This is a genomic window from Geminisphaera colitermitum TAV2 (genome assembly GCF_000171235.2).
Taxonomy (GTDB): Bacteria; Verrucomicrobiota; Verrucomicrobiia; order Opitutales; family Opitutaceae; genus Geminisphaera; species Geminisphaera colitermitum.
The window spans coordinates 1-57671 of the sequence record NZ_ABEA03000117.1 but is presented as its reverse complement, the minus strand read 5'-3'; the positions used below and the strand labels follow the sequence as shown (position 1 = coordinate 57671).

The 57671-nt window shown below is 56.6% G+C and carries 51 protein-coding genes and 1 riboswitch (1 of these 52 running past the window's edge); of the genes, 15 read left to right on the top strand and 36 right to left on the bottom strand.

Translation table 11 applies throughout. The annotated features are described in order from the left end of the window. The 23 genes from OBACDRAFT_RS14020 to OBACDRAFT_RS13930 form a co-directional block, all read right to left on the bottom strand. A protein-coding gene (locus tag OBACDRAFT_RS14020; protein ID WP_043586587.1) for an NAD-dependent epimerase/dehydratase family protein crosses the window boundary here: on the bottom strand, window positions 1-256 show its 5' portion. 719 nt of this gene lie to the left of the window's left edge; only the first 256 of its 975 coding nucleotides appear in the window; the start codon lies at window positions 254-256; its stop codon lies beyond the left edge, outside the window. 70 nt (window positions 257-326) lie between these two features. Continuing rightward, on the bottom strand, window positions 327-1538 hold the full coding sequence (locus tag OBACDRAFT_RS14015; protein ID WP_232767148.1) for a glycosyltransferase: 1212 nt from the start codon (window positions 1536-1538) through the stop codon (window positions 327-329). Window positions 1539-1642: 104 nt separating this feature from the next. After that, a complete protein-coding gene (locus OBACDRAFT_RS26710; RefSeq protein WP_157837080.1) occupies window positions 1643-2806 on the bottom strand; it encodes a glycosyltransferase family 4 protein in 1164 nt (387 codons plus the stop codon). A 96-nt stretch (window positions 2807-2902) separates the two neighbouring features. Further along, window positions 2903-3775 (bottom strand): glycosyltransferase, encoded by an 873-nt coding sequence (locus tag OBACDRAFT_RS26705; RefSeq protein ID WP_081722058.1) that lies wholly within the window; start codon window positions 3773-3775, stop codon window positions 2903-2905. A gap of 38 nt (window positions 3776-3813) precedes the next feature. Next, window positions 3814-5022 (bottom strand): glycosyltransferase, encoded by a 1209-nt coding sequence (locus tag OBACDRAFT_RS26700; RefSeq protein WP_081722057.1) that lies wholly within the window; start codon window positions 5020-5022, stop codon window positions 3814-3816. A gap of 8 nt (window positions 5023-5030) precedes the next feature. Then, on the bottom strand, window positions 5031-6344 hold the full coding sequence (locus OBACDRAFT_RS14010) for a hypothetical protein (RefSeq protein ID WP_157837079.1): 1314 nt from the start codon (window positions 6342-6344) through the stop codon (window positions 5031-5033). Next, on the bottom strand, window positions 6341-7075 hold the full coding sequence (locus OBACDRAFT_RS14005) for a hypothetical protein (protein ID WP_043586583.1): 735 nt from the start codon (window positions 7073-7075) through the stop codon (window positions 6341-6343). Before OBACDRAFT_RS14005 ends, OBACDRAFT_RS14010 begins: the two co-directional genes overlap by 4 nt. A 5-nt stretch (window positions 7076-7080) precedes the next feature. Further along, the gene (locus tag OBACDRAFT_RS26695) at window positions 7081-7893 is read right to left on the bottom strand and encodes a glycosyltransferase (protein ID WP_081722056.1); all 813 of its coding nucleotides are present in this window, start codon (window positions 7891-7893) and stop codon (window positions 7081-7083) included. 12 nt (window positions 7894-7905) lie between these two features. After that, window positions 7906-9138 (bottom strand): MATE family efflux transporter, encoded by a 1233-nt coding sequence (locus OBACDRAFT_RS28285; RefSeq protein ID WP_157837078.1) that lies wholly within the window; start codon window positions 9136-9138, stop codon window positions 7906-7908. Window positions 9139-9275: 137 nt separating this feature from the next. Continuing rightward, window positions 9276-10283: a glycosyltransferase family 2 protein gene (locus OBACDRAFT_RS13995; RefSeq protein ID WP_043586579.1), complete on the bottom strand. Its 1008-nt coding sequence runs from the start codon at window positions 10281-10283 to the stop codon at window positions 9276-9278. Window positions 10284-10300: 17 nt separating this feature from the next. Then, entirely contained in the window at window positions 10301-11149 is an 849-nt protein-coding gene (locus OBACDRAFT_RS13990; RefSeq protein ID WP_043586578.1) for an NAD-dependent epimerase/dehydratase family protein, read from the bottom strand. 13 nt (window positions 11150-11162) lie between these two features. Beyond that, a complete protein-coding gene (locus OBACDRAFT_RS13985; RefSeq protein ID WP_052362006.1) occupies window positions 11163-11897 on the bottom strand; it encodes an SDR family NAD(P)-dependent oxidoreductase in 735 nt (244 codons plus the stop codon). A 37-nt stretch (window positions 11898-11934) separates the two neighbouring features. Further along, window positions 11935-12876 carry a phosphoglycerate dehydrogenase gene (locus OBACDRAFT_RS13980; RefSeq protein WP_043586575.1) on the bottom strand — a complete coding sequence of 314 codons (942 nt, stop codon included), beginning with the start codon at window positions 12874-12876 and terminating at the stop codon, window positions 11935-11937. Between the two features lie 61 nt (window positions 12877-12937). Next, window positions 12938-13630 (bottom strand): acylneuraminate cytidylyltransferase family protein, encoded by a 693-nt coding sequence (locus OBACDRAFT_RS13975; RefSeq protein ID WP_198529906.1) that lies wholly within the window; start codon window positions 13628-13630, stop codon window positions 12938-12940. A 51-nt stretch (window positions 13631-13681) separates the two neighbouring features. Next, window positions 13682-14572, bottom strand: a complete 891-nt coding sequence (locus tag OBACDRAFT_RS26690; RefSeq protein WP_081722055.1) for a glycosyltransferase family 2 protein — start codon at window positions 14570-14572, stop codon at window positions 13682-13684. A gap of 12 nt (window positions 14573-14584) precedes the next feature. Next, window positions 14585-15361: an MBL fold metallo-hydrolase gene (locus tag OBACDRAFT_RS26685; protein WP_081722054.1), complete on the bottom strand. Its 777-nt coding sequence runs from the start codon at window positions 15359-15361 to the stop codon at window positions 14585-14587. A 17-nt stretch (window positions 15362-15378) separates the two neighbouring features. Further along, window positions 15379-16920 (bottom strand): lipopolysaccharide biosynthesis protein RfbH, encoded by a 1542-nt coding sequence (gene rfbH, locus OBACDRAFT_RS13960; RefSeq protein WP_043586567.1) that lies wholly within the window; start codon window positions 16918-16920, stop codon window positions 15379-15381. 27 nt (window positions 16921-16947) lie between these two features. Beyond that, entirely contained in the window at window positions 16948-18063 is a 1116-nt protein-coding gene (gene rfbG, locus OBACDRAFT_RS26680; protein ID WP_081722053.1) for a CDP-glucose 4,6-dehydratase, read from the bottom strand. Window positions 18064-18089: 26 nt separating this feature from the next. Continuing rightward, window positions 18090-18857 (bottom strand): glucose-1-phosphate cytidylyltransferase, encoded by a 768-nt coding sequence (gene rfbF / locus OBACDRAFT_RS13950; protein WP_043586603.1) that lies wholly within the window; start codon window positions 18855-18857, stop codon window positions 18090-18092. 10 nt (window positions 18858-18867) lie between these two features. Further along, window positions 18868-19557, bottom strand: a complete 690-nt coding sequence (locus OBACDRAFT_RS26675; RefSeq protein WP_081722052.1) for an exosortase-associated EpsI family protein — start codon at window positions 19555-19557, stop codon at window positions 18868-18870. An 870-nt stretch (window positions 19558-20427) separates the two neighbouring features. Next, complete coding sequence (locus tag OBACDRAFT_RS13940; protein ID WP_043586562.1) at window positions 20428-21807, bottom strand: UDP-glucose 6-dehydrogenase; 1380 nt, start codon at window positions 21805-21807, stop codon at window positions 20428-20430. Window positions 21808-22583: 776 nt separating this feature from the next. Next, complete coding sequence (locus tag OBACDRAFT_RS13935; protein ID WP_043586560.1) at window positions 22584-23522, bottom strand: UDP-glucuronic acid decarboxylase family protein; 939 nt, start codon at window positions 23520-23522, stop codon at window positions 22584-22586. Between the two features lie 153 nt (window positions 23523-23675). Further along, complete coding sequence (locus OBACDRAFT_RS13930) at window positions 23676-24239, bottom strand: GbsR/MarR family transcriptional regulator (protein WP_043586558.1); 564 nt, start codon at window positions 24237-24239, stop codon at window positions 23676-23678. A 208-nt stretch (window positions 24240-24447) separates the two neighbouring features. Here OBACDRAFT_RS13930 and OBACDRAFT_RS13925 point away from each other — a divergent pair, with 208 nt between their 5' ends. Beyond that, a complete protein-coding gene (locus tag OBACDRAFT_RS13925) occupies window positions 24448-25212 on the top strand; it encodes a hypothetical protein (RefSeq protein ID WP_043586557.1) in 765 nt (254 codons plus the stop codon). 27 nt (window positions 25213-25239) lie between these two features. Here OBACDRAFT_RS13925 and OBACDRAFT_RS13920 read toward each other — a convergent pair whose 3' ends face one another. The 10 genes from OBACDRAFT_RS13920 to OBACDRAFT_RS13875 form a co-directional block, all read right to left on the bottom strand. Beyond that, window positions 25240-26910: a radical SAM protein gene (locus tag OBACDRAFT_RS13920; RefSeq protein WP_043586556.1), complete on the bottom strand. Its 1671-nt coding sequence runs from the start codon at window positions 26908-26910 to the stop codon at window positions 25240-25242. Window positions 26911-26915: 5 nt separating this feature from the next. After that, window positions 26916-27779: a heme ABC transporter ATP-binding protein gene (locus OBACDRAFT_RS13915; protein ID WP_232767146.1), complete on the bottom strand. Its 864-nt coding sequence runs from the start codon at window positions 27777-27779 to the stop codon at window positions 26916-26918. 5 nt (window positions 27780-27784) lie between these two features. Beyond that, window positions 27785-28885 carry a FecCD family ABC transporter permease gene (locus tag OBACDRAFT_RS13910; RefSeq protein ID WP_232767141.1) on the bottom strand — a complete coding sequence of 367 codons (1101 nt, stop codon included), beginning with the start codon at window positions 28883-28885 and terminating at the stop codon, window positions 27785-27787. Window positions 28886-28939: 54 nt separating this feature from the next. Then, entirely contained in the window at window positions 28940-29941 is a 1002-nt protein-coding gene (locus OBACDRAFT_RS13905; RefSeq protein ID WP_052362004.1) for a heme/hemin ABC transporter substrate-binding protein, read from the bottom strand. A 117-nt stretch (window positions 29942-30058) separates the two neighbouring features. After that, on the bottom strand, window positions 30059-31015 hold the full coding sequence (locus OBACDRAFT_RS13900) for a DUF2470 domain-containing protein (protein ID WP_043586552.1): 957 nt from the start codon (window positions 31013-31015) through the stop codon (window positions 30059-30061). A 299-nt stretch (window positions 31016-31314) separates the two neighbouring features. Continuing rightward, entirely contained in the window at window positions 31315-31983 is a 669-nt protein-coding gene (locus OBACDRAFT_RS13895; protein WP_043586551.1) for a PEP-CTERM sorting domain-containing protein, read from the bottom strand. A gap of 81 nt (window positions 31984-32064) precedes the next feature. Next, complete coding sequence (locus OBACDRAFT_RS13890; protein WP_157837077.1) at window positions 32065-32889, bottom strand: PEP-CTERM sorting domain-containing protein; 825 nt, start codon at window positions 32887-32889, stop codon at window positions 32065-32067. A gap of 116 nt (window positions 32890-33005) precedes the next feature. Next, window positions 33006-33863: a prepilin-type N-terminal cleavage/methylation domain-containing protein gene (locus OBACDRAFT_RS13885; RefSeq protein WP_081722062.1), complete on the bottom strand. Its 858-nt coding sequence runs from the start codon at window positions 33861-33863 to the stop codon at window positions 33006-33008. Between the two features lie 316 nt (window positions 33864-34179). Continuing rightward, a complete protein-coding gene (locus OBACDRAFT_RS13880; protein ID WP_052361998.1) occupies window positions 34180-35100 on the bottom strand; it encodes a heme/hemin ABC transporter substrate-binding protein in 921 nt (306 codons plus the stop codon). Between the two features lie 239 nt (window positions 35101-35339). Beyond that, window positions 35340-36284, bottom strand: a complete 945-nt coding sequence (locus OBACDRAFT_RS13875; RefSeq protein ID WP_052361996.1) for a DUF2470 domain-containing protein — start codon at window positions 36282-36284, stop codon at window positions 35340-35342. Between the two features lie 320 nt (window positions 36285-36604). Here OBACDRAFT_RS13875 and OBACDRAFT_RS13870 point away from each other — a divergent pair, with 320 nt between their 5' ends. From OBACDRAFT_RS13870 to nuoB, 7 genes are all read left to right on the top strand, one after another. Continuing rightward, on the top strand, window positions 36605-37309 hold the full coding sequence (locus tag OBACDRAFT_RS13870) for a PTS sugar transporter subunit IIA (RefSeq protein ID WP_043586549.1): 705 nt from the start codon (window positions 36605-36607) through the stop codon (window positions 37307-37309). A 241-nt stretch (window positions 37310-37550) separates the two neighbouring features. Continuing rightward, window positions 37551-39629, top strand: coding sequence for a proton-conducting transporter transmembrane domain-containing protein (locus OBACDRAFT_RS13865; protein ID WP_043586547.1), 2079 nt, complete (start codon window positions 37551-37553; stop codon window positions 39627-39629). Window positions 39630-39901: 272 nt separating this feature from the next. After that, window positions 39902-40822, top strand: coding sequence for a respiratory chain complex I subunit 1 family protein (locus OBACDRAFT_RS13860; protein ID WP_043586546.1), 921 nt, complete (start codon window positions 39902-39904; stop codon window positions 40820-40822). Then, the gene (locus OBACDRAFT_RS13855; protein WP_043586545.1) at window positions 40819-41487 is read left to right on the top strand and encodes a hydrogenase; all 669 of its coding nucleotides are present in this window, start codon (window positions 40819-40821) and stop codon (window positions 41485-41487) included. The genes OBACDRAFT_RS13860 and OBACDRAFT_RS13855 overlap by 4 nt, the downstream gene beginning before the upstream one ends. Before the next feature lie 5 nt (window positions 41488-41492). Further along, window positions 41493-43094 (top strand): complex I subunit 5 family protein, encoded by a 1602-nt coding sequence (locus tag OBACDRAFT_RS13850; protein ID WP_081722060.1) that lies wholly within the window; start codon window positions 41493-41495, stop codon window positions 43092-43094. Continuing rightward, window positions 43091-44626, top strand: coding sequence for a hydrogenase large subunit (locus OBACDRAFT_RS13845; RefSeq protein ID WP_043586543.1), 1536 nt, complete (start codon window positions 43091-43093; stop codon window positions 44624-44626). Before OBACDRAFT_RS13850 ends, OBACDRAFT_RS13845 begins: the two co-directional genes overlap by 4 nt. A 146-nt stretch (window positions 44627-44772) precedes the next feature. Next, window positions 44773-45657 carry an NADH-quinone oxidoreductase subunit NuoB gene (gene nuoB / locus OBACDRAFT_RS13840; protein ID WP_081722049.1) on the top strand — a complete coding sequence of 295 codons (885 nt, stop codon included), beginning with the start codon at window positions 44773-44775 and terminating at the stop codon, window positions 45655-45657. Here nuoB and OBACDRAFT_RS25445 read toward each other — a convergent pair. Then, on the bottom strand, window positions 45641-47179 hold the full coding sequence (locus tag OBACDRAFT_RS25445) for an SGNH/GDSL hydrolase family protein (RefSeq protein WP_157837076.1): 1539 nt from the start codon (window positions 47177-47179) through the stop codon (window positions 45641-45643). The genes nuoB and OBACDRAFT_RS25445 overlap by 17 nt on opposite strands. On the opposite strand from OBACDRAFT_RS25445, the gene OBACDRAFT_RS28280 reads away from it, so the two are divergent. Both OBACDRAFT_RS28280 and OBACDRAFT_RS13825 read left to right on the top strand, forming a co-directional pair. Continuing rightward, a complete protein-coding gene (locus OBACDRAFT_RS28280; protein ID WP_043586542.1) occupies window positions 47178-47639 on the top strand; it encodes a hypothetical protein in 462 nt (153 codons plus the stop codon). The genes OBACDRAFT_RS25445 and OBACDRAFT_RS28280 overlap by 2 nt on opposite strands. A 9-nt stretch (window positions 47640-47648) precedes the next feature. Beyond that, window positions 47649-48383 carry an HAD family hydrolase gene (locus tag OBACDRAFT_RS13825; protein ID WP_043586541.1) on the top strand — a complete coding sequence of 245 codons (735 nt, stop codon included), beginning with the start codon at window positions 47649-47651 and terminating at the stop codon, window positions 48381-48383. Between the two features lie 263 nt (window positions 48384-48646). On the opposite strand, the gene OBACDRAFT_RS13820 is transcribed toward OBACDRAFT_RS13825, so the two are convergent. Further along, window positions 48647-49438, bottom strand: a complete 792-nt coding sequence (locus tag OBACDRAFT_RS13820) for an alpha/beta hydrolase (protein WP_043586540.1) — start codon at window positions 49436-49438, stop codon at window positions 48647-48649. Window positions 49439-49481: 43 nt separating this feature from the next. Further along, on the bottom strand, window positions 49482-50585 hold the full coding sequence (locus OBACDRAFT_RS13815) for a LacI family DNA-binding transcriptional regulator (RefSeq protein WP_043586539.1): 1104 nt from the start codon (window positions 50583-50585) through the stop codon (window positions 49482-49484). A gap of 103 nt (window positions 50586-50688) precedes the next feature. On the opposite strand from OBACDRAFT_RS13815, the gene OBACDRAFT_RS13810 reads away from it, so the two are divergent. The 5 genes from OBACDRAFT_RS13810 (at window position 50689) to mgtE (ending at window position 57353) form a co-directional block, all read left to right on the top strand. Next, window positions 50689-51555: a PEP-CTERM sorting domain-containing protein gene (locus OBACDRAFT_RS13810; protein ID WP_043586536.1), complete on the top strand. Its 867-nt coding sequence runs from the start codon at window positions 50689-50691 to the stop codon at window positions 51553-51555. A 129-nt stretch (window positions 51556-51684) separates the two neighbouring features. After that, window positions 51685-54708 (top strand): sugar-binding protein, encoded by a 3024-nt coding sequence (locus tag OBACDRAFT_RS13805; protein ID WP_043586534.1) that lies wholly within the window; start codon window positions 51685-51687, stop codon window positions 54706-54708. A gap of 30 nt (window positions 54709-54738) precedes the next feature. Beyond that, the gene (locus OBACDRAFT_RS13800; protein WP_043586533.1) at window positions 54739-55452 is read left to right on the top strand and encodes a type II secretion system protein; all 714 of its coding nucleotides are present in this window, start codon (window positions 54739-54741) and stop codon (window positions 55450-55452) included. A 59-nt stretch (window positions 55453-55511) separates the two neighbouring features. After that, a complete protein-coding gene (locus OBACDRAFT_RS13795; protein ID WP_043586531.1) occupies window positions 55512-55922 on the top strand; it encodes an OsmC family protein in 411 nt (136 codons plus the stop codon). 48 nt (window positions 55923-55970) lie between these two features. After that, complete coding sequence (gene mgtE / locus OBACDRAFT_RS13790; RefSeq protein WP_043586529.1) at window positions 55971-57353, top strand: magnesium transporter; 1383 nt, start codon at window positions 55971-55973, stop codon at window positions 57351-57353. Window positions 57354-57427: 74 nt separating this feature from the next. Further along, window positions 57428-57541: riboswitch (TPP riboswitch) on the top strand. Window positions 57542-57671: the final 130 nt, after the last annotated feature.

Below are 57671 nucleotides of genomic sequence, written 5' to 3'. Positions count from 1 at the left end.
CAAAATATTCGTGCATAGGGTGTCCGGGGGTACGCAACACTGCTGCTAAATTAAAAATCACTGGAGGAGGACTTGAACATAATTGATCACTAATCGGCAAGCGCACATCCCCTGCGACAAACCGACGTGCGGCTCCCTCACCTCGTTTAGAATCCTCCAAATCAACACTCGTTACGTCATCTCCTTTCGCTAGTAGGCATGCGGCCAAATGCCGGCCAATAAGTCCTTCGCCACCAAACACAATTAATTTTTTCATATATTTAAGTTTTCTGGTTCACAGTTGGTAATTCTTAGTCATAAAGTCCAATCCAGCATCCAACTCAAAACTAACCCTTGGTCGCCAAGCGCATCAACTCCGTCTCATATTGAGCCAACACACGCTCGCGAGAATATCGTTCGCCCCATGCCAACGCATTGGCCGAATATGTTTTCAGAATATCTGGATTAGCACGCCAGTGCCGCAGCACGGCCCGCAGGCCCTCCGTGTCGCCAGATGCCAACACATCGCCAAACTGACCCCGCTTCACCTCGCGTCCCAGCGGACTGTCCTTGTCTCCTACTGCCAGTACTGGCGTCCCCGCTGCCAAAGCGGGCAGCAACTTACTTGGCAGGAAATTAGCCCCCACTCCCGGCATCTGTGTGATCAAACAAGCCGAACTTGTAAGCAGTTTTTTAACATACTCCTCCTCAGGCAAAACCTCGCCCAAAGCCACCCCCGGAGCACCCTTCACCGCCTCGCGCATCCGTTCCAACTCCGCCCCCCCCCCATGGATTTCCAAGTTCCAGTTATCCCGACCGAGTTGAAACACCTCCAAGAACTGAGGCAGACCCTGCTTCACACCAAGATTTCCACTATAAAGCAGCACGCCTTCCCGGCGGACGGGAGCTGATTGCTGCTGCCGGGCAATTTCGGTAGCGATGCTTTGATGAATCCAGTTAGGAATAAAAATCAGCCGACGATCTTCCCCGACGATCTTCCCCAGCTTTTCCAGCATCGCATCGCTGATCGTTGAAAGCGTCGCTGCCGAGCGGAAACTCCAACGCTCCAGCCATCGTAACGGTTTTTCAATCAAGGGCAGCTTCAAAATTCCCAATTCAAGCGCCGCATCGACGACAAAATCCTGCACAACGATCATGCGCGGAATACGGCGAAACGGATAAATAAAGCGCTGAGCCAGACATTGGGAAAACATAGGAGACGCTGTCAAAATCACATCCGGTTTCCACCCCCGAAATCCATTCCGAGCCAGAATCGACAGGAAAAAGCTAAAATCCGAAAGTATACGCCGCGCTCCCGATGGACGTTCCGGCACATACATCGAAATACGCTTGAGTGGAATCCCCTTCCACTGTTCTTCACGTATCCCCACTCCGCGGTCTTCCTCCCGCAAACGCCAAGCAGGGTAATACGAAAATGTACATAAAACCCTTACTTCATGACTACGCTCTACCAAGAATTGACTCAAGTCGGCAAATAATGCAGCCCCTGCCAGTTCATCGGGATAATAAAGATTTGTAATGAACTGTATTCGTGCCATACAATAATATTGCCATCTTCTTTGCTTAATAATCCTTCAGTAAATGCAATTCCAAATTGCTCCAAATAAATTATCAAAACCAACAATTATCAACTAGGTAGACATCAAAAAATCCGAGAAAAAAGGTCCATCCATTGTTGATTTACTGACATAGAAGAATAATTATCAGAAACAAACTTTCGAGCTGATTGCCCCATTGCGTCAGCAAGCGCCGTATCATTTAAGAGTAGCTTTATTTTTTCAATAAATTCCATTTTATTCTTTGCCAAAAAAGCATCAATGCCCGCTTTGACCGGAATGCCCTCAAGTGCAAACCGTGAACCGATTACAGGACGCCCACTCGCCAACGCGCGTATAGTGCGATTCTTTAATCCAGTTCCCGCCATATCTGGAAGAAGGATAATTCTTGCATTACTGAGCAAAGTATCGATATCATCGCACCATTCTAAGAATCTAACATTACGCTGCCCATCCCCCGTCATCCCCATATCAGGAATCATTCTAGTCAAGGCAATCAATGAAACATTAGGCATACATTCCGAGATACTAGGCCAAACATCATTTAGTAATAAATCTAAACCAGCCCTAATATACCTTACCCGTATGTCCCCCCAAAAAACCACATAATTACCTGCCGCCGAATGCTCCCTCCTCCGTTCATCTTGAACTGAAACCGGTATTACAGCAATATTCGAAATGCCTAACACTCTTCTATAATACCTTGCATCGACCGGAGAGACTAGGTGAACACAGGTAGCTTTCTTATAAAATTTTTTCTCCACCCAGAGTGAAAACATAGCGTAGACATATAAGAAGAATTTTCGCATCCCCCTAGATTTACGCGACAACCTTCTCTGCCTTAGCGACCAAGCATCTAGACCACTCATTATTATCGAGCAATGGCCAAAATATCTAATCAAAGGCGCCAATGGAATCCCCTCAATATAAACATACGCGTAATTTCCCCTTTCTCCTAATACACTTGAAAAAAACAACATGGGGAAGATAAAACATTTCGCCATCAAAAAGGGATATTTCAAACGACAGATAATTACATGTAGTGAATCCACCTGTGGAAATTTCGAGCAAAAAGTCTCTTTATCAAAATCCTCAGCAGCCTTAGATACCACAATTAAATCCATTATTAAACCACCCGATTCCTTAAATTTAATTAAGTTTTCCAAAGTCTGCAGGAATTGCTCATGTAACCCCTCATTAGGAGGATACGAAAGTCCCGAGGCCAGAACCATTAGTTTATTACTATTCATACAACCAGAAATACACCAAAAACCATAACAAAACAGTCTCTTTACAAAAGGCATTTTTATAAATTCGACTTATTCCATATTACATGGAAATAACTATCAAATTATCCAAAAAACAGATTCAAGACTTTTTTTAAGACTCGACATAGCATGATAATGTCGATCAACAGAAAATCTCCCGCCCCCCCCTCCCCTTCCCAAACTAAGTTCATATTCCGCCCGTAATAACGATTCACCTAAATTCTTAGGATCTTCAGGTGTAAAAGCGCACTTAAGCATCGGTTCTGTGAGTAACTCCCTAACCCCCCCCCTCGCACTGGAAACAACAAAACAACCAGCATTAAGAGCCTCCGCGACAACCAATCCAAATGGTTCACGTTGCAATGTTCCATGAATCAAAACTTCATAACTTTGCATAATCGTAGTCACATCATTCCGAACTCCCAAATAATTGATCTTCACATTTTCGCGTATAGCTATACTCTGGATATCATTCCAATAGTTTCTATCTATTATTTCTCCAATAACCCCAAGTTCTGGAGCCCATCCATTCTTTAGACGACATTCCGCCAATCCGCAAACGATTTCACGAAGTCCTTTCCATGCATTTATTGAACCGACGAAAATTACCGATTCCCTCATTTTTTTTCGCACCGCCGAGCTCGCATGAAAGGGAGTCTCCACAGCACAATATATCATAATCCCTTTATATTTTAAACCACCCTCCATTCCAATTATTGACTGAGCAACATCTTGTGAGTTAGCGATCCAAATCCGAGAGCAATGAAGCAACAGTATGGAAAGATATTTGCGAGCGATTCCCCTATGATCAAAATAATCATGAATATACCATATATAATAATTTTCGCACCAAAACATTCGCAAGAATGCAGCAATTATTGAGCATCGAATAGTTGTTGCAATAGCTCGTGGCGGGTATTTGAAATTAGTCGCCAATATTCCAATTTTCATTGAATGATGATAATAAAATCGATAAGAGAGTTATAGTCTCATACAATATTTTCATTCACATTAAGGGAATTGTCTATTATATGTGACTCAAAAACTTTAATATATTCATCTGCTATCAAAGCCGAAATATAAGTAAGCGCCTCAACTCGTGCAGCCTCCCGTGCGCTCAAAATTTTCTCAAAAGAAATCTTCTCCAATTTCGCACAAAGATCGTCTACAGAACCATCAAACAATTGTCCGCAACTTTTATTTTTATTAATTTCAGGCAGCCCCCCTCGATCAGTGCTTAATACATAGCATCCATACTGAAATCCTTCAATCACAACCCTCCCAAAAGGTTCGGGCCATAATGATGTGACCACGAGAACATCTATCTGGGATAAAAAATCCGAAGTTTTCGAAAACCCGACATACCTTACTTCGCCATTTGCTTGTGCTTTTTGAACGGATGCTATCAAATCAAGATCTCCTGATCCGGCGATATAAAAATTAAATTTTTTATGGAATTTCAACTTGTGCGCCGCACCCAAAAACACATGAATTCCTTTTTCCGCTGAAAAACGCCCGATCCATCCAATTCTTAACATATCATTGCCAACAACGAGAGGTCGTTTTACATAATTTATAGAAACATCAATTGGATTGGCTATTACCCATGAATCACGTGAATTCCTGAAGTAGCCAGCGTTCTTATGCAAATTTAAAATGTATTTACTGATTCCCACGACAGCATCGGGAAATCGTGTAAAAAAACACTTGAGAGCGCTAATCCCAGGAATCGCTTTAGGGCTCTCGGGGTGTAATTTAATTGATTCTCCACTATATAATAAATCAAATTCCCTTAATGTAGCTACTACAGGAACCCTCATTATTTTAAGTATCAGCCAAGAGCCGACCGACCAACCCTTCACCATGTTCGTCCATGCAATGCATGGTCGCTTGAATGCCACAATTCCAGCAATAATTGCTATGGATATAGGATTTATTATATCAAAGATATTAAAGAAAATCCGGGCTAGTGGATGTCGCACTCTCCCGTCAAAAGGCCAGTAGATATTGGCACAAGGACAGAGCAGAATTGGAACGGAATCCACCGTCATATAACGAAATTTCCATGATCTATGAAAGGCCAGAAGTAACACATCATGCCCCTTAGCATATAATTCGCAAGCAGTCAGATGAACCGACTTTTCAGCACCGCCAACGGCGTTCGTCTTGCTTAGCGCATTTATAATCAGGATTTTCATATAAATGGCTAAGATGACAATCGAACCATACGGCCTCGCCTCCGATTCACCGGCATATCCAGCGGACTATATTTTACCAAAAGCAAAAAGAGCACAATAGGTAAAATATCGTATTGCGTGAGAAATGAGAACTTAAGTGGAAACATGTAAAGTCCTTTAAAGCAGTTCATAAAAAGAAACATGCAGAGCAAGGATTGCCCACGCTTACGATAAAGCCAGACACTGGCACCTAAGAAAAATGCACCAGTCAAAAGAGAACCTGCATAGCCAAAATCGGCATAGAGATCCGCGAACAAGGTTCGAAAGGTAAGTCCCGAATACGGAAGAAGCAGATTGCTACTCAAATACTCAATCGCAGTTACCTGAGGCAAAAGTCCAAATTCCCAAAGAATCCTATCCGGAATTATCAGTGAAAGTAAAATACGACCATGCTGAAATTCACTGAACGAAACCAGCAACCCGTCGAGATTTAAATAACTTGGGAAGAGATAAAGATAGAACCATGAAAGCGCCGAATCCAACCATGCAATATCTGTGGGATTAGCTAGAAGCAGTCCTGTAAATTTGAGGGAAGATGTGCGAAAGGAGCCAATGACCACAAAGAAAATCGGGACAAATAAAACTGCCGAGATAAAGATCATAAATTTCAATCGCTTCGTAAGAATGATACTATCCAGAAGCACATAAGCTGCAAATATCAAAGGCAGCAGCAATAGATTACGAAGTCCACCCAGAAAATTCATACCAAGGCAGCCAATCGTTACAAAAATCAAAAGAAAATTATCTCTTAAGAATTCGAAAGAATAACCTTTAAAATTTAAAAGACGCAGCATCAAATAGAGAAACAGGAACTTGGCCGATCCGTGCGCCACTACAGAAAGAAAACCGATACGGAAATCACCATAGCCGCTCGCGCCCCCCCTCCCCATCACCAACAGCGGGACTCCACCACCAAGCACGACGCCAACAGCGAGTTCACCCAGACATAGGGCAGAAATCCCCAAGAGGACCAATTTCTCGAATCTAAGTTCAATTCGTCCGGGAATTTTCCCAATTGGACCTTTGGGTAAAAAGAGTGTTATAATAAACATAATTACGCTCGCCAACAGAAGGTATGTTGATACTTCTGCTGAAAGGGTGAACTGCAGAGATCGCTTGACCCCTAATGGATCTGGCAAAAGCTGATTGGTCAACACGCTGAATGTGGTGAAAACAAATCCTGCATGTAATATTAGGAATGGAGAGAATGGATTCCTATTGCGCAATAAAACAATAACCGCTGAAGCAATTTGAACCCAGAGTGAGAGGAGAAGTAGATTCATTTTGATATTTCCGCCTCAAACGAACTTTTTCTCAGGCAAGTAATTGCTCCGCTAGGCGTGCAATCAATTAGTTCGATTCCTCTATCCTCCAGAGCAACCCGTGCCATGGCCAAGAAGGGTTCCATCTGGGCACGCGGATTCTTGATAAAGTCGTGATTGACGTAATCCACACTCATCCCGCTGAAGTAATCCTGCCCTGAGCGATAGCGAGCATCAATACCGGAAATCAAAATTCTCTTGGGCTTGAATTGGGCCGCGATGGCGATTGAGGCCGTGACCACGCTACGCCCAAAATTAAACCCCACCTCGGGATCCAAAGAAAATTGTAATTTATCAAAAACTATGGCTCGCATGCGATCGCTCCAATGCACGTGCTGGAATGTCTTGATACGGCGGAAAAATGGCCTCGCATATTGGCGAATAGGTATAAAATCCCTCTTTACTATTGATTTAATCAATGACGCTCGGGGCAAGATAGCCGGATGGACTCCAATGTGAAGCCTCGTTTCGGGAAAGGCAGCGTAAGCGGAACCGATCTCGTGCAGTCGGAAGAAATCCGTAATAACAACATCGGACAGAGAACGTCGCCAATCACTATATTTTTTAAAAATGGAATTCGTGCCAAAAACACGAATCCCATCCAAGAGCGCAGGATTCAACTGGTCCACCGAAGGACCATTCCCTAGGACTATTGCTATATCGTTCTGATATTTTTCATTCGAATTTTGCATATTAATTAAGAATTGGCTCCGAGTGCCGACTTAAGGAGAAGAGAGAAAAACTCACAGCAACGCCAATAAGGAACGGGCCGAGCCCCACATGCATGTGCAAAGCTATTAACTTGCTGGTGAATAAACAGATTCCGCCCCAACAATTCCCAAGCCGGACGCTTCTTAACGCCATAGTGATTTTTAGCATGGACTCGATAACGTGTAAACGGCTCGCTCAAAGTAACCACCTTACCCAAAAACGGCACACGGCGAGACATTCTTACATCAGGCCAGACATCCCATCGACCATCATCCTCAATGGGGAGAAAGCGTTCGATTGCACGACGTCTCCAAGCCAATGCACTAGTCTGGTAAAAAAAATTAGTGCGTTTATGCTTATAATATAATGCAAGATGATCGTCTCCAGCAGGATTTATGCTATTAATCCTGATAATACTCCCCGACTCGTTGACGACTTGCGTAGCCGACTGCACCAACAATACGTCTGACTCTGTAAATGCCTGTAAATACGTTTCAATCTTTCCTGGCAAAAATCCATCATCGCCATCCAGAAGAAAAATGATATCTCCCCGAGATAACATGAAAGCTTGATGGATCGCATTACCTTGGTTTAAGGATGGCTTTTTACCCCAATTAGGACGATGCACGACGCGCACCTTTTCCCCAAATTGAGCAAGCGTCGCCATACTGTCGTCTGAAGAGCCATCATCATAAACGATCACCTCATCGGCCGGACGAGACTGTCCCAAAACGGAACTTACTGCCTCCTTGATGAAGCGGCCATTGTTATAATTATTAATCAGCACAGAAACCAACATAAAACAATATCATTATTTCACCATACGCTGAGTAGCATGCCAATAAGGGGAAAAAATTCGCATCACAAGCGGAAGGCCGACTAACCAACATAGCGTGAATGCGAGGGCAATACCCGACAGCCCCCAAAATAAGCCCATTATCTTGACTCCGGCGAGAGCAATTATCGCTTGAATCCAAGCAACAGAAATAAAAGGCTCCACCTTATGAGCACGCACAAAACTTGCCATCCCTAACAATGCGGTCTGCATCAGATAACCCAAAGCCAAAATAATTATCAAGAAAGAGGAGAGAAAGCGCCCGTTAAAAAGTGGCAAATGGCTTGCGCCCCACATTGCCACTCCACCTAGGGACAGGCCAATGAGCGATAATACCAGCGACCTAATATAAGCTGGACCGAACAGATCACCCATCTTTTCCTTCAATCCCAATGCATTAAATTGCGTTAACGCAGGTTGCTTTGCCCCCACCCACGCGTAAGCACAAGAACTTATCATCGAAAAAATATTACTGGTCATTCCATATTGACCGGCCACTGCGGGGCCAAACAACATAAATATTGCAGGCGTATATATTTGATTTACAAAATAACCGCTCATCCAACTCACGGATATTCGCCACTGAAACGGAAAAACCTCCTTCCAAAACGAAAATTTTGCTTCGCCAAATCTGCACCGAAAAACCTGCCTCCACAAAACCCTTTGCCCACATATAACTTGCGCAGCTGATATAATAGCCGCACAAAGGTAGCCACACCCAAGAGCATATAATTCCCATCCAACCAACAAACCACCCCATGTAACAATATTTAAGCTGAACACATTTATCGCATTTATCCTATTCATTAGCGGTACCTTCCCACACCCTCCTAAAGTGGAGAGCAACGGAAGAATTAAAATATTCATACCAGACGCTGCGATCACCATGAGCCATGGTCCCTGCCAAGACACACCAGTTGCAGCCGCCTCGACTCTGGACACCATAAACAGCCACCCACCAGACCCGACGGTTATAACAAACAAGAGCGAAGCAACAGTATACCATTTCGCAAAAAAGCGAATAAGAGCGCGCAACCGCGCAAGATGACCTGCTGAGCCAACTAGACAACCCAAGCGCCCAAACCTCAAATGTGCAGCCTCATGCGCAACAAATGTAGACACACTCTGCGAAACGCCCAATTCAAGGAATATCCGTAGCGCAATGATCGATCCAAATAAATACGCATAACCCTGTTCTTCACGCGACATCTGGCGAACATATAAATATATGGTCACCGGCCCGGCCAGCAGACTCCAAAACCGGCTGAATACAACCGGCGCCACAGCTGCATCAAAACCTATAAAATTTAATAATCCCCTCAAATCATCACCTCACATACCATGATCTAGTCGCGAGCCCTGAGGCCACGAATAAAACGAGACGTCGGCGCTTTATCTCGCCATTTCCGACCGAATCTCGTGATAAAACATTTCAGCAGCGGCGACAAATAGTCTATCATTGCTATCAGCATAAAATGTATAATACCACGAATACGGGATCGATAAGTGAAAACATACAGCGCATTCATCGCCGCATAATCGATTTCGTCATTCAGTGCTACATAGCGAAGATAGTCCTTCGCAGGCCGCAACCTATGCGCCCTGTAAATCAAATCAGACATTTTCCTCCTAGATTCTCCAGGATCAATAACCTCGAGTAATTGAAAAAAATGGATGGCTAATTTCATGCTCCAGCGCGCCTCTCCCACGGGAACATTATTTGCGCGAACTATCCAACCCGGCGACAACACAATCACCTTACGATTATAACATAATGCAGCAAAAACTGCAGGAAGATAATGCGTATACGAGGAAGCATGGGCATAGATCAGCCCCATGTATTTCCTTAGAGTGCTAACCCGAACCACATTAGTGCTAATAAAAAGCAAGTTAGCAAAACAGTCCAATTCACGGAGATCAGCATCTGGGAATACGATCACTCGCTTAGGACGCTCACGTTTATCGACGCGACCTAAGACATCAGAGGTAAAGTTTATCAGAACAGAATCCGAACAGCGGTCTATCTCATTCAATATAAAATCTACAGCACCACGCGCCACTTCGTCGTCATCGCCCAGAACCCAAAGCCACTCAGCATCAGCTATCTCTACTGCGCGAACCAAATTGGCAACGAGCCCTATATTACAAGGATTGCGAATAATGCCAACTCGACCGGATTCGACATTCACGCCCGCCTCCTGGATCACGTGCCTCACCGGTGTATCCGAGCAGTTATCAATAATCGTAATTGAGACCAACTCGGATACATGTCTCTCAAGCTCTCTCAATCGCGCGACCACTTTCTCGGTGCGATTATAAGTCGGAATAACAATCGACAATTTGCGCATATCCATTGCAGACAATTATTTATTCACATTCTTTCCCCTTCGCCAATGAGAGGCACATATCTCATGACCTCGTTCGGCCGATAAGGAATGGCCCCAAAGATCAATTTGCCCTTAGCGCCCCATTTTTTCCACCATTCAGCAGCAAACTGCGCCAGTGTTGTCGGTCGCCCGGCGCCTAAGTTTACAATACGTGGAGAGCCCTTTTTCAAAGCTGCGGAAGAGGCAGCAGTTACAAAAGCCTTTGCCGCTAATTCGACCGGGGTAAAATCACGAATCTGACCGCCTGCGGTCATTTTAAAGTCGCTTCCTGACTCAGCGGCGACGCGAAGCGAGGACCAAAATCGCGACGGCGCTTCGCCTTCACCAAAAATGTGAAAAGGGCGAAGCACGATCAGCTTGAGCTTATAGTCCACCGCCAAGCCGAGCGCGGCCATGGTCGCCGCAGCTTTTGAAGAATGGTATGCTCCCGTAGGCTCCAAGGAAGCATCTACGGGTATGTAGTCATAGCGCTCTCCGCTGCGTCCGTATTCGAAACATGATCCGCAAATAACAAACCTCCTCACACCGGCATCAATCGCACTTCGCCATAGTTTTAGACTGTCATGAACGTTAACCTGAAAGCACTTCTCCCAGTCGTTCATTCCCTCCGTCACGCCATGAGAGGCAAGGTGAATAACCCCCTCCGCCCCCGTAAAATGTTCGCTGGTGAAATCGGACAAGGAGCCGACCTGCCAGCGCACTCGCTCTGAAGCATCCACATGCTCGGTTGGTGGCCGGCGAGCCAACCCGACTACCTCATGGCCGGCGGCGAGACACTCGTGGACCACGTGCCGACCAATAAAGCCGGTAGCGCCTGTAATGAAAATCCGCATCGCGAGATAATCCCTAGACGGGGTCGTTCAAACGCCCACCGATGCCACCATCAATGTGGAGGCAGGCGCCGGTGATGAATGCCGCGTCGGGCGAGGCCAAGAAGATAGCGGTTTTGGCGACTTCCCATGGCTGAGCTATGCGTTCCAATGGATGTTTTTTGGCCAGTTCGTCGAATTCGGCGGATTTGCCCTCAAAACCAGCAAGCAACATGGGCGTGGCCGTGGCGGCAGGATTGATGGCGTTTACCCTCACGCGAGGTCCCAAATCGACAGCCAAGGCCCGGGTCATCCCCACAAGAGCAGCCTTGCTGGTCGCATAGCATACAAACGCTGGCTTCGTTGCCACCGAATGAATACTCGCGATATTCACACACGAGCCCTTGGCCTTTTCCAGATCGGGCAACAGAGCCTGCAGGAGCAGGAAGGGAGCGAGGAGGTTGGTCTCGAGCGTGGCGTCCCAATCCTCGATTTTGATGTTGTCGGTCTTGTTCAGAATCTGCGTGGCGGCATTGTTCACCAGCACGGTGAGACCTTGCTCGCCAATGATGCTCCGCACATCGGCCACCAATTTTTCGCGCGCCGCCGCGCTGGAATAGAGGTCCCGAATATCGATGTTCAAAAAAGCGTCGCAAGCGCATTTGCCCTCCCGCTTGTCGGTGCCGATGACGAAATAACCGGCTTTTTGGAACTCGACGCAAAGCGCCTGGCCGATGCCGCCTAGCGCTCCGGTAATCAATGCGGTTTTCATAGTAATTAAATCATTCATTTATTCTGGTGAATACTGATCAGGAAGCGTTAACACCGAAAAAGCGGGTCATAAGATCGATGGCCTTGAGGGAGGTGCGCTCCACGGCATCGACAGTATTGGAGGAGTTATGCGAGCCAAAGATACAACGATCACCGAAGGCTCGCAGGGGCGAGTCCGCCGGCAGCGGCTCGATCTCGAACACATCGAGCGCAGCGCTATGCACCTTGCCGGAAGCGAGCGCGGCAGCCAGAGCCGCTTCGTCGATCAGAGGACCGCGGGCAACGTTGACGACACGCACACCGGGCTTGACCCGGGCGAGTGCATCCGAACCGAGCATGTGACGATTCTCTTTCGTCAAGGCGCAGGTGATGACGATAAAATCGGCCTCCTCCATACGTTGAGGCCAGACAGCCGGCTCAACAGCCTCCAGACCGGAAGCGGCCTTAAAGAAGGGATCGTAGGCCACGATCTTCATTTCGGCGGCAAAGAGCCGCCTGGCAGTGTTGCGTCCGATATCACCAAAGCCGGCCAGCGCCACCGTCTTGCCAGCCAAGGAAATGCCGGCGGACTTGATCCAGCCCCCAGCCTTGACCGTCCGGTCGATGGCAAATGTCTGGCGGGCGAGCGCGATGACATAGCCCACGGCAACATCAGCCACTTCGCGCCCAAACATGCCCGGGGTGTTGCTGATAGGCAATCCGAGTCGCTGGCAGGCGGCAAAATCGACATTATCCACCCCCACTCCCCACTTCACCGCCGCCTTGAGGCGACCGGCTTTGCCCGCCTCGAACACGCGGGCAGTGGCCGGGTCATCGCCGATGATCCAGCCATCGAACTGTGGAACAAGCTCGATCAACTCGGCTTCGGACAGGGTCTGCACGACATCCGGCGTGGTGATTTCTATTTTCCGCGTGTCGAAGATGGACCGAAATGAATCAATGGCCCGAAGCATGGGCGGGCAGGTGATGAGGACTTTCATGAAAAATGGAAGGCTAGTGAATATTCGACAACTGAGTGGTGATAATCCGAGACGGTGGCTGTCAGATGAGGCCTGCGAGTTGCGCCTTGGCCATGACTTCGGCAATATCCCAGCCCTCTTGATCATCAATATCGGCGGATTCGCGGCGCGGAGTCTCAAACATGGCGGGTTTTTTGCCAATACGCGCCTTGGTGGCAGCAAAACTGGCACGGTTGAAGAGGTAGAGGTTGGAGTTCTCTTCAAACCAAGGTTCAAGGTCTTGAGTCCGAATCAGGTTGTCGGGATCATGGTTCACCGCCGATCCGTCGGCCCGGTAAAACCGGGTCTGAAATTTGTTGACTGTGAACAGGCTGTCGCACGTGCCCGCCGCCACCCCTGCCTGATAGCCCGCGATCGCGCCGCGGATGCTGGCGGCGCTGAGTAAGGGGTTGGTGGTGTGCGTCATCAGGTAGGTCTCGCTCTCAATGGCCGCCACATCGTCGGCGAGAACGAGGTTCATGCTCACAAAGTCACCGCAAATCTCTGGTTTGCGGTCGCGAATAAGCACGCGGTCGGAGTCAACAAGACCGTTGGCCTCAAGAATCTCACGGGCATCGGTGTTGATGACAACTTTATCGATCTCTGGCACAGAAAGGAGCGTGTCGAGTATCCAGCGAAAGAGCGGTTTCCCGGCGAAATTGCGGAAATTTTTGCCAGAAACACGGGCGCTGTGAGCCTTCATTGGCAACAGGGCGACATTATGATAAGCAGGCATGGAATTATATATATTCTAGCAGATATAAACGAAACAGGAACAAAAATTACATCAATTGGGATAGAAGTATTTCTCTTTTTCGCGATAGGAAAGCCGACGGTGCGTATGATTTCCTTTCCATGCCCCCGCATATTGGCAATAGCGGAACACCATAATCTCACCCAATCGTCTCCAAAAACATTTTTGGGCCAATGCTCGCGCAGAATCCCCCATGACTGCCGCCAGAAAATATCTGACAGCATCATGCCACTGGACTTGAATTTCTGGCATGATTTTTTGAAGGGCAATGGCCTCGCGTTCGTATCTCCGCATTATCTGCCGCCAGCGTTCATGGTGATAATGATATACAGCGGCCCGTGGCACATAGGCTATACGGCCTCCCCCTTGCCACAAGCGCCGGGCCAAATGCATATCCTCAAGGCCGGTAAGCGTCTCATCGAAACGAAATGCAGCCCAAGCGGTGCGTCGAAAGGCCGAGTTTGCATTATTGCAGAAGAAAGGAGCCTGATGCCCACCATCTCCGACAGAGGGAAAATATTTTTCAAACAGACAATGTTCACTAAACTTCGTTTCCGCCCCTCCCTGCTGCCGTCCGTAAGTAACAGCCACCCGCTCATCGCGAAACGGTAATAAAAGCTGCCAAAGCCACAGTGAATCAGTAGGAACACAATGACCACTTATAAAAACAAGAAACTCCCCCCGTGCCGCATCACAACCGACATTCAACGAACGGCCAAATGAGAAGTCCTCCCGACGAATATGAACAATTTTGCATCCATGCCGCTCAACGATGGCCAAGGTCTCATCGGTAGAGCCGGAATCGACCACCACCACCTCCCGACAAGGAGCGGGGTAGTTTTGACTGACAATAGCTTTCAGAACTTCATCCAGATATCGACCTTCGTTAAGCGTGCGGATGACGATGGAACAAGCAGGAATCATAACGTCCGAAGCTCAGAGCAGATGGACCGAACCACAAGGCATGAAACGAAGCTCAAAAGGTGGACGAAGGGCGGCGTATAATGCCTCAATCTCCCAAGGGAAGGTGCAATTGGGCGTAAATAAATCCCAGTGGGTTGGAACCAACCGCCGCGCGCCAATACGCTCGGCGAAGGAGAAGGCTTCACGAGGGGTCATGTTACCTACAATACCATTTCGAATTTTAAATAAATTACATTCATTCATAGGTAAAAACGCATAATCAATACGGGCACCTTCCAACGCAGCAAAAATGGCTTCATGAGGAATCGTATCGCCAGCATGGTATATCCCGGCGGATTTCGACTCTATATAATAACCCACATATCGAGAGCGCCCCGTGGCATCAGTTTCCATTTCCGTATGCGCGGCTGGAATCGTACGAACACGTAAATTTTCAGCCAAAGAAATTACATCTCCCGCTGACACCAGCACCAAATGCGAAGCTGGAACTCCTATTGATTCCAGTAACTCATGACATTCGTAGGGGGCTGCGAAACGAACTTCCGGTGAGGCGACCCAAAGTGCCGCAAGACTTTTGGGGTCGGTGTGATCAAGATGGGCATGAGTAAGCAAAACCCACGATACGGCGGTCAATTCGCTAGGCGCCAAGGTGGAAAGGCAAAGACGACGAAGTGAGGCGCCGAACTGCTCTGCCACGCTATCGGTAAGATAGGGATCAATTACGATCCGAATATTATTAAATTCGAATAAGTAACCAACCTGCCCAAGTGGATAAACACGCGTTGACATAGTGTATAGATCAATCGTCAGCAGTGCGATTTCACAAACTTACACATAATCTCAATCTCGTAAGCGAGCATCTCAGCTGTTAACCCAGGATATGTACCAAGAAACAATGCACCATGCATAATTTCGTCGGCTCCGGTCATCTCTTCGACTACACGGAAGGATTGCGGACGGTCTTTCTTGAGCTGCACGAACACAGGCTGACGAAGCAAATTGCCTCCAAATAACATGCGATTACCAATCTTGTGCTGATCAAGGTATCGGGCAAGGTCGGTATGCGTAAAGGGAGCCGTTTGCTTTACCCGCAGCATAAAGCCGAACCAAGAAGCGTTGGTTTGGCATCCAGATTCGTCCCAAGCAAAACAAGAATCGAAAGCTATGGGCTGTGAGCTGTGAGTTGCAAGCTGCCGCTCATCCGGCGGTATCCAGCGGGTGGCGTGCGTGGGCAGGGTGAAGTCGAATACATCCGATAGATCGGCAAGGCCGGTGCGGAGGATTTCCCAATTTTTTTTTCGGGCATCAATAAAGGCTGGAAGCTTTTTGAGTTGTTTGCGCCCAATGGCCGCTTGGGGATCAAGCGGTTTCAGATTATATCCAAGGTGACTGTAGATGTATTTATGGTCGTATCCTTTGGGTAATTCACCAAGTTGCCAGCCAAACCGTTTTTTACAGGTGTCATCTTTCCCAGAAGGACACCAACAATCGCGTCCCCAATCCCGAAAGCTCTCTGCATAAGTTTTGAGGGCAGGGCGACTGATAATATTCACCGCGCCACCTTCGCCCATGGTGAGATGATGCGGAGGATAAAATGACTGGGTAGAAATATCGCCCCATGTTCCGGTATAGCGGGTAATGGTTACGCCGTCCGATGGAATGCCCGGGGAATTTTCCGTAATACCAAGAGTCTTGGCCCGGGTGATTGGCATGCTATAGGTGCAGCCAAGGGCATCGCAGTTGTCTTCGACGAGCCAGAGATCGTGTTTGCGGCAAAACTCAAGGACAGATCCAAGGTCGAAAGGATTGCCAAGCGCATGGGCCATCATCACGGCCTTGGTCTTGCCTGCCACATAGGCAGCGCCCAACTGGCCGGATCGTATATTGCCGGTGACAGGATCGTTATCGACAAAGACGGGAATGGCACCGAGTTGGATAATGGGGGCAACGGTGGTGGGAAACCCCGCTGCAACCGTAATCACCTCATCACCGGGCTGGATGCGTTTATGCGGCGGCAATTTGTGTGTAGTAAGGGCCGCCAGCGCCACAAGATTGGCGGAGGACCCGGAATTGACGACCAAGGTGTGTTTCACGCCCAGAAGAGCAGCCAGTTCCTTTTCAAAAGCGTCTCCCTCAGGCCCCAAGGTCAGCCAAAAATCAAGGGTCGCTCCCACAGCCGCCTCGACTTCGTCTTGGTCAAACACTCGTCCGGCATAGGGAATGGTCTGTCCGGGTTGCCACGGAGCACGGATGATATCATCACCGGGACGCTGGGCGGCATGGACGAGAGCTGAATACTCGCGCGTAAGGCGGAGAATATCTGCTTTCAGTTCAGCGGGTGTAGGCATTGCTTAAATTTACTAAAAAGTGAAGAATTAGGTCGCCCAAGCACGGCCAGCGGCACACGCGACAGCAGTATAATTATCGATTTGGCTCTTTGTGAATGCATGCAAGTCGACCGCTGATTCGGTGGCCTGACGATACCAAGCGACCGTTTGAGCAATCGTCTCCGGAAAAGACCAAGCTGGGATCCAGCCGAGGAAGTGATGTGCCTTGTCGGTCGCCAAATTGAGCAGTCTGGCCTCGTGGGGAGCATGAGGATCGCTACGATCCTCCCACTGGCCTGGCCAATGCTTGAGAACTTCTTGTACAAGCTCGGCCACAGTCCGATTAGAGGCGAGAGCCGGTCCAAAATTGAAGGCACTGTCGAGTTGAGAACTAAAAATGGAAAGCTGCGGATTCGCCAAACATGCTCCTAGCCAAAGATAACCGGAGAGCGGTTCAAGCACATGCTGCCATGGTCGGGTGGCGACTTTGTTGCGTACAGGAATCGTCTCACCGCGAATGAGTGCTCGGATACAATCAGGCACGATCCGATCCAATGCCCAGTCTCCTCCCCCAATGACGTTGCCCGCACGGGCGGAGGCGAGATGCACAGGTGAAACGGAAGCTGGAAAATAAGAGCGACGATAAGCGGAGATTACGAGTTCCGCCGCACCTTTTGACGCACTATAAGGATCGAATCCCCCCATGGGGTCTTCCTCGCGGTAACTATGTACCCACTCACGATTTTCGTAACACTTGTCAGTAGTAATCGCCACGACCGCACAAGGGCGGACGGGATCAGCTGCAAGACGGACGGCCTCAAGAATGTTGGCGGTGCCCATGACATTGACCGCAAATGTCTCGGTTGGCTGCTCGTAAGACAGTCGAACCAACGGCTGTGCGGCGAGGTGGAAAACAAAATCCGGTCGCGCGGTGGTGAATGCAGCACACACCGCTGACAAATCACGGATATCGCCTTCTATATGTCTCAGCCGGGTGATGAGTCCAAGTTGATCAAACAGAGAAGGTATGGTGGGAGGTGGAAGCGCATAGCCGGTGACATCGGCACCAAGTGCAAGCAACCACTCCGATAGCCACGCTCCTTTGAAGCCGGTGTGACCAGTAACAAGGACTCGTTTGCCTCGATAAATATCCGCAAAAGACATGAGAAATAAACCTACCGAGCTTCTATTCACCACTTTTTCCACGGGGCCTTCCCGGAAGCCCAAAGATCCTCTAAGTGGATTTTTTCCCGAAGGGTGTCCATCGGCTGCCAGAAACCAGTATGTTTGTACACGCTGAGTTGAGAATTCTTGGCGAGAATATCGAGGGGTTTTCGCTCCCATGTAGTGGCATCATTCTCAATCAAATCAATCACAGAAGGCTCCAACACAAAAAACCCCCCATTGATCCATCCTCCGTCGCCTTCAGGTTTTTCTTGGAAATTGGTAATACGATTATCTTCAATGCCCAACGCACCATAACGCCCCGGAGGTTGCACACCGGTAAGCGTCGCCTGTCTCCCCTCGCGTTTATGAAAAGCCATAAGTTCGCTAATATTTACATCTCCAACGCCATCACCATAGGTAAAACAAAACGTTTCATCGCCAAGGTATTCGCGGACGCGCTTTAAGCGCCCACCGGTCATGGTGGATTCACCCGTATCGGCAATCGTCACCCGCCAGGGCTCGGAGCGCCGATAATGGACCTCCATGCTATTATTGTTCATGTCAAAAGTAACATCCGACATGTGCAGGAAGTAATTGGCGAAATATTCTTTAATGACATAGCCTTTATATCCCGCACAAATGACAAAATCATTGATACCATAGGTCGAGTATATTTTCATCACATGCCATAGAATCGGCTTCCCGCCAATTTCGACCATGGGCTTTGGTTTGAGATGGGTTTCTTCGCTAATCCGTGTGCCAAGACCACCAGCAAGAATGACTGCTTTCATATTTATAATACTAAAGATCGGATTTATTCCCGGGCAATGGCAGGCGTGCCAATATTGCATCAAGAATCGGCTTAAATTCGGATTTTTCCAAAGGATGTCCGGCCGATATACGAATAAAGAACTGTTCTTCTCTCTGATTAACCCCTCGTTCAAACATATCAATAAAAACAGCATACCACGGAGGTACGTGTCCTGTAGCGTAAGATTTCACATCTACTCCAACCACATGCCAAAACCAAACGTATTCGTTATGCCCTTGAGCACTAAATACACGCCCCTCAGCCGGAGGCAGTATTTTATTGTTTGCCGACAAACCGGATATCGTTTCACTTTCCTCCTTTTTCCACCCATTACCCACCCAGCATACATCAGGCGTATGGCCCGCCACCAAGCGGTGTGACATTTTGCCTGGTGTCCAGTAGGCGATATAGACGGAAAGGCGATTTACTCCATCGTTATAATCGACAAGAATACCATCGTCGTAATTGAGTATTTCTCCCACGGCCTTCTGCATCTCGGGCGTATCCGCAATCGGTTTCTCCGTCATGGTCCATCCCGGAGGCGGTGGCGGAAGCAGGTCTTTCAGTTTGCCGTGAAACTTGGGTTCTGTAATCCGACTATTGCCATAGATCACCAAACCCACCCCCAAAAGCAAAATGCTTGCCATCACGATCAGGGTAATAAGCAGGGACTTTTTCATAAAATGGGAAATGAGCTGGGAGATGGAAGCTATGAGCTTGGAGCTGAAAGCTTGGAGATGGAAGCTATGAACTGGGAGCGATAAGCTTGGAGCTTGGAGCTTATGAGCTGAGAGTTATTAGCTGGGAGCTAGAGTTTCCAATGCTTGCCAGTAAAAATCATCGCCTTCTTTTGGCGTGTAAACCGAGCAGCAAAGGTGAGAAATTCCATATACTCCACAGAGGACAAACGAATTACAGGTTGCCTCTCCGGCGGCCAACCCACCGAAGATTTTAATAACTGCTCTTTTTCGATCTCACTTAAGCGCGCCATATATCCCTTTCATTTCTGGAAGTTTTCCCTCCAAATGAAATAAACGTAAGGGCACTTTGGAAAAGGCATTTTCAACCGCGAATGAACGCGAATACAGACCAATTAACTTAATGATCAACACCTGTTTTGTAATAGGTAACATCATTCGCGTCTATTCGCGTCCATTCGCGGTTGATTCGTTGGATTGGAAAAGGAGAGTTTTTCAAAGTGCCCTTTAGCTATCGTCAGAAAACAACACCTGTCTCTTTCACCATCGCGTGTGTAGCCCTCCGCTAGAGCATTGTCGGTTTATTTTGTCTCACGCAGAGACGCGGAGAACGCAGAGTCAGAAAAATGTAATATTTTTAATTTAATTATAATTAGAGCAGTTTCATTTAAACTGTAGCCATTTGATACCTGGTAGGGAGGCCTCTCCGAGGCCTCCGCCGTGCGTAGTGTGGGAATGCGAAATTCATAGGTAGATGGAGCGTGGTTTCGGAGGCCTCGGAGAGGCCTCCCTACCGTTAAGATAACGGCTACAGTTTTGAATAAAATGCTCTATGAGCTGGGAGCTTCCAGCTCACTTCCCCAAACCATAAGCGCGGAAGCCGATGGAGTGGAGCTTCTCCAAATCAAGAATGTTGCGGCCATCGAAGAGGAAGGCGGGTTTTTGCATGGCAGCATAGATTTTTTCGAAATCAAGCATCTTGAATTCATCCCACTCGGTCAGAATCGCAATGGCGTGTGCACCCGACGCTGCTTCATCGGCGTTTGCCGCGATAGTCAGCTTTGAGCCGAGAGCTTTGAGCTGGGAGCTTTGAGGTGTTATTCCCAACACGTCCTCATGGATTTTTTCGGCGGAGACCTTGGGATCGTAAACGACTACGTTGGCCTGCTCCTCCAAGAGGTCGCGCACCACAGCGATCGCCGGGGATTCACGGGTGTCATTGGTGTCCTTCTTGAAGGCAAAACCGAGCACGGCAATTTTTTTGTCCGCCACGGTATTGAACAGAGTGCGCACAATTCTGGCGGCAAAGCGATGCTTCTGCCAGTTGTTGATCTTGATGACGTTGTCCCAATAGGCAGCGACTTCAGGCAGGCCGAAATATTCGCAAAGATAGACAAGATTGAGGATATCTTTCTGGAAGCAGGAGCCGCCAAAGCCCACCGAGGCTTTGAGAAATTTGGGGCCGATCCGGGAATCCCTGCCGATGGCGTGGGCCACTTCGTCCACATTGGCTCCCGTGGCTTCGCACAGGGCGGAAATGGAATTGATCGAGCTGATGCGCTGGGCCAGAAAGGCATTGGCCACGAGCTTGGAGAGTTCCGACGACCAAAGATTGGTCGTGATGATCCGCTCACGCGGCACCCAGCGGGCATAAACGCTCACGAGGGTTTCGATGGCATTCTGCCCTTCCGGGGTGCGCTCGCCGCCTATAAGCACACGATCCGGATTTTGCAGGTCGACGACAGCGGTGCCTTCAGCCAGAAACTCGGGATTGGAGAGAACCTGAAAACTCGACCCGTTGCCATTGGAACGGAGGATTTCCTGAATCGTCTCGGCGGTTTTGACGGGGATGGTGGATTTCTCGACAATGATTTTGGGAGTCGTCGCCACTTCGGCAATCGTGCGCGCCACGGATTCGATATAGCGCAAGTCGGCGGCCCGCCCGGCACCGACGCCATAGGTCTTGGTAGGCGTATTGACCGAGACAAAGATAATGTCGGCCTTGGCAATGGCCCCTTTGACATCGGTGGAGAAAAATAGATTTTTCCCGCGCCGTGCTTTGACGATCTCATCCAGCCCGGGTTCATAAACCGGCAGGACATCGGAATTCCACGCCTTGATCCTGACTTCATTAAGGTCAACGACCGTAACCGTTATATCATGCGCCTTGAGCGCAATCATGGCCATGGTCGGGCCACCCACATAACCCGCTCCAATGCAACATATATTCATCAGTGAAAAAACTAAAACGCTAAAAAGCTAAAAACCAAAATGGATCAGTGGCCCTGAAGCACAGAAACAGGGACAGTGATTGAAAATAAATTTATATTTAAACATTTTACTGAATTTTACGCCGAACCTGGACAACGATTGAGGTAAAGATTGCCATCAGTTCACGAGCTTCACCTAAAAGCCATATTACCTCGGAACTCACTATACCACAGTCTTCATTGAGAAATTCCAGCCAGAGATGACTTTCGTCGGTTTCTTGTAGAAGCCCATCTAGAGCATTTTCAGTTGAAGTGTATCCGTTGTCTTAATGGTAGGGAGGCCTCTCCGAGGCCTCCGTGAGCGTGGTGAGAGGATACGAAACTCATAGGTGCTTGGAGCGTGATTTCGGAGGCCTCGGAGAGGCCTCCCTACCAGGTATCAAATGGCTACAGCCTAAATGAAACTGCTCTAATATAAAAACGGATTAGGGCATTGTCGGTTCAATTTGTCGCAAAATTTAAGAGATCACGCAGAGACGCAGAGGCGCAGAGAAAACACAGATTGCTAATTATAAATAAATTACAAACATTGTATTTTTCCGACTCTGCGTTCTCTGCGTCTCTGCGTGAGACAAAATAAACCGAAAATGCTCTATTTGAGAACCAAAAGTCTTGGTCCGCTTACGAAGTTCATCAGAGATGCGGCTCATTTTTTTTAACGCTGAAAGGCTGAAATCAAAATGCGCCGCCTCCGCGCAGAAAGATCGGAAGGACTGTTAAATTTCAGCTTTTAGTATTTTAGCTTTTTAGCGTTTTTCTGAAGTATTCAATGGTTCTCTTCAGTCCGTCTTCCAATGGGATGGTGGGCGACCAGTTCAGGTGTTTTTGCGCGAGGGTGATATCGGGTCGGCGTTGTTTGGGATCATCGGCCGGGAGAGGGTGATGCACGATCTTGGATTTGCCGCCGATCAGCTTGAGCGTCAATTCCGCCAGTTGCAGCATCGTGAACTCACCAGGATTGCCAATATTGATCGGTCCGGTGACGTGATCCTGATTCATCAACCGAATAAACCCTTCGATCAAGTCGTCCACGTAACAGAAGGAGCGCGTTTGGGTTCCGTCGCCATAGATGGTCAGATCCTCGCCCTTGAGCGCCTGGACAATGAAATTGGAAACCACGCGGCCATCATTGGGATGCATCCGGGGGCCGTAGGTATTAAAGATGCGGACGATGCGGACATCGACCTTGTTCTGGCGGTGGTAATCCATGAACAGCGTCTCAGCGCAGCGTTTGCCTTCATCATAGCAGGAACGAATGCCGATCGGGTTGACGTTGCCCCAATAGCTCTCCGGCTGCGGATGCACGGAAGGATCGCCGTAAACTTCGCTCGTACTCGCTTGAAACACCCGGGCGCGGGTGCGTTTGGCCAAGCCGAGACAATTGATCGCCCCCATGACCGAAGTTTTTACCGTCTTGATCGCGTTGTATTGGTAGTGAACCGGCGAGGCGGGACAGGCCAGATTGTAAATCTGGTCCACCTCGAACTTAAACGGGTCAATAACATCGTGCCGGACGAGTTCGAAATTGGGATGGCCGATCAGATGAGCGACGTTAGTTCGCCGCCCGGTGAAAAAGTTATCCAAGCAAATCACTTCATGACCAGCCTCAATGAGGCGGTCGCATAGATGGGAGCCGAGAAATCCGGCCCCGCCAGTAACAAGAATGCGGAGGGACATAGGGAAAAATTGTGAGCTATGGCTTGGAGCTATGAGCTCGGAGCTCGGAGCGTGGAGCGTGGTTTTCAACCGAGCTTCGCCCCGTCACGTCCCGGAGACGTAACCATAATGAGAAGAAATGTGGTTCGTGCGGTCCATGCCGCATGAGAAAAACTAACCTAATAAACGCGCGACCACCGGCAGGACGGTTCTCGCCCGGCCCGGCCACGTCTGCAACTTCGACAATCGAGCAGCCATCACCTTGCGTTGCTCGTCACCCGACGCCGCAAAATCTTTCTCTTTGAGAACGCCCGCCCGTTCTTTCCAGAGATCAATCTCCGGCTGGATGCGCTCGCGGATAAAACCGCCCACCAACTGGCGCAATTCCACCACCGGTTCAAAAAATTCCCGCCGATCACCCACCACCACCACGGACTTGATCGCACCCCAAGTGCGTAAAAACCGCAGTCCCTGGCTCACCGAGCCTTTGCTGATTTTAAGCCTCTCAACAATATCCTGCGAAGAAAGCGGAACGGGAGTCGCAAAAAGCAGGCCGTAAATCTCTCCCAACGAACGAGGGGCCCCCACCGATTGCGCAAGCTGCACAAAAATCGCAACGACCTGACGCTCGGCTGCTCCCAGCGCGGGAATCTTGGACGTCTCCGGCTCCGCGGCATCCTCCATCCCGGCCAGATCTTCCTCGGGGAGAAGCGCGGAATTGGTGGAGACTCGACTCATGAAGACGAAAGCACATCGTTTTTTTCAGTTAGTTCAATCCAAAATGAACTTATTAGGGCCAGTTTCTTTTGGAATGAGTGCCTAACTGCCAGCCTTGCAGGGGCTAGTTCCTGACTTTCAAACTCACATCCGGTGTTCGTTTCTCTGTAATTCGCGGCTTTACGCAGGTTGACCGAGTTGTTTCGCTCTGCCTCTTTCGCATTTCATCATGGCCTCCCAGAAAACCAAATCACCAGCACTCGCAGGCGACGATCGCAACCTTGTCCAAGTAGATGAGACCTACGCCGCCGCCAGTTTTGAAGACAAGGCGCGCCTGTTTTGGGGCAAGTATTCCCGCATTGTCTGGGCGCTCATCGTCATCGCCATGCTCTTGATTGTAAGCCGCTGGGTCATGGCCACGCTTGCCGCCCGCCATGACGAAAAGGTGCAACGCGCCTACCAGACCGCCACGACCGACGAGGCCCGCCGCCAGTTTGCCAAAGAAAACTCGCGCCACGTCCTCGGCGCCGCCGCCAGCCTCGAACTCGCCGACGCTGCGTATTCGAAAGCCGACTACACGGCCGCCCTCGCCGCCTACAATGAGGCCGCCGCCAGCCTCGCCGGCACTCCCTTCGCCGCCCGCGCGCGCCTTGGCGCCGCCATGTCGCAGGTGCTCGGCGGACAGACCGAGGCCGGCCAGAAATCCCTCCGCCTGCTTTCCGACGACATCAATCTCTCCGCGCCGATCCGCGCCGAGGCCGCCTACCACCTCGCCGTCCTGCTCCGTGACGCGGGCAAGACCGAGGACGCCGGCAAGCTGGCCGAGCAAATTTTCAGCATCGCCCCCTCCAGCGTGTGGGCGCAGCGCGGCATGATGCTCAAGGCCCAGCTCCCGGCCGCGCCCGCCGCCGACACGGCCCCCGCCGCAACAGCAACGGGCGAAGCCACCAGCACCCCCGTGATCGCGTTTCCCGCACCCGCGGCCAACCCCTGAGGCGCCCCCCCCTACCCCTCCACTCCGTCAGCTTTTCCCCAGGACGTTTTGCAACGCGTGCAGCAGGCGGTCGCTCCAATACTGGCCTGCGACCGTCAACGGCCATTCGCCTCCCCAGGCCGTGGTCACCAAACCCGCACCACGCCATTGCTCCAGCAGGCGGCCGGCCTCGCGTCGTGCTTCGCCGGATACGCCGCGCCACGCCGCCGGGGCCAGCCGGCACGTCTCGATCTGCGCCGACAAAAGCTCCTCCCACTCCGGACCAGGCTCGCGCCATCCAAGACAGGGCTTTGAGCCGTTGCCAACCGCCGCGAACCAGCCGTCCAGTCCCGGTGTATTGACAAAACCATGACGCTGCCAGCGTCCGCCCGCGCCGCACCCGAGCGGCACGATGTCGCCCTCGCCCTTGGCCAGCCGGTTGTAAACGCTCGCCTCCGCCGCGCCCGGACGCGCCCAGTGCCAGCGCGACAATCGCGTCCAGCCCGCCTCGCGCAGCACCGCCTCGCCGCGCGCGAACCGGCGCGCCATCTCCGCCTCCGTCGCGGGGAGCACGCGCCTCCCGTCCCCCCCTCCCCCCCCCGCCTCCGCCTGGCGCGCCAGCGGACTGCCGGGAAAAATTTTCAACCGGTAGAGATCGACCCCGGAAACCGCCCGCTCCGCGATCACTGTTTCCAAATCGCGTTCCCAACTCGCATCGGTCTGGCCCGGCAGACCGTAAATCAGATCCACGATCACCGGCGCGCCGCCTTCACCGTTCGCGGCGCGCCCGGCGGCGGCACCGATCTCGCGCAGCCGCGCGATGAGCGGAGCCGTGTCGAGGCGCCGCCCCACGGCGCGGCGCACGCCGCCGTCGAACGTTTGCACCCCGAGTGAAAAACGCGTGGCGCCCGCAGCCCGGCAAACAGCGATTTTTTCCCCGTCAAAGGAACTTGGCCGCCCCTCGATCGTGATCTCTGCGTCGTCCGCCACTGGCAGCCGTTCGCGGATGCGCGCGATCAACTCCGCCAGCGCCTCACCCGGCAGGTCGCTCGGTGTGCCTCCGCCAAAATAAACCGCCCGGGCCGGCTCAATATCCGGCAACTCCTCCAGCGGCGCGGCGGCGAGATCAATCTCCCGCAGCAACGCGTCGCGGTAAGGCCGCCAGTCCGCCGGGTCGGCATAGCGGTAGAACGGGCAAAACGAACACCGCGCCCCGCAAAACGGGAAATGCACATAAATCGCCAGCGCCCTCCCGCCCCTCCCGCCCGTCGTTCCCGCAACAACATCCGCCCATTCGTGCGTCCTTGCAGCAGGCGCATCAAAAGTGGCGCGGGCGTCCCGCCCGCTTCGGAACAAAGGAAGCGGGCGAGACGCCCGCGCCACATTCTCTTTTTCCGATGCCGTCTTCATTGCCTCCTCCAGCGACGCCAGTGCGCGCAGCGCATGCGGCGGCAGCGTTGCCTCGATGGCGGCACGCGCCACGGGATCATCCTTCGCCGCCTGCAAGGCGTCGAAAATCCGGATGGCATGAGCCGGCATCGCCGCCTTCATCTTCACCACCGGATCGCTTTCCGGGGCAAGCAGCGGTGCTGCCGACGCAGTCGGCGGAGTCCTCCTCGGTCCGCGCGGCGGGAGCGCGGGCAAGTCGAACGCGGAAGTCAGGGGATCGACTCCGGTGCGGGCAAAATAACGGTCAACAGTTGTGGTTGCAGTGGGCATCAAAATCAGGGCGAAGGAAACACGGCATGGGGTCCGAGGATGAAATGCGGCGGATAGCCGGGCAGGGAAATGCGCCGGGCCTCGACTCCGAACACATCGAGGATGCGCGACGCCGTCAGTGTCGCATCGACGGAACCGGCGGCGGCCACGCGCCCGCCCCGGATCAGCAGCACGTCGTCGGCGTAGGCCAGCGCCAGATTGATGTCGTGCAGGATCGCCACCACCGTCACACCTGCGTCCGCCAGTCCGCGCGCCAGAGCGAGCGTCGAGTGCTGGTGCGCCGGATCGAGGTTGGAAGTCGGCTCGTCGAGCAGCAGAGTGCGCCGCGTCTCTCTCCCCCCCCCCCCCCCCCCCCCCGTCTCCCATATTTGCGCCAGCGCGCGCGCCAGATGCACGCGTTGTTTCTCGCCTCCGGAAAGCGTCGTGTAGATGCGGTTGATCGCATGCCCCATGTCCACCCGCTCCAGCGCCTCGCGCACGATTGCGTGGTCCCGCGCCGTCTCGCCGCCCTGCGAATGCGGCATCCGGCCCAGCAGCACCACTTCGCCGACCCGAAACGGGAAACTCAACAACGACTCCTGCGGCAGCACCGCCCGCCGCCGCGCCAGTTCCAGCGCCGGCCACTCCGCCAGCGAACGCTCATCGAGCGCCACCGTGCCGGCGTCGGGTTTCAACTCCGCGGACAACACGCGCAGCAGCGTGCTCTTGCCCGCTCCGTTGGGACCCAGGATCGCCGTGAACCGGCCACGACGAAACGCGCACGTCACGCCGTCGAGGATGGCCCGCCCCCCGCGCCGTACCGTCGCGCCCGACGTGTGCAGATCGACAGGGTCCTCAATGGAAGCGGCAAATGTAAATGCGTTGTTCATCGTCATCATCCGGCGGCCTGCCGACGGTTGCGCAAAAGGCTGAAAAATACCGGCGCACCGATCGCCGCCGTGACGATCCCCACCGGCAGTTCCGCCGGCGCGGCGGCGAAGCGAGAAAAAGTGTCTGCCGCCAGCAACAGCGCTCCGCCCAAAATCGCCGACGCGGGCATCACGCCGCGATGATCGGGGCCGGTCAACTGACGCACCACATGCGGCACCACAAGCCCGATGAAGCCCAGCCCGCCCGCCACCGAAACGCCCGCGCCCACGCCCGCCGCCGTAGCGAAAATCAGGATACGCTTGGTGCGCTGCAAATCGACGCCGAGGTGACCCGCCTCCGTTTCGCCGAGCAGCAGCGCGTTGAGCGCGCGCGCCTGCCGCGGCACCAGCCACAGCGCGCCCAGCAAAAACGGCGCGGCGGCGGCCAGCCGGGGCCAGCTCACGTTGCCCAGGTTGCCCAGCGTCCAGAAGGTGAACTGGCGCAACTGGTCGTCATCCGAAAAAAACAGCACCAGTCCGATCACCGCGCCGCCCAGCGCATTGATGGCAATGCCAGCCAGCAGCATCAGACCGACCACGGTGCGTCCCTCGACCACCGCCGCGCGGTGCATCAACCACGTCACGCCCAAACCCGCCGCCAGTGCGCACACCGGCAGCGCGAACAAGCCCAGCGCCGCCGAGAATCCGGCCAGCGCGCCCGCCGCGAATTTCAGGTACAGCACGCTCCCGAGCGACGCACCGCTCGTCACGCCGATGAGACCGGGGTCGGCCAGCGGATTGCGAAACAGCCCCTGCATCCCCGCGCCGCAAACGCCCAGCACCGCGCCGATCATCAACGCCGCCAGCGCACGCGGCAGCCGGATGTTGTAGATGATCGTCTGCTGCACCGCGGAGAGTTCCGCCGTGCGACCAAGCAACGCGTTCCACAAGGTTTCGAGGGTGACGAGCGACGGCCCCAATCGCATCGCCAGCACAAACAGTAGTGCCATCACCACTACACTCGCCACGATCACGCAACGGCGTCCACGCAGGGGGGGGGGGGGGGGAGGGAGGACAGGTAGGGAGGCCTCTCCGAGGCCTCCGTTGCGCGTCACGGAAGGATTCACGTTCTATTGGGCGTTGGGTGATCGTAGCGTTGCGGAGGCCTCGGAGAGGCCTCCCTACCGGTGTTGTCCTGCCGTTAAACTTGTTGGATACGTTTTCCCCGTCACTGGACAGCGCAGCACGCCGTCGCTGGCGGTCTTTGGCGTGACGCCGGCGGTCGCGCCTGCATTCGCCCCCGCCGCTTGTGGCGATGCGGAGTCCGCGGGAAACAACAGCTTCGACACCTCCATCGCGGCATCGCCGAGACGGGGGCCGAAAACCAGATGATAACCGAGATCGAGCGGATACACGCGTTTCTCGCGCCCGGCCCGCGTCTGACTGATCCAGTCAGGCACCGTGTGCGAGGGCGCAGCCGGATTGACGCCGTAAAAGATGACGTCCGGGTCGCCCGCCAGCAGGGACTCCGAACTCACCGACTTGTAATTGCTCACGTCGTCAAATGCGTTCGCACCGCCGACCAGCGCAATCAGGGCGTCGGCCGCCGTTCCCTGACCCGCCGCTTGCACCGTCGCCGGTCCCATGCCGATCAAAAACGCCACGCGCGGCGTTTTTCCGGCGGCGGCGACGCGGGATGCTCCGCGCCCGACGACCGCCTCCAGTTGCGACTTCAGCGTGGCGGCGAGTGTCGCCGCCTCGTCCTCGCGGTGCAGCACGCCGCCGATTTGCGTGATCATGGCAATCGCCGCATCCGCCGAGGGCCGTGTGTCGATGCGCACAAGTTGCACGCCGGATTTTTCGAGCACCTGCACCTGGCTTTCGGGACCGGTGCCGCGTGCGGCGAGGATGAGCGTGGGGTTTTGCGAGAGCACGCCCTCGGCGCCGATGGTGCGAAAGTAGCCGACATCGGGCAGCGCGGTTGCCTCTTTTGGATACACGCTCGACATGTCGCGCGCCACGACTTCGCCGCCCGCGCCGAGCGCGAAAACGGTTTCAGTCACCGCGCCGCCCAGGGTCACGATGCGCGGCGGCGCGGCGGAGTGCGCGGCGCAGGCGAGAACGCCGGTCGTCAGCAGAACGCACGCCGTCCGATAAATATGTTTGGGAAATATGTTGGTCATTGGATTTTAAATACATGTAGGGGCTTCGCTTGCGAAGCCCGCGAGTTGCAAGTATGCCGCGTCCGGCAGACACGGGCTTCGCAAGCGAAGCCCCTACATCGGACTACAAAAATTTACTCAGCTTTTGCGGATCACCGTGTGGCCGGTGTCCTGATGTCGGAGCAGGTCGGTCCAGTCCGCCGGGTTGACGTCGAAGGCGGCGGCGAAACCGGCGACGAGGCGGCCTTTCCCGGGCGTGAGGCGGACCATCTCGAAGTCGGACATCAACTCCATCTGGCCCATGATGGGACCGAATTTTTGTTTCATCGCATCCATCGCCGCCGTGAACTCCGGCGTGTCGCGCGGCACGGGCGCGGCGGTGCAGGCGAAGGTAAGGCGGCGGCGGGCCAGGATTTGTTTGGCGGCGGCCTCGTCCTCAACCACAAGCACGCTGGCGCGACCGGTGGCGCGAAGGTTGTGTGTGTGGGCGGACATGGTGCTCACATAAACGAGGAACGAGCCTTCCGCATAAACCGCGCCCGTGACCGATGCCTCGGGTTCGCCGGCGACGGAAACGGTGCTCAGGTGAATCGTCTTGAATGTGTCGCGCAGATGCGCGGCGGCTTCTTGCGCGCGACGAAAGGCGTCGCTGACACGCGGAGCCGCGCCGGGGGGGGGGGGGGGGAGGGATGTGGTGGTTGCGGGTGAAGCCGGAACCGACGCATGACGTGCGCCGCCTCCAAAGCCGGGCACTTGGGGAGCGCTGCCGCCGAGTGCGCTGGCGGCGGCGATGGCCATTTCGACAAGGACGGTGTGCGCATCGCCCGGACCGGACAGCGGCTCGGCAAAGGCGATGGAAACCGGGCGTATTTCGCCGGAGGGCAGCGTGGCATCAAGCGTGATGCCGAGTTGGTTGACGTCAGTGAGTTTGGCGGTGATCGCTTCGGGCAGCGCGCCGTAATGGCGCACGTAGTCGAGGTTGGCGTCGGAGTGGTCCTCATTCATGTGGTCGAGGATGCGAGCAAGGTGCTCTGGCCTAAAAAAGGCTTCGGAGGAGGCCGTGGTCGTAGGCAGCGGTGCAGTGGCGGTGGTCATGGTGGTGTGTTGGATTGGATTATGATGAAGAGAATTTATTTGGTCGGTTTTGACTGAAACGGGAAAAGAGAGGCGACCAGAGCCGCCCCTCTTTTAGAGAATCTGCAGATGCAATTTGTTGTTTTTGCTGATGATTGATTGGACGTTACGTAACCAACCCAGGAGGGCGGGTCTCCCGACCCGCCAGACGCGGCATAGCCGCGCATTCCGGAATTGCGGCGCTTCGCGCCGTCGGCGGGTCGGGAGACCCGCCCTCCTTAGGGGCTGTCTGCGTAACATCAGTGTTATGATATAAAAAATCAGCGCCGGTGACGGCGAAGGATCATGACGCCAGCGAGTGCCAGTCCGCCGATGATGGCGGCGTAGGTGGCGGGCTCGGGGACAGCGGCCGCATCGATGCGAATGCCGTCAACCGACACGTGACCGGGAGGACTGGTGATCCCGATCGCAAACGTGTCGAACGCACTGATGTTGAGACCAGTCCATGTCCATGCATAGATAAAGAAAGAATTACTCTCAATCCCCTTATCGATAAGCACTTGAGACCCTTCTCCCCATCCAATGGGAGTATTGATGGTGAAGAAACTCTCCGCGGCATCCTGTTTTGCCTCATCTGTTCCCGATTGCAGCGGGGTGGTGAACTTGATCTGCAATGAGAAGGTCTCGATCACTTGGGCCGCAGTGACATTGATCGTGAAATCGAAAGCGTTGGGCGTGGGTCCAGAGCCGGCATACAACCGGTCGCCTGAACCAAGAACCATGCCTGCGGCTAGCGAGGATGAAAGCGTGGCGGTGAAATCGATATCATTGAAGTTGTCAGGCGTGTCGTTGGTGAAACTGACGCTGGAGAACGTATCCCAATGGGCATAGCCGGCGGAGGACGTGGCGAGTCCGAGCGAGGTCGCGTTGACGTTAACGGTGATGCCAAGGATGGCGCTTAGCAGCATGGTTTTTAGTATGTTGTGCATGTGTTGTGGTAGGTTTGGGTATTCACACTCCCCGCCGGAATTTCCGGCAGGGGGGAAATCATGTCAGACGGAAGAGTCTAATCAGGCCTTGCGGCGGCGGAGGATCATCACGCCCACGAGTGCCAGTCCGCCGATGATGGCAGCATAGGTGGCAGGTTCGGGGACGGCGGCGAGCAAGGCATGCTGCGTGTAAACGCTACTCTGATCGAGTTGCAGTGCGTAGAGCTGCGCGTGCTGGACGGCGGTGAAACTGATGCTGATGCCAGTAATCGTTTCGGTGACACCACTCAGATCCCACTGGAGCAGGTAGGTGTTAAGATAGATGGGTTCGTCCTGCATGGCGCCATCGGGACCGGTGGGCATCTCAACCGTTCCATTCTCGACTTTTTCAATCACCTTCCAAGCCGTCGCCCCGATCGTCGCATTTCCGGATTCGAAGCTGTAGGTCAACGTGGGAAGCTCATGGTTGAAAAAATCGTAGGTCCAGGCTTCGCCGATCTCGATTTGGAATAAAACGTTGGCGAGGTCGGCGACCGGAGTCGCATCAGTGACGGCAAGGGTGCCGCCATTGGTGTTAGCCTCACCCGAAAAGCCTCCGTAATAGATGGACCCGCCTGCCGGGTAAGGTCCGCCACCGGTACCATTGGCAATCTTCACGAGTTGAGCGTCGCCACCGACAACCGATTCGATGGGGCGCGGCCAAGCTCCAGTGCCCGGAAAACCCGGAAAACCGGAATTGCTCCCGATGGTTAGCGATGCGTTGGTCCACCCGTCCGTGGACGTATTGCCTGTAAGAGCAATAGCAATAGGCGTCGCCGTGGCCAGCGAGGCGGTGAGGGCAAATGCCGCAAGCATGGAAACGGCAATGGCGAATCTGGAGAACGGAATCATCCTGGATGGTTTCATATATATGTATGGTTTTATTGCGTTATCGTATTATATTTCCTGCCCCATCCACTTGGGCTGGAATTCCAGCCAGGCGGACAATGCATCGGAAAAGCGTTTTATTGGCTCACCCGCATCTAAGAGTCCGAATTCGGGGAGTAGGACGGGTTGTCGGTAAGTCGGGCTACATTTGACCAAAGGCGCATGTCACGAAGCTGCGAGGAGCGAAGGCGTTCCACGTGCCCATCAAGAAAACCAACCACCGCCCCTCCACCATGCCGAAAGGCAACGTAGCCATAGGTATAATCAAGACTGGCATCCGCAGCCGGCTCAGACGGATCGCCCGGAACCGTCCATGTGTAAGGAGCCTGAACCCTGAAAAAACCCGACTTGAGATCCAGCGCCCGATTGATGGATGAAGTGAAAACGATGAGTTTTTGGGAAGCTTCCGCATCTTCAAGCCGTCTGACAGGTCCACCGGGAATCACCGTACTCCCCCCACCCACAAAAACCTCGTTCATCCCAAATGAAGGGGATAGTGTCAGATGGTAGTCGAGAAGCCATCCGCTTTGAGTCGCCTGAAGCTGGTCGTAATACTCGGCTTGCTCGTTAACATAAAGGACCGCCCTGAAGCGATTACCAAGGTAAGGCCGGAGGCGATGAGCCCAACGGACTTTTATCTGACTCATTGATATCTGCCCACCCGTCTCGTTTGTCACACCGAGTGCAGCCACCGCCGCCCGCTGCTCAGCAGTGGTCGTCGCCAACTCGCCTTGCATAAGGCGCCCGCGCTCATCTTCCGCCGCAAGATAATAGGCCACCATCAGTTGACGGGCCGCCGAAGTCTCGCGGCTGGAGTAGGCATGACGCCGGCAAAGTCCAACCGTCGGAACGATTATCGCCGCGAGCACTCCGATAATCGTGATCACGGCCAATAACTCGATGAGCGTGAAACCAGCCCTCCCATTTCGCGTTTTGTAAAAACAACTCTTCATGTGACGACCAACCGCCCCTACCCTCTCAGGTAAGGCGATTCCCTCCACGGGGTAGTCGTGAGGAGCCAGTGGCGACTGGCTCCTGATTGATGTGTGCTGGAATTGACATTGATTAACGGGAGTGAAACTCAGTCTCAAGAGAGAACCAAGTAGATCTCCTTTGCGAGCGCATTAGCTTATTTTACTTTGCTATTTTTTTACCCTGATTTGCTTGAGCGCAACAAATGCATGGCCGCATCAAATGATGCTTTCAGTCGCAATTCTCTTTCAGCCAATTTCTTATCAACATAATCAGGACGTTGCGCACTACGCATTTCTAACCACCACCTGCCGGCCCAAACGGAAACAGCAGCAGCGACACCGCCTCCACCGCCTCGCCCAAGTGCGGGCCAAACATCAGATGAAACCCGAGATCAAGCGGTTGCACGCGCCCTTCGCGTCCCGCGCGAGTCTGGCTGACCCAGCTTGGAATCAGCGGCGCAGGCACGTCGGAGGTAATCGCATAAAAAATCACGTCCGGATCGCGCGCCCGCAGGGCTTCCGCACTCACCACTTTGTAGTTGCGCGCATCACCAAATACGTTGGCCCCTCCGGCCAGCGTAATCACCTCGTCGGCCGCCGTCCCAAATCCCGCCGCCTGCACCGTCGTCGGCCCCATCGAAATCAAAAACGCCACACGCGGTGTGCGTCCGATGGCGGCGGCAGCGGCAGTGCTGCGTTTCCTTACGGTCGTCAGTTTTGTCTTCAAAGCGGCCACCAAGCGCGACGCCTCCGCTTCGAGATGCAGCGCCACACCGATCCGGGTAATCATCGAAACCGTCGCATCCACCGATGGCCGCTCGTCGAGATGCACGAGTTCCACGCCCGATTGCTCCAGCAACGCCACCTGGCTGTCCGGTCCCGTGCCGCCTGCGGCCAGGACCAGCGTTGGCTTTTGCGCCAGTATCCGCGCCGCCTCGATCGTGCGAAAATACCCCGCGTCAGGCAGCGCCTGCGCCTCTTTCGGATGTGTGCTCGATGTGTCGCGCGCCACAATCTCGTCACCCGCTCCCAACGCGTAAACCGTCTCCGTCACCGCCGCGCCCAGAGTCACGATCCGCCGCGGCGGCTTCGCATCAGTGGTGATGGCGGAGGCGCCCGGATCAGTGAACGCGACGACGCACACCAGCGGGCCAAGCGCCCCGGTCAGGAGGCGGCGGCAAAGGATCCCTCCGCGCCTGCAAGTGGAACGTGTCATTGGATTTCAGTTACATTTCCGATTGTAGCCATTGTCTTGACGGTAGGGAGGCCTCTCCGAGGCCTCCGTTGTGCGTAGTGAGAGGATGCGAAACTCATAGGTGGATGGAGCGTGGTTTCGGAGGCCTCGGAGATGCCTCCCTACCAGGTATCAAATGGCTACAGTTTAAATGAAACTGCCCCAGGAAGATGCGGCCCAAACGGAGATCAGCCGTTGAGGACGCGTCTCGGTCGAAGACGTCAGTTTGAGCCACGTTCGCCGCCCGAAGACTGGCGTTGCTGAACGGTGTGTCCGGTGTCGTTGACATGACTAAGCTGGGACCAGTCCGCCGGGTTGACTTCATAGGCCTGCCCAAAACCGGCCACGAGGCGGCCACGCTTGGGGGCAAGTTGCACGAGTTCAAAATCCACCATGGATTCGAGGTGCTCCATCACGGGGCCGAATTTTTGTTTCAACGCGGCGAAGATTTCGATGAACCGCGGCGTGCCACGCGCCACGGGAGTGGCCGATGTGGCGAAGGTCAACCGGCGACGGGCGAGAAGCTGGCGCGCGCTGGATTCGTCTTCGATGACAAACACACTGGCCCGTTTCGTCACGCGGATGTTGTGCGTATGATGCGACAGGCCGCTGATATAGACGTAAAACGCCCCGTCCGCAAAAACCGCCGGCGCCACCGAGGCATCGGGTTCGCCGTCGCCGGACACCGTGCCGAGGATCACCGTCTTGAAATTTTCCCGCAAAAAAACAGCCGCCTCCCGCGCCCGTTTTTGGGCGTCACCGCCGCCCGCCGAACGGCCTTCGCCACCGGCCCCGCCTCCGTGCCCGCGTCCGGCGGCCGCCGGGTGCGTGCTGTTGGCGGCCTGGGACTGCGGGCCCGCAAGCGCGCCAGCGGCTGCGACAGCCATCTCGACCAGCACGGGATGCGCATCCGCCGAGGAAGCAAGCGGTTGGGCAAATGCGATGAATACGGGACGCACTTCGCCTCCCGGCAAGGTGGCTTCAAGGTAAATGCCATTGGCATCAAGATCGGTAAGCCGGGCGGCAATGGCGGCGGGCAACGAGCCAAAATGGCGGACGTAGTTCAAGTTGGCGTCAGCGTGGTCCTCGTTCATGTGCTCAAGGATGCGCTCCCGATGGCCGGGCTTGAAAAAAGTGGCGGACGATTCGGACGTGGTGGCAGACACAGGTGAAGGGTGGAGAAATTTGATCGAACAACAAAAGCCAAGAAGCACATTTTTTAACCATTATAAGATCGGTGAATCTTTCGCCACCTTGCCCGATTCCCCCGTTACCCGGTTGCCCGATTTTCAGACCCGCGCCGCCCCCGCTGCATCCTCCCCCCCCCCCCTGTCCTTTCTGTCCGGCGCGAAGGGATGTCCGGCGGAAGATGTCTTGCGAGGGTTTGCGTGATGAAGCAGTCTGGCCGCCAGCCTTCAACGGAACTGCGAAAGGTTCGTCCGCTTCCCGCCGCCTGCCACTCGCATCCTCCCTTCAACTACGCGCCATGTATCTGAATCTCATTCAAATCGCCGAGTCGTTCGGAGTCTCGGAAAAGGTCGTCGAGGACTGGATCAAACATGACGGGCTGCCCATCACGCCTGACCGCGGACGGCTCCTGTTTGACCGCACCCAAGTGGCCAACTGGGCGACGGCGCGCGGGCTTGCCGCCAGAACCGGTTTCCTTGCGCCCGCCAACCCGTCCCTCGCCACGGCACTGCGACTGGAGCCATTGCTGCGCGCCGGACGCATCTGGCGCGATGTCGCGGCGGCCGGACTCACCCGGGTGATCGACCAGATCGTAGGGGGGCTGCCCGGCGTCACACCGCCGATTCGCCAGCTTTTGCTGCAACGACTGCACGCGAAGGGCGGCATCACGTTCGCGCCTGTTGGCGGCGGCTTTGCGATACCGCACCCGACCACGCGCATCGCGCTGGGCCGCGACTCGGGCACCCTGGCACTCGTGCTCCTGCGCGAACCGCTGGTGCTGGACGAACCCACCCCGGACGGAATGCCGGTGACGCGCCTGTTTTTTTTCATCGCTCCCTCGCCCCGCACGCATCTCGACCTGCTCGGACGCCTGTGCCGCCTGATCGCGCGCGGGCCACTGCGCGACGCGGTTGAACACGCTGCGCCCGACGAAACAATTTTCGCGGTCCTCGCCGCAGCCGACGCCGCAGCCGCAATCGGCAATGCTAATCCCCAGAAATGATTTCCGCCGTATTTCGTCGTATAACAACTGCGGCGCGGGAGCGCCTGGGAGCGCCGGCATCCTGCCGGCACGGATTGGAAGTGGCGCGGGCGTCCCGCCCGCTTCGGAACAAAGGAAGCGGGCGGGACGCCCGCGCCACGCCAAGACAACGACGCTACGCGTTGTTTGCCGGCAGGATGCCGGCGGTCCCAGGCGCTCCCGCGCCGCAGTTGTTTGGCCATGACATGGGAGGGTTTTGTTTATGATTCCCAACGTCCTGCTCTCGCTCGCAGCGCTCTGTCTGGTGGCGACGCTCATCCCGGCGCGGTGGCTGTCGCGTGAAAACTGGCTCGCGCTCGTGCTCGGCGCGTGCGTCGCCGGGCTCGCGGCATCGGTGTGCGTGCTGGCGGGGGGGGGGGGCAACGCGCTCGACGCCACGAACACGGAGGGCTGGGTCTGGCGGGGCGGATTCGCCATCGCGGGCGAAACGCCGCTGCTGCGGCTCGACGGAATCAGCGCCCTGTTTCTCGCCCTGCTCTGCGTGGTGGGCGGGGCGGGAGCGGTTTATGGACTCGAATACTGGAGCGACGAACACTATCCCGCGTCAGCGCGACGCGGGCGCGGCTGGTGGAGCATGATGATCCTGTGCATGGGCCTGGTGCTGCTCAACGGCAACGGGCTGCATTTCCTCATCGCGTGGGAGTTGTTTGCGGTGAGTAGTTATTTTCTCATTACACTGGACCGGCGGCGCGAGGAGACGCGCGCGGCGGGCTGGCTCTACCTGGCGGCGTCGCACGCGGGCACGTTGTGCCTGTTCGCATTTTTCGCCACGCTCGCGGCGCGCACCGGGAGTTGGGAACTGGGCCCGGCTCTGCGCGAACAACTCGCCGCCGCCAATTCCGCCACCGGCGGCACCGGCGTGCTGTTCTGGCTGATGCTGGTGGCGTTTGGGATCAAGGCGGGGCTTTTCCCGCTGCATGTCTGGCTGCCAACGGCGCACGCCAACGCACCGAGTCATGTGTCGGCTTTGATGTCGGGCGTGGCGATCAAGATGGGGATTTACGGGCTGATCCGCTTCACCGGATGGCTGCCGGTGCCGGCGGCGGCGGGCTGGGTGGTCATTGGAATCGGCGCGACAAGCGCGCTGCTCGGCATCGCCTTCGCCTTTGCCCAGACCGACCTCAAACGGCTGCTCGCCTACTGCTCGGTGGAAAACGTCGGCGTCATGGCCATCGGCATCGGCGGGGCGCTGATCGGCGCCGCCAGTGAAGACGCGGCCTGGGGGCGTCTGTTGCTGGCGGGCGCGCTGTTGCATGTGTGGAATCACGGACTGTTCAAGGCACTGTTGTTTTTTGGCGCGGGCGCGGTGCTGCATGCCACGGGCACGCGCGAGATGAGCCGGCTGGGCGGGTTGTGGCAACGGATGCCGTGGACGGCGGCGGCGTTTGCGTTGGGCGCGGCGGCGGTGTCGGCCCTGCCTCCGCTCAACGGATTTGTCAGCGAATGGCTGATCTACCTCGGGCTCTTCGACGCGGCCACCAGCCAGGGCGCGGTGATGTGGGCGGCGATGCCGGCAGTGGTCATGCTGGCGATGTCGGGCGCGCTGGCTCTGGCGAGTTTCGTGAAGGCGGGGGCGACGGTGTTTCTCGGCGCGCCGCGCACGGCGGCGGCGGCGCACGCGCACGAATGCGGTCCGTTGATGCGCGGCGCGATGTGGACGATGGCGGGCTTGTGTGTGGCGCTTGGACTTGGCCCCGTTCTGGTGTGGCCCGCGGTGATGCGTGCAGTCAACGCGTGGGGGCATGCCGCGGCGATTGCGCAATCCCTCCCCTCCCCCCCCCCCCCCCCCCCCCTCGCACCACCACTTGGCACGCTGGCACTGGTGCATGTGCTGGTTGCGGGACTTTTTGCGGGCGCGGGCGTGTGGTTGTGGCGCCGCGTCAAGACCGGGCGCGGCACAGCGGACTCAACGGCAACGGCAAACGCAGCGCACGCGGCGACACCCCGGCGCGGTCCAACATGGGATTGTGGATACGCGCAACCGACGGCGCGAATGCAATACACGGGCGGCTCGTTTGCCGGGATTGTGGCGGAGTGGTTCGGCTGGATTTTCCGTTCCGAGAAACGACTGCGGCGTCCGCACGGTGTTTTCCCGGCGGAGGCAAGCCTGATGGAACGGGTGCCCGAGACCGTGCTGGAACGCGTCATCGGTCCGGCGGCGCGCGGCGTGATGCGCGTCAACGCGGCGGTGCGCCGCCTGCAACACGGACGCCTGCAATTTTACATCGCCTACCTCGCCTGCGGCCTCGCCGTGCTGGGCGTGATCGTTTGGTGGAGTTAACTTCTTTCGAAAACGCCATGCTTTTAAAATTAACCACAAAGACACAAAGCGCCCGCTCCGCAACCGAAGCAGCCGAAGCAAGCGAAGGAAGAAGGGCTCACGCAGAGACGCAGAGACGCAGAGAAAAAACTGAACCTTCTTTTATTGTTTTCTCTGCGCCTTTGCGTCTCTGCGTGAGATTTTTCTCTGTCTCGTACCATCAGGGGATCATGCTCTTTTGTACGCGATTCCTCAGGATAGTGTCTCCGTGTCTCTGTGGTTAATTCATTCCGATGACCTTGCTCACCACACTTCTCGACCTCGTGCTCCGGCTGGCGTTCTGGCTGGTGGTGGCGCCGCTGTTGCCGGGCATCATCAACCGCGTGAAGGCCTGGGTCGCGGGACGACGCGGGCCGCCGTTGCTGCAACTTTATTATGATCTGGCGCGCCTGTGGCGAAAGGGCGTCGTGCTCAGTTCGCTGGCGTCGCCGGGTTTCGTCGCGGGGCCGGCCATCGGCTGGGTGGCGGTGCTCGGGGCCGCGTTGCTCCTGCCGCTCGGCCCGGCGGGGACGCTGGCGCCGTTCAAGGGCGACGCGCTGCTGTTCGTTTACCTGCTCGCGGTGGCGCGGTTTTGCACGGCGTGGGCGGCTCTGGAAACCGGCTCGGCCTTCGAGGGCATGGGCGCGGCGCGCGAGGTGAGCTTCGCCGTGCTGGCGGAGGCGGCGCTCATCACGGCGGTGCTGGCCCTCGGCGTGCAAAGCGGAAGCGTCGTGCTGGATGTCATGCTGGATCAACTACCGGGCGGCGGCGCGCTGATGCTGGCGGCGGGGCTTTTTGCGGTGTTGCTCCTGGAAAACTGCCGCGTGCCGTTTGACGATCCCAACACGCACCTTGAACTCACGATGATCCACGAGGCCATGGTGCTCGACCATAGCGGTCCGCCGCTGGCGGTGATCCTGCACGGCGCGTCGATGAAGTTGTTGTTGTTCGCCGTGCTGCTGCCGCAGACGGTGCTGCCCATTGGCGGGATGTCCGCTCCGGTAGGCGCGGCGATGATGGCGGGCTCGGTCTTGATCGTGACGATTTGCGTGGGGCTGGTGGAGTCATTCCTGGCGCGACTCGCGTTCCGTCAGGTGCCGCTGCTGCTGACGACGGCGTTTTTGCTGTGCCTGTTCGCGCTGCTGCTGGCGTTGAAGGGGGGGGGCGCGGCATGAGCAGTATCGGAGACGCAACTACGCTCAACACCGCGGCCAATCTGCTGATCGGGCTGGCAATGGGGCTCAATCTTGTGGCGCTGGCAAGCAGCCGTCTGCCAAGCGTGATCCGCGCGGTGGCCGTGCAGGGGATGGCCCTGGGGGTGCTGCCGGTGTTGATCGAAACGCGGTTTGACTGGCGCGTGTGGCTGGTGGCGCTGACGACCGTGGCTGTGAAGGGTTTTGTCATTTCGCATCTGCTGCACCGGGCGATGCGCGCGGCCAACATCGAGCGCGAGATGGAGCCGCTGATCGGCTACGTGCCGTCGCTCCTGCTGGGCACCGCAGGCACCATCGCGGCGGTGGCATGGGCGCGCGCCCTGCCCCTGCTGCCCGAACACGCAAACACGTTGCTCGTGCCGGGGGCGCTGGCATCGGTGCTCACTGGTTTCGTGCTGCTGGTTGGACGCTCCAAGGCAATCGCGCAGGTGTGCGGCTATCTGATTTTGGAGAACGGGATTTATCTGTTCGGGCTGCTTTTGATCCACTCGACGCCGTTGCTGGTGGAGTCGGGGATTTTGCTGGATCTCACGGTGGGCGTATTCGTCATCGGCATCATCGTTGACCGCATCCAGCGCACGTTCGACTCCCTCGATACGGGCAAACTCACCACGCTCAAGGAATGAACTCCATGGCCGCGCACTTTCTCATTTTGATTCCTTTCCTCGGCGCCGCGCTTGCGGCGGCGTGGCCGGGGCGGCTGTCGCAGGCGCGCCCGTGGTTGCTGCCAGCGACGGCGGTCGTTCATGCGGGGCTGGCGGTCTGGCTGCTGGTGAATCCGCCGGTGGTCGGCGCGAGGGCGTGGATCGGTTTCGATGCGGTGGCGCGGGCCACGCTGCCCGCAGTGTCACTGTTGTTTCTCGCGTGCTCGGCCTATGGCGTGGCCTACCTGCGGGCGCGGGCGGAGCGACCGAACCGGATGTTCACGGTGTTGCTGTTATTGTTGCTCGGTTTGTTGAGCGCGGGTTTGCAGGCGCGCCATCTGGGACTGCTCTGGATCGCCACGGAGGCGCTGACGCTGGCCACGGTGCCGCTGCTGCACTTCGCCGGGACGAGCCGGGCGGTCGAGGCGACGTGGAAATACCTGCTCGTCGGGGGCACAGGCATCGCGCTGTCGCTGCTCGGGTCATTCGCGCTTGGATACGCGTCGCTGCATGGGGGGGGGGAGGGGGATTTGACGTTTGGCTCGTTGATGGCGCAGGGCGCGGGGCTGTCGCGTCCGTGGGTCCTGATCGCGTGGGTGCTGTTGCTCGTCGGTTATGGCACGAAGATGGGACTGGCCCCGATGCATACTTGGAAACCCGACGCCTACGGCGAGGCACCGGGCATCGTGGGGGCGATTCTGGCGGGCGGCGTGACGACGGTGGCGTTCACCGCACTGCTGCGCGTGCGCGCGGTCGTGGATGCGGCGGGCGAGGGCGGTGTGGCAGGGAGGACACTGATGGTCATCGGCCTTTTTTCGATGCTGGTGGCCGCCCTGTTCCTGCTCGGGACGCGGGATTTTAAGCGAATGCTCGCGTATTCAAGTGTTGAACACATGGGCATCCTGGTGATCGCCGCTTCGCTGGGCGCGGCGGGCGTGTGGGCGGCGCTGTTCCATGTGTGGACCAACGGACTGACCAAGGGCGCGCTGTTCCTGAGCGCGGGCAACATGCGGCGCGCGGCGGGGACGAGTTCGCTGGAGGTGGCGCGCGGCATGTCGGCGGTGACACCGCGTTCGGCGGCGGTGTTCGTGGCGGGGATGTTCGCGGTGACGGCGTGCCCGCCGTTTGGTCCGTTTTTCAGCGAACTGCGCATCGTGCTGGCGGCGTTCGCGGGCGGACACGGCATCACGGCGGGCTTGTTTCTTGGATGCCTGTTGTTCGCGTTTTTCGGGATGTCGCGCGTGGTGTTCGCAGTCGTGGATGGACGGGCGCGATCCGAGCGCGACAGAACCGGAAAGACAGGCGAATCGAGGGAGAAAAAGCTGCGCGTGCCTGAATCCAATGGCACCGTGATGCCCGCGCTTGCCTTGCTCGGATTGTCCTTGTGCTTGGGTCTGGCGACGCCCGCCGTGTTGCAGGAGGCGTGGACAAACGCAGTAGCGTCGTTGACTCCCCAACGCATCGAGAGCGAACCCGGTAGGGAGGCCTCTCCGAGGCCTCCGCTCCCACCGGAGATAGAGGACCTTGATCCCATCTCATCACCAGACATGTGCCCGGCATCGAAACAACAAGGAGTCACCGCGCCATGAGCAATTCGTCACCCTTTGCCCTGCTTCCCAATGCTTCCTGTCTGGCGTGGGCGGATGTGCCGGAATGGAGCGTATCCGATTTTCTGCGACATACGTCCGACGAACTGGCACGCGGAGCGCGGTTGTGCGCGCTGTTCGGCGTGCCGTCTGAAGGCGGCAAAACGCATCTGGTGGCGCTCATCGCCTTTGACTCCGACAACATGCTGGCCGTGGCGCGCAGCGAGTCGCTGGCCGCCGGCACCGCGTATCCGGCGCTGACGCCCGCTCATCCGCAGGCGCATCTGTTCGAGCGCGAAATCTGGGAGCAGCACGGCCTCGTGCCGCAGGGGCATCCGTGGCTCAAGCCCGTGCGCCGTGCCACGAGTGACGCCAGCAACGGCGGGCAGCACACGCTCCATGCGCCCACCAACGGAAATTTTTTTCAGGTGCAGGGGGCCGAAATTCACGAGGTGGCGGTGGGGCCGGTGCATGCGGGAATCATCGAACCGGGGCATTTTCGTTTTCAATGCGCGGGCGAGGAGGTGCTGCATTTGGAAATCGCGCTCGGTTACCAGCACCGCGGCGTGGAGGAGGCGCTGGCGGGCGGCCCGCACCTCGCGACGATGGTGCAGATGGAGACTGTCGCCGGCGACACCACTATCGCCCACGCGACGGCGCACGCAACTCTGCTTGAGACTTTGGGCACTTCGGGCGCGGGCGAAGCGCCGCTGCGTGCGCAGTGGGTGCGGCTCATCGCGCTGGAATTGGAACGCCTGGCCAACCACACAGGCGATCTCGGCGCACTGGCGGGCGATGTGGCTTTTCTTCCCACGATGTCGGCATGCGGGAAGATTCGCGGCGACTTCCTCAATCTCACGGCGTTGATCTGCGGCAATCGTTTCGGGCGCGGGTTGGTGAGACCGGGTGGTTGTCGTCATGATTTGGATACAACGCGCACTGCGTTGCTGGCGGAGCGGTTGCGCGCTGCGCTGGCCGACGTGGAGCAGGCTGCGGCGTGGTTGTGGGATGCGTCGGCGGTGCGGGCGCGTTTTGAAAACGTGGGCACGGTTTTTCCGCGACAGGCGCAGGAGACGGGTCTGGTAGGTCCGGCGGCGCGCGCCTGCGGTCTGGTGCGCGATGTGCGTTACGATCACCCGGCGGGCTGGCATCGGTTTGCGCAAGCGCCGGTCGCGGTGTGGCCGGGCGGCGATGTGTTTGCGCGGGCGCGGGTGCGCTGGCTGGAGATTCAGCGTTCGGGCCAGTTGGTGCTCGAACAACTCGAAGCGCCTGCCGAGGGTCCGATCCGCGACGAAGCCCCCCTCCCCCCCCCCGCCCCCGACACGCTGGCTGTTGCGCTGGTCGAGGGTTGGCGCGGCGAGGTGTGCCATGTTGCGCTGACAGACGCGGCGGGCCGTTTCCGGCGTTACAAGATCGTCGATCCGTCGTTTCACAACTGGACGGGCCTCGCCCTCGCGTTGCGCGGCCAGGCGATCTCCGATTTCCCCATCTGCAACAAAAGCTTCAACCTGTCCTACTGCGGCTTCGACCTGTGAAAAAATTAACCACAGAGACACGGAGGCACAGAGGAGCGATCCGAAAGGATATATGTATCTCCTTACAAAATCCTTTCTCATCCCACTCCGTGATTTTTTCTCTGTGTCTCCGTGTCTCTGTGGTTAACTTCCGATTGTCTTAATCCATGTTCATTCTCGACACCATCGCTCATCGCCTGAAACGCGGCTGCGCCACGATGGCCTACCCGGATGGGCCCGCGCCAGCGTTGCCCGACCGGCATGGCGGGGCGTTGCGGATCGACCCGACGAAATGCAACGGCTGCGCGGACTGCGCCCCCGCCTGTCCAACAGGGGCAATCACGTATTCAAACACCAATGACACCGGCAACCGCACCGGCCAACGCGCGCGACTCGCAACACTCGACCTCGGACGCTGCCTGTTTTGCAACGAATGCATCGAAGCATGTCCCGACGGCGCGATCGTGCAGACTGGCGACCATCGCATGGCGACGCGGCAACGCGACGACCTCATCCTCGCACCCGATCCAAGCCGCGAACAAATCCGGCTCGCCGCCGCGCTTGATGAGAAATTGCGCAAACTTTTCGGTCGCTCGCTCAAGCTGCGCCAGGTGAGCGCGGGCGGTTGCAACGCCTGCGAAGCCGATGTCAACGTGCTTGGCACCATCGGCTGGGATCTGTCTCGTTTTGGTATCCAGTTTGTCGCTTCACCGCGTCACGCCGATGGGTTGCTCATCACCGGACCCGTATCGCAAGGCATGGAACTCGCATTGAAAAAAACCTGGGACGCCGTGCCCGATCCCAAACTCGTGATCGCCACCGGCGCATGCGCCATCTCGGGCGGTCCTTTTGCGGGAAACCCACAAATACTCGGCGGAGCATCCGCCGTGGTGCCGGTCGATCTCTACATCCCCGGCTGCCCGCCCCATCCGTTGACGATCCTCGACGGACTCCTCCGCCTGCTGGGCCGGCTGGAGGAGCAGAAATCGCTGACGAAAATCGCAGCCGCGTCCGCAGCCGAGCCCCCGCCCTCCGTCACTGCGCGATCTTGATTTCGAGCACGCCGAGGTAGGTGAAGTGGTTGGCGTTATTGTTGGCTTCACCAGGAGCGATCGCGATGGTCAGCGTGCCGTCTGCCGCGGGCGCGATGGCGGTGGAGGTCACCGTGGAGTCCTTGTTGTTCGCGGCGTCGAGTTCGACAACGGACTCGGTCGCCCCCGCGATGGTGTAGCGAGTGGTGCGGTTGTCCTTGGACCCGCCGCGCGAGGCAAAAAACGTGAAGGCGTATTTCTTCGCTGGATCGAGTCCGCTGAACGCAATTTCGGGAAAGATGTTGGATTTTTTGGAGAACACCTCGGTGTTGCCAAACAAGCTGTCACCCGAAGCACTGGCCGGATAACGCCCGCCGCTGGCAACGCCCGCATTGTTGGCCCCGCCAAAGGGTTTTGTGACGCGCAGGGTGATCCCGGTGGCGGCATTCTTCACATCCACCAAGGCATGACCCGCGGCGGCGTTTTGGTTGCCCATGTGAATGTTGTTCCAAGCAATGCCTCCGGTGGCAGGAGTGGTCTTTTTGCCGTCGCCAAAGTCGATGAGGATGTCGGCGGTGGTCGTAAACGTAACGGCGGAAGCGGTGGTTGTCTCGACTGCGAGAGTCGTGCTTGTGGCGGCGGACTCTCCAGCAACAGGCGCGGGCACGGTCGTCACTTCAGGGGCGAGCAGCGGGGCGATGGCGGCGCGCCACACGCGATAGCCCTCGTCGTTCAAGTGCAGTTTGTCGTCCTTGAAATACTCGGAGCGCGGCTGTCCGTCGGGCCCGATCATGGCGGGCTTCATGTCGAGAAACGCGGTGCGGAAGGTCCGCGAACAGTAGGCGGCGATAAGCGCGTTGGCGGCGTCCATTTTGTTCTGGAGCGCCCAGCGGCGCGGACTCGGTTTCATCGACACATAAAGGATGCGCGTCTCTGGCAGTGCCTTGAGCACGATGTCGCAAAATTTGGCAAAATCATCCGCCACGCGCTCCGGCGTTTTCTTGCCCGCGATGTCATTTTCGCCCGCGTAAAAGACCACCATGCGCGGCGCATGTGGCAACACGGTGCGATCAGCGTAAAACACCGCGTCCTCAATCGTGGAACCACCAAAACCGCGACCGACGACGTTGTAGTCTGGAAAATCTTTCGAGAGATTTTTGTTCCAGATCGCGATTGTGGAACTCCCGGTGAAAATGATGCCGCCCTTGGCTGGCGGGTTCGCTTGGTCGGCAGCCGTGAAGGCATCGATTTGTTTCGTCCAGCGCGCCGGATCGGCGTGGAGCAGGCCGCAGCCCAAAACAAGGGCGGCGGCGACCAACAATCCGCGCACGCCAGACTGCGCGCGGCAAAACAAGAGGGATGGGTTTTTCATAAGAAGCGGCCAGACAAACAGGCCGCGCCGCGCATGACAACCCTCATAGACGATCCAATCCGCCCTCACTCGAAGAGCGGAGCTCCAGCCCCCCCCCCCCCCCTCCCCTACTTTGGAGTCCATCACCGCCAGACTTGAAGCGGCGGTGCAGGCTGTTTGATTACCTTGCATGAAATCACTCCTTCGCCTCCTCAATCCCGCCATCGCGCTCATCGCCACCCTCGCCGCCTCCAGCCTCTTCGTCGGCTGCACCACCCCGCCCGAAGTCGGCGGCCTCGACGCCAACCTAAGCCACATCAAGTCGGCCGGCAGCGAGAACATCACTGCCACAATCCTCTACGTCAACGACAGCACCCGCCCCATCGCCATCCAGGCCGCCGAACACGAAGTCTATTTCGCCGGGCAACTCGTTGGCCATGCCCTCATGAAAACTCCCCTCGGACTTCCCCCGCTCAGCACCGTCGAACGCACCGTCCTCGTTACTCCCACCAACGTCCTCGGACGCAATCTGATCAATGACGCCGAGCGCACCCCCGGCGCCTCCTGGCGACTCTCCAGCCGCATTGCCGTCAATTACGGAGGCGAAGACATCATCCTCCAGAGCAACACCAACGGCCAGCTCGGCCACTGATCGCAACGCATGTCCGCCACACGCGAACTCGTGATCGGTTTCGATGCCGACGACACCCTCTGGCACAACGAAACCCTCTTCGAAGCCATGCATGTGCGCTTCCGCGAACTGCTCGCCCACCATCACGACGCCGTCACCGTGGAACGCACTCTCTTCGCCACCGAGATGCGCAACCTCGAACTCTACGGCTACGGCGTGAAAAGTTTCACCCTTTCCGCCATCGAAACCGCCGTCGAACTCACCGCCGGGCGCATCAGCGCCGCCGAAATCCGCCAGATCCTCCAACTCGGACGCAACATCCTCACCCACCCCGTCGAACTCCTCGACGGCGTCACCGAAACGCTCGCCACCCTCGCCGCGCATAACGGCATCGACCGCCTCCTCGTCATCACCAAAGGCGACCTCCGCCACCAAGAGCAAAAACTCGCCCGCTCCGGACTTTTGGCCCACTTCGCGCACACCGAAATCGTATCCGACAAAAACGAAGCCACCTACGCCGCCATCCTGCGCCGCCACGGCATCGCGCCCGCCTGCTTCTTCATGGTCGGCAACTCCCTCAAATCCGACATCCTCCCCGTCCTCGCCCTTGGCGGAGCCGGAGCCTTCGTGCCGTATCCGTTGATCTGGGACCACGAACGCGCCGCCCCCCCCTCCCCCACCGACCACGCCGGACGCTATTTCGAACTCAAAACCATCCGCGACCTCCCCCCCGTCATCGACGCCTGGAGCCGCACCCTGGCGTGACGCAAGACGTGGAAAATTGAAAAATTAACCACAGAGCTCACGCGGAGGCGTGGAGAACGCGGAGGAAAAACAACAAAACTCCGCGCCTCCGCGTCTCCGCGTGAGATATTTCTGATCGGAAGATGGTATCAGAGCGGCAGAATGTGTGGCGGAGTCTGTAGTTTATTTTTGGATGCAAACGGGGGGGGGGGGGGGGGATGTTTCCACATGATTGTTTCTCTCCGGATTGAACTCTGTGCCTCTGTGTCTCTGTGGTGAACTTTTCAGCTCGTCAGCTTCAACCGCAGATTCTTCGCGTGAAACGCCAGCGCCTCGCGGATATGCTCATCCCAGTAATCCCACGTATGCGCGCCCGGATGTTCCGCATACGAATGCGGCACACCCTGCTTTGCCAGCGCCCGCGTGAACGCCCGATTGTCCTCGATGAGAAAATCCTCGGTGCCGCAATCCAGCATCAACTTCGGCAAACGCCCCGCTGCCTGCGCCTGCCTTGCCAACGCCAGCAAATCATGTGCCCCCCCGCGCGGACCACTCCCGAACACCCGCCGCATCTCCGCCGTGAACGCGTCATCCCAACCCCGCGCCTTTGCCGCCCGTTTGTAGTCCGCCGCGCCCGCGATCTGCCCCCACCCGACAGCGCCCGAGTGACTGTTGACCGAACAAAACCGATCCGCGTAACCCAGCCCGATGCGCAACGCACCGTAGCCGCCCATCGACAACCCGCCGATGGCGCGCGCCCCCCGCGCCGCCTTCGCGTGAAACGTCCGTTCCACGAACGACGGCAATTCCTCGCCAAAGTGCTTCGCGTAAGCCGGCCCCTGATCATTGTCCGTGTAAAATCCGCGGTATCCATCCGGCATGACAACGATCAACGGCAACCCCGCCGCGTATACCTCGATGCGTGACCGCCGCAACCAATTCGTCGAATCATCGGATAACCCGTGCAGCAAATAAAACGTCGCGTAAGGAGGTTTGCCCACATCGGGCAGCAGCACCTGCGCCGTTGTTTGCTTACCGAGCACATCGCTTTTCCAGTGAATCGTGGACCATGCCATATGCCCGTGTTTTAACCACTCCCGTCCGGTCCAACGCAAGCCGTCACAACCGCGCTGACCGTCCGCCCAGCGCAGCGATTTCCGCCTTGGGCGGCACGCTGATTCCATCCGCCCACTCACCCTTGACCAGCACCTCGCGCGGGATCGACGGCAAGCCCCGCTCGTTCTGCAAAATCTGCCCCACCAACAAATCCACCGCCACCGAACCGTGCAATTCGTGGTGCTGGTTGAATCCGCCAAGGTCCGGATACTCCGGCGCACGATCCACGCTGACAAGCGCCACATCCTGCGGCACCCGCCAGTTCATCTGCCTGATGGCGCGTTCCACCGTGGCTTCCGCAAGCACTACATCCGGCTTGTTTTCCCGAAGCCATTTCTGGATACGGGGAATCTCGTCCATGTGAGACCTGGCAAACCGGCAAACCCGAATTTCCACGCCACTCATCTCCGCCGCCCAGCGTTCCCGTGCATAGAAGACCGGATACAAAACGCCGTGATTCACGCGCGCATCGTATTCGTCCGACACCACCACGCCGATGCGTCGGTAACCCAAGTCCACCGCCTTGCGCAGCATCAGGTCAAAACCGTGCGCGGCGTTTACGCCCACCCGGTTGAGCATCGGAGCCTTGAGGGACCAGGCCATGGTCACTGCCACGAAGTGCGCCCATTCGATTCCCTCAAAAATACTGCTCGGATGAACGAGTCCCGGAATCAGCAACCCCGGGATATTGCGACTCCGCAACACCTGATTAAGCCGCCGCGCGGTCAAGCCCGGTTCGTGCAGCCAGACCGGCTCCAGCCCGTAGCCGAGCTCTTCCGCCCTCGCCTTTGCCCCCGCGAAATGACGCTGCATGTGCATCCCCTGATCCCCGATCCGTCCGCTTTGCCTGTTGGCGACAAGAAATGCCAGCGTCGCCTGAAACACCGGTGTCCGCCGTGTCCGCAAATGCGCCATGTAGGCGGAGGCAAAAGCATTGGGCCGCCACCCCAACTTACGGGCCGCCGTCAGCACCCGCTCTCGCGTGGCGGCAGGAATTTTCGGATGTCCATTGAGTGCATAGGATACGGTTGGCTGGCTGCATCCGCAGGCGGCGGCGATTTCCCGGGTGGTGGGCATGCGAAGTGTTGTCGATGCAATGGTCTTCATCGGCGAGCTTGACCTTGGTGATCGTGATAACTGCAGGAAACCTTCCTTTTTAGGAGCCGGAGGCAACCCTTTCGTTTCGTCAAAACTCTAAACCTCCAATATCATGACCTCTCCACTACTTCATTTCAAAGTTTCGTTATTCCGCATCGCTTGCGCCGCAATGCTATCGAGCGCAATATCGGTTGTGAGCTCCGGCGCTGAGACTCAATCCTTCTCCTACGGTAATGACTTCAGCGCATATGGTGCCACTGCGAAAGCGATCACTTCGACTGCCACCAGTGCCAACGACTACTTTTCCAAAAACTCCGAGATAGGCACATGGGAACTCATCAATGGCCGTATCAAGGCAAGCTGGACAGGATCGTCAGACGGCGTCTCAAGTTTCGTGAAACGGGATTTTCGCGATGGCAATTTATTGAGTGCCGGACTCTACATCAATAATCCATCGCTCACGGTCACGACCTATTGGTCAAACGGCAACAGCACCGATGGCTTTCTATGGAGCTATTTCGGGCTTCTCAATGCCTCCGGGCAAGGTTACGTCGCAGCCGTTTCCCGATCAGGCACCATCCAGTTCTTCGAGATCAATACCCTGTCCGACACCTCTTCATGGACGCTGCTTGGCTCCCAAGATACAAGCTTCAGGCAAGGCCAAAGCGACAAACACTCCTTTACTTTTTCAATCCAGGGTAACGATCTCACGCTTACGAATACGAAGCTTGCAGGCTCAACAAATGCGTCTTTTTCTGTGATCTTATCATCTCTGAAGTATTCAGAATTCACTACAATAACACTCGGCGGCAAATTCGGGACAGGCAGTTCGGGAAGCAACTTCAACCCAAACTTTGATGATCTGCTGGTGACTGGCACGCTTGCAAACACAGTTGTTCCCGAACCGTCTTCGATCGCGCTGTTGTTTGGCGGCATCGCTCTGGCAGCCATCGCCCTGTCCCGCAGGCGACGCCGGTAAGTGTCCGTCTCCTCCCATCCTTTGTTGCGCCCAAAAGGGCGAGAGGCTCCCGCTTCATCGTAGGTAAAAAAAGCAAGCGACTGGGAGCAATTCGCCTGCGAGTGTTTTTGGCATCTCCTCCAAAACAACATGAGAACCCTCACCGTTTTTCTCACCGCCGTCTGTTGCCTGACTCCCGGTTACTCCGAGCTTATCTGCAACCTCGGTGATCCGCTGGATTTCGAAATCATTGTGCAAAACCGGCAGGAAAAACGGCAAGACAGCTCCCATGACACGATGCCGGACGGGAAACCCGTCATGCGCTTCCATTGGGACAGCAGCCGCGCGAAGCATTTCGAATTTACCATCCGCGAGCCCGTATATCTGCCCCGCTTTGACAAGGCCGTCGTCAAGGTCGGCATCTACGTCCCCGAAAATTGCGAGGCCCGCAACCTCAAGCTCCGCCTGCGTGACAACCAAGGCGAACACTTGGAATACCGGATGCCGCTCGATACTCGAACGGCGGGCTGGCAAACGATCCCGTTCTCCCTTGATTCCGACGTGGCGCCCGATGTCGGAACGTGGCCGGGCAGCAAGAACGCCAACAAGAGAATCGATTTCCCCATGAGCCTTGTCGGCTTCGCGTCCGAATTCCCCGCCGACACCGGCCCCGGATGGCTTGGCTTTGGCGACGTCCGATTCGAAAACATTTCCGCCCCGCCTGATATAACATTGGAAACAGGCGCAGGCTCGGCAATTCACGTCATCATTCCCGGCGAGGAAAAAAACGCTGCCTTGCGTGTAAGCAACCAGCGTCCCGACAAACGCGAATTGCTTTTTGAATACAAAATAAACGATTCCCAAGGACAGGTCCTGAGCAAAAACGCGCACCGTTTCGCTCTCGCCCCCAATGCGTCCAAACGCATTGCGCTGCCTCCGCCCAAGATGTTTGGCGTTTATGCCATCGATGCCCAAGTGCGCGAATTCACCGACGGCAGTAACAGTGCCCCTCCCCCCCCCCCCCCTCCGTCCCATACCAAGCGCTTGAGCTATTCCTACATGCAACCATCCGGCCCCACGTCCGGACGCGGCAAAGGATTCCTGTTCGGACTCTCCGTTCACACCCAACACTACCCGCGAATTGTGCAGGAACGCGAAGCCCTCGCCGCCGCCTGGTGCGGGGCAAAAATTTATCGGGAAGACATTTATTGGCGCCACGTGCAGCCCCGCCGCGACGCATGGACATGGAATCGCTACGATTCCCTGATGAGCGTCTATGACAAATACGACATGGAGATGCAGGGCATCTATGTCTATGTGCCCAACTGGGCGCATCAGTCATTTCTCACGGATCGCGTCCTGGACGACTGGGGAACCTTTGTTCGCGAGGTAGCCAGACATTACCGGGGCCGTATCCGTTACATGGAGGTCTGGAACGAGCCGGACATCCAAAGCACGTTCCGAAATGACCCCGCATTCTATGTCGATGTTCTCAAACGCACCTATGCCGAGGTGAAGCAGGCCGTCCCAGAAATGACCATCCTCAGCGGTGGCGTTTCCGGAACGGTTTCCAACGAACGGCAGACCAATTTCGTCCGCCACCTGCTTTCCCAAGCCAAGGGTTTTTATGATGTCATCGCATTTCACGGGCATGGTCCGCTCAATGGCTACATGCCGCACATGAACGCGCTCTTGGATATGCGCAAGGAGTTCGACATTTCTGCGCCGTGGTATCCCAACGAGACTGCCGCTCCGACCAACTGGGTTGGTCACTTTGGGCAAGGCCCGACCCTGTTCAAAAAACTGCTGGTCAGTTGGGCCAATGGCGCGATCGGTTACACTTGGTATGACCTGCGCAACGACGGCTTCGACCCGAAGAATGTCGAGCACAACTATGGCCTGCTTACACACGATTTTTTTCCAAAACCCGCCTACGGGGTTTACAACATGCTGGCCGGATATTTCCGCGAGGCGGAATTTCTCCGCGCCCTTGATCCAGACTCCGCAGCCAAGGCCTTTCTTTTTCGCTCCCGCGACAACGGCTTTCTGCTCCCGGCCTGGAGCAACGATTCGAGCGACCGCCTGCTTCATCTCACCGGCATCACAGGCAAGGCAGTATCGGTCGATCTTTTCGGCAACGAGACGCCGCTTCCCGTTCTCGACGGGTCCCTCGCCTGGTCCATCGGTGCAAATCCCGCGACGCTGCGTATCATCGGACAGGATACAGAGCCCGTTATGGCTGGGGAATTCATCGGCGGCGACGGAGCTTTCAACGTCGTGCCCGGCGCTGAACAAATCATCCGTCTGGGCCTCCGCAACCCGACGAGGCAGGCGCTGACCTTCTCGCTGGCCTACACGCTGCCCAAGGGACTTTCCGGCAACGAACTCGAACGGCGGATTCTCCTTCAACCCGGCCTGCGCGACGAGATCGCCATCCCGCTTCGGGTGGCGGACGGCTTCCGTTCGCTCCCCGGACGTCCCTCGACCATTCTTCTGAAGGCCGACCTGCGCAAATCCGACGGCTCCCTGCTGTGGACTGGCACGGTCCCCCGGGAAATACGCACCACGGTTTCCATTCCCAACAACGGTTTTTCGTCCGCGCCCACGTTCGACCTGCGCGACGCCTCCCAAGTCACCCGTCTGGTTCCCTCCGCTCCCGCCAACGAGCCTTATTACTGGAAAGGCCCGCAGGATTTGAGCGCATGCATCTGGCTCGCCCGCGACCGCTCCGACCTCCGGGTCAAGGTCGTCGTTACTGACGACGTGCATGTGCAACCCCATCGCGGCTCCGGCGTGTTCAATGGCGACAACGTGCAGATGGCCCTCCAACTCCCCGGCCAGTCGGGTCTGTGGGAAATCGGCCTGACGCTCCGTGATGACGGAGGGAGCGAGACTTTTGTCTGGCTGGCCCCGGACGGTTTCGACGCCGCCAAAACCGCTTCGGCCATCACGCTTGTTGCCAGTCGCAATGAAGCGGCAAAGACGACGACTTACGAGGCAGCGATCCCGTTTTCCGCCATCGGCCTTTCCATGGATACCGGCCAGCGCGGTTTCCGCTTCAATTTGCTCGTCAATGACAACGACGGCCCTGTGCGTGAAAGTTACATTTGTATCGCTCCCAGCATTACCGATCCCAAATCACCGCAACGTTACCCGACGCTTTCGTTCCGTTAACCCGCACCCAAACTCCAAATCACACATGCCATGAAAACGCATCCCCTTGCATCCCACATTTCGCATCAAGCACCCCGTCATTTAACAGTGCGACATGGCGGCTTCACGCTCATCGAACTTCTGACGGTTATAGCCATCATCGGTATCCTCGCAGGGATACTTATCCCCGTTGTCGGGAGCGTCCGGGAAAAAGCAAAAAAAGCACAATGCATCAGCAATCTGCACCAGATGGGAGTCGCCCTGCTTGCCTATTCCAACGACAGAAAATCAGGCAACATCCCTCCCGCATACCTTAACGACGGTCGCTGTCTATGGGACGGTGACACGGCAAGCGGATCACCCGTTGCTTACGGCTACCTGCAATATGAAGGTTACTTGGGAACTGTTTCCGGCAAAAACATCAAAGGCCCCAATCGTTCAAAAATCTTTAGATGCCCCAGTTATCCCACTGCGGAAAGTTGGGAAACAAACAACGGTTTCGGATCATATTTTTACACGGCAGGGCACAAGTATTACGACAGCACGCGTGACAAAAATGGCAGGGGCATGGGAGTGCCGGTCAGTCAAATCGATCCGATCCAAGCCGTGATTACGGATTTTGTGCCGCAAACCCTGACCACTGCTTCGCACGATAAAAGTTCGAGCACGAACGTTCTCTACGTGGATGGGTCGGTAAAAAATATTCAGCGCAAAGATTACCTGACCGACAACCGCCTGACCGCTTTCAACAAACGCAAAGACTGAGCGGAAAATCAGATTTCGCGCTTTCCCCCGCGCCCCGCATCCGCTGCGCTTGCGGGCTTATGGTCAAAATCACTGGCGACTACCAAGGCGAACTCCACTGCACTGCGACCCACGAACCATCGGGCGCGCTGCTCAACACCGACGCCCCCCGCGACAACATGGGCAAAGGCGCGACCTTCTCCCCCACCGACCTCGTTGCCACCGCCCTTGCCACCTGCATCGTGACCACCATGGCAATCGTCGCCCGCAAAAACGGCTACGAACTCGACCCCGTTCGCTACGAAGTCACCAAGGAAATGACCACCACCCAACCCCGCAGCATCGCCCGCCTCAACGTCAGCCTCTGGCTCCCCGCCTCCGCCAGAAAAATCCCCTTTGCCCTCCTCGAACGCGCCGCCCACGGCTGCCCCGTTCACAACAGCCTCGCTCCCTCCGTCGAGAAAAACATCCAGTTCAACTGGGCTGAGTAGTGAAATAACAACTACAACCAGGACGCCCTGCGTTTGCGTCTGCCTGCCATGTCCGACACTCACCAAATCAAGGTTGCCGTCGCCGACATCCTCGCCCGCAAGGACGCCCTTGCATTCCGCCGATTTGCCGCGCGCTGGCTCCCCGCCGACCTCGCCCCTCACCTCGCCACCCTCCCCGAACCCCACCTGGCAACCCTCGTGCGCATTGCCCCGCGCGACCTCTCCGCCACCGTATTCACCTACCTCGACCCGCGCGCGCAAAAACGCCTCCTCCGCCTCATCTCCCAAGAACAAGCCGCCCTCCTCCTCAACGCCCTCCCCCCCGACGACCGCACCGCCTTCCTCCAAGAGCAACCCCTTGACGTTGCCATGCAACTGCTCGCCATGCTCACGCCGGAAAACCGTGCCGAAGCCGAGGCACTCATGGCGTATCCAGAAAACAGTGTCGGGCGCATGATGACCCTCGACTACATCGCCGTCCGACCCGAATGGACCGTGACCGAAGCGCTCGACCACATCCGCGCCCGAGGCAGCGACCGCGAAACCCTCAACATCATCTACGTCGTTGATGCCAACGGACACCTCATTGACGACATCCGCGTCCGCCGCTTCCTCCTTGCGCAACCCGGCCAGCACGTCCGCGAACTCATGGACGGCAACGTCGTCCGCCTATCTGCCACCGACACCCGCGAACGCGCCCTCAACCTCACCCGCAAACTCGACCGCGTTGCCCTCCCCGTCACTGACGACACCGGACGCCTCATCGGCATCGTCACCGTGGACGACATTCTCGACGTCGCCGAAGCCGAAGCCACCGAAGACATCCACAAACTCGGCGGCAGCGAAGCCCTCGACGAACCCTACATCTCCATTGCCCTCGGCAAGATGATCCGCAAACGCGCAGGCTGGCTCGTCGTCCTCTTCCTGGGCGAAATGTTCACCGCCACCGCCATGGGATTCTTCGAGGACGAAATCGCCAAAGCCGTCGTCCTCGCGCTCTTTGTCCCCCTCGTCATCTCCTCCGGAGGCAACGCCGGCTCGCAAGCCGCCACCCTCGTCATCCGCGCCCTTGCCCTCGGCGAATTTCGCCTCCGCGACTGGTGGCGCGTCATGCACCGCGAACTCTTTGCCGGCCTCGCCCTCGGCACCATCCTCGGCACGGTGGGATTTCTCCGCATCATCATCTGGGCGCAATTCTCCACCATATACGGCCCCCACTGGTTCCTCATCGGCTGCGCCGTCGGAGCCTCCCTCATCGGCATCGTCCTCTGGGGCTCCCTCGTCGGCTCCATGCTCCCGCTCATACTCAAACGCCTCGGCTTTGACCCCGCCACATCGAGCGCCCCCTTCGTTGCCACGCTCGTGGACGTCACCGGACTCGTGATCTATTTCAGCGTCGCATGGCTCTTCCTCGACGGAACCCTGCTGTAACAAGATTGCGACTTCGCCCGCCCCCCTTGCGCCGCTTGACAAGCCACGCATACCGGCATTGCGTGCGCCTTCACCAATTCGTTTAGGCGAACCCGGGGCGCCGGGCTGAGAAAGGGACACGATCCGTCCCCATAGTCTTCGAACCTGATGCGGTTAGCACCGCCGAAGGGAAAACGGGCCCGATTACAAATCTCAACCAAGACACGTATCGGGAATCGCATTACCGGAGGCAGTGCAGGCCGCAAGCCAATGCACAACACCGACCAACCGCCTCCTCCGCTCATGCACACCGCCACTCACTCGAACACCACAAACACA

What these genes read in the sequence shown, in the direction of transcription:
- OBACDRAFT_RS14015 (WP_232767148.1), bottom strand. Translation starts at nt 1,538, where the DNA reads ATGGCACGAATACAGTTCATTACAAATCTTTATTATCCCGATGAACTG.
- OBACDRAFT_RS26710 (WP_157837080.1), bottom strand. Translation starts at nt 2,806, where the DNA reads ATGAATAGTAATAAACTAATGGTTCTGGCCTCGGGACTTTCGTATCCT.
- OBACDRAFT_RS26705 (WP_081722058.1), bottom strand. Translation starts at nt 3,775, where the DNA reads ATGAAAATTGGAATATTGGCGACTAATTTCAAATACCCGCCACGAGCT.
- OBACDRAFT_RS26700 (WP_081722057.1), bottom strand. Translation starts at nt 5,022, where the DNA reads ATGAAAATCCTGATTATAAATGCGCTAAGCAAGACGAACGCCGTTGGC.
- OBACDRAFT_RS14010 (WP_157837079.1), bottom strand. Translation starts at nt 6,344, where the DNA reads ATGAATCTACTTCTCCTCTCACTCTGGGTTCAAATTGCTTCAGCGGTT.
- OBACDRAFT_RS14005 (WP_043586583.1), bottom strand. Translation starts at nt 7,075, where the DNA reads ATGCAAAATTCGAATGAAAAATATCAGAACGATATAGCAATAGTCCTA.
- OBACDRAFT_RS26695 (WP_081722056.1), bottom strand. Translation starts at nt 7,893, where the DNA reads ATGTTGGTTTCTGTGCTGATTAATAATTATAACAATGGCCGCTTCATC.
- OBACDRAFT_RS28285 (WP_157837078.1), bottom strand. Translation starts at nt 9,138, where the DNA reads ATGTCGCGTGAAGAACAGGGTTATGCGTATTTATTTGGATCGATCATT.
- OBACDRAFT_RS13995 (WP_043586579.1), bottom strand. Translation starts at nt 10,283, where the DNA reads ATGGATATGCGCAAATTGTCGATTGTTATTCCGACTTATAATCGCACC.
- OBACDRAFT_RS13990 (WP_043586578.1), bottom strand. Translation starts at nt 11,149, where the DNA reads ATGCGGATTTTCATTACAGGCGCTACCGGCTTTATTGGTCGGCACGTG.
- OBACDRAFT_RS13985 (WP_052362006.1), bottom strand. Translation starts at nt 11,897, where the DNA reads ATGAAAACCGCATTGATTACCGGAGCGCTAGGCGGCATCGGCCAGGCG.
- OBACDRAFT_RS13980 (WP_043586575.1), bottom strand. Translation starts at nt 12,876, where the DNA reads ATGAAAGTCCTCATCACCTGCCCGCCCATGCTTCGGGCCATTGATTCA.
- OBACDRAFT_RS13975 (WP_198529906.1), bottom strand. Translation starts at nt 13,630, where the DNA reads ATGCCTGCTTATCATAATGTCGCCCTGTTGCCAATGAAGGCTCACAGC.
- OBACDRAFT_RS26690 (WP_081722055.1), bottom strand. Translation starts at nt 14,572, where the DNA reads ATGATTCCTGCTTGTTCCATCGTCATCCGCACGCTTAACGAAGGTCGA.
- OBACDRAFT_RS26685 (WP_081722054.1), bottom strand. Translation starts at nt 15,361, where the DNA reads ATGTCAACGCGTGTTTATCCACTTGGGCAGGTTGGTTACTTATTCGAA.
- rfbH (WP_043586567.1), bottom strand. Translation starts at nt 16,920, where the DNA reads ATGCCTACACCCGCTGAACTGAAAGCAGATATTCTCCGCCTTACGCGC.
- rfbG (WP_081722053.1), bottom strand. Translation starts at nt 18,063, where the DNA reads ATGTCTTTTGCGGATATTTATCGAGGCAAACGAGTCCTTGTTACTGGT.
- rfbF (WP_043586603.1), bottom strand. Translation starts at nt 18,857, where the DNA reads ATGAAAGCAGTCATTCTTGCTGGTGGTCTTGGCACACGGATTAGCGAA.
- OBACDRAFT_RS26675 (WP_081722052.1), bottom strand. Translation starts at nt 19,557, where the DNA reads ATGAAAAAGTCCCTGCTTATTACCCTGATCGTGATGGCAAGCATTTTG.
- OBACDRAFT_RS13940 (WP_043586562.1), bottom strand. Translation starts at nt 21,807, where the DNA reads ATGAATATATGTTGCATTGGAGCGGGTTATGTGGGTGGCCCGACCATG.
- OBACDRAFT_RS13935 (WP_043586560.1), bottom strand. Translation starts at nt 23,522, where the DNA reads ATGTCCCTCCGCATTCTTGTTACTGGCGGGGCCGGATTTCTCGGCTCC.
- OBACDRAFT_RS13930 (WP_043586558.1), bottom strand. Translation starts at nt 24,239, where the DNA reads ATGAGTCGAGTCTCCACCAATTCCGCGCTTCTCCCCGAGGAAGATCTG.
- OBACDRAFT_RS13925 (WP_043586557.1), top strand. Translation starts at nt 24,448, where the DNA reads ATGGCCTCCCAGAAAACCAAATCACCAGCACTCGCAGGCGACGATCGC.
- OBACDRAFT_RS13920 (WP_043586556.1), bottom strand. Translation starts at nt 26,910, where the DNA reads ATGCCCACTGCAACCACAACTGTTGACCGTTATTTTGCCCGCACCGGA.
- OBACDRAFT_RS13915 (WP_232767146.1), bottom strand. Translation starts at nt 27,779, where the DNA reads ATGAACAACGCATTTACATTTGCCGCTTCCATTGAGGACCCTGTCGAT.
- OBACDRAFT_RS13905 (WP_052362004.1), bottom strand. Translation starts at nt 29,941, where the DNA reads ATGACCAACATATTTCCCAAACATATTTATCGGACGGCGTGCGTTCTG.
- OBACDRAFT_RS13900 (WP_043586552.1), bottom strand. Translation starts at nt 31,015, where the DNA reads ATGACCACCGCCACTGCACCGCTGCCTACGACCACGGCCTCCTCCGAA.
- OBACDRAFT_RS13895 (WP_043586551.1), bottom strand. Translation starts at nt 31,983, where the DNA reads ATGCACAACATACTAAAAACCATGCTGCTAAGCGCCATCCTTGGCATC.
- OBACDRAFT_RS13890 (WP_157837077.1), bottom strand. Translation starts at nt 32,889, where the DNA reads ATGAAACCATCCAGGATGATTCCGTTCTCCAGATTCGCCATTGCCGTT.
- OBACDRAFT_RS13885 (WP_081722062.1), bottom strand. Translation starts at nt 33,863, where the DNA reads ATGAAGAGTTGTTTTTACAAAACGCGAAATGGGAGGGCTGGTTTCACG.
- OBACDRAFT_RS13880 (WP_052361998.1), bottom strand. Translation starts at nt 35,100, where the DNA reads ATGACACGTTCCACTTGCAGGCGCGGAGGGATCCTTTGCCGCCGCCTC.
- OBACDRAFT_RS13870 (WP_043586549.1), top strand. Translation starts at nt 36,605, where the DNA reads ATGTATCTGAATCTCATTCAAATCGCCGAGTCGTTCGGAGTCTCGGAA.
- OBACDRAFT_RS13865 (WP_043586547.1), top strand. Translation starts at nt 37,551, where the DNA reads ATGATTCCCAACGTCCTGCTCTCGCTCGCAGCGCTCTGTCTGGTGGCG.
- OBACDRAFT_RS13860 (WP_043586546.1), top strand. Translation starts at nt 39,902, where the DNA reads ATGACCTTGCTCACCACACTTCTCGACCTCGTGCTCCGGCTGGCGTTC.
- OBACDRAFT_RS13855 (WP_043586545.1), top strand. Translation starts at nt 40,819, where the DNA reads ATGAGCAGTATCGGAGACGCAACTACGCTCAACACCGCGGCCAATCTG.
- OBACDRAFT_RS13850 (WP_081722060.1), top strand. Translation starts at nt 41,493, where the DNA reads ATGGCCGCGCACTTTCTCATTTTGATTCCTTTCCTCGGCGCCGCGCTT.
- OBACDRAFT_RS13845 (WP_043586543.1), top strand. Translation starts at nt 43,091, where the DNA reads ATGAGCAATTCGTCACCCTTTGCCCTGCTTCCCAATGCTTCCTGTCTG.
- nuoB (WP_081722049.1), top strand. Translation starts at nt 44,773, where the DNA reads ATGTTCATTCTCGACACCATCGCTCATCGCCTGAAACGCGGCTGCGCC.
- OBACDRAFT_RS28280 (WP_043586542.1), top strand. Translation starts at nt 47,178, where the DNA reads ATGAAATCACTCCTTCGCCTCCTCAATCCCGCCATCGCGCTCATCGCC.
- OBACDRAFT_RS25445 (WP_157837076.1), bottom strand. Translation starts at nt 47,179, where the DNA reads ATGCAAGGTAATCAAACAGCCTGCACCGCCGCTTCAAGTCTGGCGGTG.
- OBACDRAFT_RS13825 (WP_043586541.1), top strand. Translation starts at nt 47,649, where the DNA reads ATGTCCGCCACACGCGAACTCGTGATCGGTTTCGATGCCGACGACACC.
- OBACDRAFT_RS13820 (WP_043586540.1), bottom strand. Translation starts at nt 49,438, where the DNA reads ATGGCATGGTCCACGATTCACTGGAAAAGCGATGTGCTCGGTAAGCAA.
- OBACDRAFT_RS13815 (WP_043586539.1), bottom strand. Translation starts at nt 50,585, where the DNA reads ATGAAGACCATTGCATCGACAACACTTCGCATGCCCACCACCCGGGAA.
- OBACDRAFT_RS13810 (WP_043586536.1), top strand. Translation starts at nt 50,689, where the DNA reads ATGACCTCTCCACTACTTCATTTCAAAGTTTCGTTATTCCGCATCGCT.
- OBACDRAFT_RS13805 (WP_043586534.1), top strand. Translation starts at nt 51,685, where the DNA reads ATGAGAACCCTCACCGTTTTTCTCACCGCCGTCTGTTGCCTGACTCCC.
- OBACDRAFT_RS13800 (WP_043586533.1), top strand. Translation starts at nt 54,739, where the DNA reads ATGAAAACGCATCCCCTTGCATCCCACATTTCGCATCAAGCACCCCGT.
- OBACDRAFT_RS13795 (WP_043586531.1), top strand. Translation starts at nt 55,512, where the DNA reads ATGGTCAAAATCACTGGCGACTACCAAGGCGAACTCCACTGCACTGCG.
- mgtE (WP_043586529.1), top strand. Translation starts at nt 55,971, where the DNA reads ATGTCCGACACTCACCAAATCAAGGTTGCCGTCGCCGACATCCTCGCC.